Here is a 57,671-nt window from a genome sequence, read left to right as displayed (position 1 = left end):
CGGAAGTACACCAGAGGGATTATATCGTTATTTAGTAGAAGATCGGTTCTTGCATCATACAAATTACCAGCATGTTAAAACCTTTAATTTGGATGAATATGTTGGAATGAATCCAGAAAACGAACACAGTTATTATTACTTTATGAATCATCACTTATTTAAGCATATAAATATCTTACCTGATAATATTCATCTTCCCCTAGGTAATAAGGAAAACTTAGAGTATGAATGTGAGCAGTATGAATTATTAATTGAACAGAACGGAGGGATAGATATACAGGTTTTGGGAATTGGCCAAAACGGTCATATTGGTTTTAACGAGCCTGGTACATCCTTTAAATCTAGCACTCATGTCGTGGAGCTAGATGATTCTACACGAAAAGCTAATTCTCGATTCTTCCATACCATTGATGAAGTACCTACACATGCCATAACGATGGGGATTTCCACGATATTAAAGAGTAAGGAGATTCTCCTCTTAGTTTCTGGTAAATGTAAAGCTCGAGCTCTTCAAAGGTTACTGGACGGTGAAATCAGTGAGGAATTTCCAGCCTCAATCTTAAAACACCATTCTAATATTACAGTGATTGCTGACCTGGATGCTCAGAGAGCTTAGAGAAATAAGACTTAATTATATAGAGCTTTTATACATACACCCGTTAACTTTGACTTATTTTCTAAAAAAACAGTTCATAACATAGTTATTGAATTAGCTGTTTTCTCTGTTAACGGGATAATCGTTATTGAACCAACACGGAACTCTCCCAAGTTTCACCTCAGAGCATATACCTCTCATAAGATACTTTTTACCTCATTAAGAATCATCCTTATTTGTAACCAAAAGCATAAACTGATGAACTTAGATTTATTGTTAATCTTACAATTATAATAGTTGTTTTTTTATTAAATGAAGAAGCAATCACACTAAAAGAAAATCATTGGGGTAGATAATTTAGGTAACTACTTACTTTTAGATTTTTTTATACAAATTTTTCCGGCATAGGAATCAGATTTTAACCGAGATAATTGAAATAATCAGATTAGATATGAATCTTCAAATATAGATTGATTAGTTAAGGGGTTTTTGATATTGGTTCTCGATATGAAAGGTTAAAATGGGTGTTAAGTTTCTAAATTATATAAAAAATAAGGAGGAGAAATCTTGAAAAAATTTTGGATAACAGCTATTACATTGATGTTGGTTTTTGTTGGAGTTATCGGTATGAAAGTAAGTGCTTTTGAAAAAGAGAAATCTGTAGGGAGAATAACTTGGGAACATGGAGGAGAGTTAGAGGCACAAAAGGGTTTTGAAGAAAATATTGGTACAGCGGGAGTATTGTCAGGATCTTATAAAAATTATGTAATCGTTGGAGGGGGAGCAAATTTCCCTTATGAATCCGTTTTAAATGGTGGAATAAAGAAACATTATTCAGATATATATGTATTAAAGAAAGATAAAAATAAATTAACTATGGTAGAACATACTAATCTTGGTCATGAGATAGGTTATGGATCTTCAATTACTACAGAAAAAGGTGTTTATTATATTGGAGGAAGTCCTGAAAAGGAATACGCAGATGATATTAGTTTGCTAACTATTGATTCAAATAAAAAATTGAAAGTGAAAAAGATAGGAGATCTTCCATTTACAATAAGTGATGGTATAGCAGTTGAAAAAGATGGGAAATTGTATATTGGACTTGGTAAGCAAAATGCAAAAGATAGTAATAAACTGTATGAATATGATATAAAAACTAAAAAGACAAGAGAATTAGCATCAATGCCAGGAGAAAGTGTTAGAAATCAAAGTGTAGCTCAACTATTAAATGGAAATCTATATGTATTTAGTGGTGGAGGGACAACAGCTTATACAGATGGATATAAATATAATATAGAAAAAAATAAATGGTCTAAAGTTTCTTCAGTAAAAGTAAATGGGAAAGAGATATCTTTACTGGGAGCAAATTCAGTAAAATTAAATACGGATGAAATGATGGTTATAGGAGGATTTAATAAAGAAGTATATGATCATGCAGTAAAAAATTTAAATACCTTAAAGGGAGAAGAATTACTAGCTTTTAGAACTCAATACTTTAATACTGACCCTCATGAGTTTAATTGGAATAAAGATATTTTGATATACAATGCAAAAAAGGATTCTTGGAGATCTATAGGCAAGATTCCATTTGATGCACCCTGTGGTCAAGGCTTAGTATTGATGGATAAAAATATTTATTCTATTAATGGAGAAATAAAACCTGGGGTAAGAACGAATGCAATTTATTCAGGAACGATACACCATAACCTAAAATAAATTCCGGGAAATATGTAGAAAGCTAAGTTTTCAAACTTAGCTTTCTTTGCGTTAATCATGTATCTTACATAGAAATTTTTATAAAACTTGAGAATCTATTTTGATCTATTTTTATTCAAAATAGATTCTTTCAATATCCTAAAATGTGTTTTGGTGAAATTTTATTCTTAAGTATTATGGATATTTATTGGAAAAATAAAGGACATATTAAATTTATAACGAATACTATAATATGTGTCTAAATTGTGAACGATATGAATACGTTTTATCAAACTGAACTAATATTTTTGCCTAATTCTAATTATTAAAGCGCTTTCATTATTATGAGAGGGAGGAATTATAATGAATGATCAGCAAATAGTAAAATGTGATAAATGCCAAGGGAATCAAGTGAAAAAACTAATTACTGTCTCTGATATGATGTTTTTGGCTATTTTGATTGCATGCTGCATTCCAATGCCGGGTTGGTATTTAATCCCGATATTTATGTTCATAGGCTTTTTGGATGTTAAAAAAGGCGGTTTCCGCTATAGCTGCACTGAATGCAAATCTAAGTTCAGAGTAACGAAGGAAATCAATGCTGCATTTACTGAGTTTTTTAGGGCTCAGAAGACACTAATTAAATAAGAAACAAATGAACGGGGACCAGTTAAATAGAAACTGGTCTCTTTTATTTATCTAACGAATACAGGAGTACTTGCGACTTAAGTTGTAGATCATATCATCCTTTGTCAGGACGTAAAAATTCTTGGTAATTAATATACTTAACACATAAACAACTGAACCAATATAAAGGGATGGTGATATAAAAATGAGTACACTTTACATTTGTACAACTTGCGGGACACAAACGGACTGCTTAAATGACCCGCCGGTGAAATGTTTAATTTGCAGTGAGGAAAGACAGTATATTAATCCTAATGGGCAGCAGTGGACAACAATGGAAGAGATGGTATCTTCAAAACAATTTAAAAATGAAATAAAGTATGAAGAAAAAGATTTGTACAGTATGGAAACAGAACCTGATGTAGGTATCGGTCAGACAGCATACATCGTTCAAAGCGATAATTTTACATTGTTATGGGACTGTATTACTTATATTGACCAATTAACCATCGATAAAATTAAAAAAATGGGTGGCTTACATGCAATTGCATTGTCACATCCTCATTACTATTCCAGTCAGATAGAATGGGCTGAAGCCTTTGATATCCCAATCTATATACACGAAGACGACCAGGAGTGGGTATTAAGAAAAAGTGAAAAAATTGTATTTTGGTCAGGAGAATCTTTAAAGTTGTCTGAAGGATTAATCCTTCACAGATTAGGTGGCCATTTTAAAGGTGGCGCTGTCCTTGAATGGAATAAAGGAAATCATCATAAAGGAATTTTGTTGACAGGAGATATTATTCAGGTGGTGGCTGATCGTAAATGGGTTAGTTTTATGTATAGTTATCCCAATCTGATTCCCTTGCCTGCTAAAAAAGTAATGGACATAGCCGATAAAGTAGCCAAAATGAACTTTGACCGGATTTACAACGCTTTTCATCGTATCATTCAGAAGGATGCCAAACAAGCCGTTCAAAAATCTGCTGAGCGATATATACAAGCGTTAAATGGGACTTTATTTGAAACTTAAGTAGGACACAAAGAGAAATTATTTTTTAGGAAAACTGTTATTAAATAAAAAAACGCCTTTTAGTTATAGAATCCAAAAGGCTTGTAACAAACGCCACCCTTATTTAAGAACTCATACACGTCTTGTTCCCTATATTCATTTTAGTCGGGATAATTACAAGTAATTTAAATTGGCGAACCTGACTTTACGTTTAGTACTTAGCACTAAGATGTAATCATCTTGACTTATCTTAGAACTTTTGGCATCTGCTCCCATTTGTAAATTATGAATTAATGTTACCGTATTATAATGAAATAAATACGTTAATTGTATGATTTCACATCAATTCGGTACTGATGACGTTGACTTTTCATTTTAGCATTGTGCTTCAAGTAGTATTCAAATACTTCTCTTGTTGTATAAGTTGGAGTATATCCAAAAATGTTTTTCAGTTTAGTGTTATCTAGAACAGGTCGATAGCGAAGGAAGTTAACCTGTTCCTCTCCATATTGAGTTAGGGATAATCGTTTTAAGATATAAAGAGCCCATCTTACGACTAATGCAGGGATCCGTATGACTGGCTTGTATAATATATAGGCAAGTTCATCGATTGTTAGCTTACCATCACCAGCAACATTAAAGATTCCTGTCACATCACCTGTAACGGCCCGTTCGAGACAGCAAGCGACATCATGATCCCAGATAAAGACGAATGGGCTATCAGATCGAGAGATGCCAATTAAGGCTTTCTTTTCAAACAGAGCGGTAATCTGATTGTTCACTGTCTCGCCAAGGATGGTACCTATTCGGAAGATGACCTGTTCCAGCTCTGGGTGAGTTTGACGATATTGAGCTAATAACTGTTCAACCAACCTTTTGTGATAGGAATATGCAAACTCCTTGTTGCCCCGAATCGGCACATCTTCTGTAATCCAATCAGGATTGTCTGGATGATAGCCATATGCAGCACCGCTTGAGGAGACGATAAGACGTTTCACGCCATTGCTGACGCAAGCCTTTAGAATATTTTCTGTACCGAGAACATCAACGGAATATTCCAGTTCACGGTTGCTCTTTTTCCCAGGGGTGACGATAGAGGCTAGATGTACGACGGTATCTACACAATATTTCTCCATTATCTTATGTACATCCTCTGAGCGGATATCGAGCTGTACATAATCTATGGTACTATCGGAATAAAATATAGGCTTTTCTTGAATATCAGTAGCGATAATGTGAATAGGTTTCCCATTTTTTTCTGCCATAGATAGTCGTTGGACAAGAAGGCTTCCTAAATAACCTGCCGCGCCTGTTATGAGTACATTCATATTTTCACGCTCCTGGCTGTGTCTTTGGTAGTGTCCTTATGAGGTGGGCGCTTTGACCAATAAATGGCAAGGGTAAGTCCAGAAACAATATGCCAGATTGCCCACCAGGCAGCAACAATGGCCATACCACCTAATCCGTCAAAGAAATTGAATATCAAAACTAGACCCAGACCAGAGTTTTGAATACCTACCTCGATAGAAATCGCTCGACGATCGGCGATAGGGAGTTTTAACAGTGAGGAGGTGGTGTAGCCAATCGTAATGGCAAGTAGATTATGGATAAATACAATGAGAGCAACCATTCCAATAAATTCAATAAAATAAGTAAAGTTTGCTGCCAGGGAAACGATGACAAATCCTAAGAAGAAGACTATAGATGCATTTTTAGCCCATTTGTTGATCAGTTGCGCTTTTTCTGGATATTTATAGTTCACATACATACCGATGGCGAGCGGTAACCCAAGCATTAAAAAGATCGTAATCAACAAGTCTTGCGGGTTGATGGTAAAAGACTTGAGCAGGCTATTTGTCGGTTCGTAAAGAGATCCCCAAAGTAAGGTGTTAAAGGGAGTCATAAAAATAGCTAGCACGGTTGAAATAGCCGACATGCTGATGGATAATGGGGTATTACCTTTAGCTAAGTAGGTCAAGAAGTTAGATAAATTGCCTCCAGGACAAGCTGCAACTAGAAACAACCCAAGAGCGATACTAGGCCTTGGCTCTATGATAAGAACAAGTATATATGTAAATGCCGGAAGCAGGATAAATTGACAAGACAGTCCAATGAGTGTGGGTTTTGGCTTTTTAATACTTTCTTTAAAATCTGCTAATTTTAAGTCCAAAGCGACCCCAAACATGATAAACCCGATTAAGATATTCATAATTGTCAGTGAAGTTGCGTTGAAATTTAATTGGATATCATCGATATTCATGCTATTTACCCCTTGGTTCAGCATGCATTTCTTTAAAATATTTTAAGCCTGGTGCCCACATATGCTTGACTGGATCTACATCAGCATGAATAACCGAACAAATCCCACTTCGGATTGAACGCTCGAGGGCCTCGCGGAATTCATTTGGATTATTTGCATATTCCCCATGTGCACCCATGCTTTCAGCTAACTGTTGAAAATTGATATTGCCCAGGTCTGTATTAATGCTTTCTTCAGGGCTGAGAGTTTTCTTGATTAAGGTCTTAATTGGCTTCATGGCTATATGCTGATTAATTTTTACCATTCCCCATTGACGGTCGCAAAGAACGATATATATAATATGCAAGCCATTCCGCACTGCTGTTTCAATCTCTTGTGGATGAAAGCCCATTGCTCCATCACCAATGATGCAACATACAGGTACATCTGGCCTAGCAGCAGCTGCGCCGAGCGCCTGACCGACACCTGCCCCGAGCATCCCGAATTTAAATGTCGAAATGACTGTTCCAGGTTCTGTAACCTTATAATAGAAATTTGTCCAAATGGCTGTATTGCCGCCATCAATAACAAGTGGTGATTCTTTTGGAAATACCTCACTGCATATAGCAGGAATATGAGCTGAGTTCATCGGAGTGGCATGATCATTTAGATGTTCGTTAAGCTTATCCCTGTGCTTTTGCTTATCTTCAAGGTATTTGGATAGCAATGCTTCGCGCTGGAGGTAGTTCAATTGATCCTTAAAGGGAAGAAGTCGTTGATATAATTTTTCTAAAAAGATTTTTACATCTGAGAGAATGCTGACCTCAGTTGGCTTATTTGCGCCGAGAATAGAAGGATCTAAATCGACTTGAATTACCTTTTGGTTAGGATTCCAGTAAGGTGCTTTTCCCCACCAATCTGTTTCTCCTATCCTTGAGCCTAGCACTAAAAGCACATCTGCTTCATTGCGAACCTTGTTATTAGCCTCAATATGAACCATTGGTAGCATAAGGCGATTATTCTCTGAAATAGAGCCTCGACCGGCCCAACTCGTTGTAATCATCGATTGTAATAATTCCGCAACCTTCTCAAGCTCATTGAAGGCGCGTGCATAAATGACTCCGCTGCCAGCATGAATAACAGGAAATTTGGCTGATATAAGCAGTTCAACCGTTTCATCTAATTGTTGTTTATTTGGTTCAGGTGGATGGGTTACACGGTATTGGCTAGCCCTCCAAAATGAAAGGTCACATTTCACTTTCGTATTGAGAATATTTTCCGGTATATCAAGATGAACGACTCCTGGGCGACCTTCGAAACATTTTCTTAAGGCGGTGCGGAGCATTTCTGGAATCCTATCGAATGAAGGAACTACTTCGCTCCATTTCGCAATCTGGCCAATCACGGCTTTCTGATCAAAGCATTGATAGGTGCCTCCACGGTCTGGGTACATGATGCCGGTCCGCCTGGCACTGGTAATGACAAGCACACGGTTACCTTCTGCCTGCTCGACAACCAATCCAGGGAGGATATTGGCTACTCCCGGCCCATTGCTGGCCATGCAAACTCCAAGCTTACCAGTCAATCTGGCATAGGCTCCAGCCATGTGGGCTGCACTCGTCTCATGACGTGGAGAAATCAATTCAATACCATGGTTCTGTATGTTTGAATAAAATCCAAAATAAGTTCCATCAATGATGCCAAATAATTTTTCAACATTCTCAAGGCTTAACATTTTTGCAATAACTTCGCCGCCACTCATTTCAGCCATACTATTCCTCCTTAATCATTACGATTATATTGATGAATCAAATCAGGGTTTAATACTTGAAATAATTGATGGAAAATCTTTTCAATATCCTCTTGAGTTGGAATCCTTCGGTTTGTGTCAATACCATTGCCGCAAAGAGTGAGCGCCGTTAATTCCTTTATCTGTGAGGAACACATTTGATCCATTGGGATGTATGGTCTTCCTGTCTCCCAAATTTGAAACTGCTCATTATATTGATAGATCAGTTTAAGTATTTTTCTTGCCAGGGAGGATTTGCTTTCATTAGGATTGTGTCCAATAGCAATGGCCATTTCTGCATAACGGTCTTCTGCATCTTCAATTCCGAAGTCAATTACAAATGGATGCAGGAGTGCAACACTTAAACCATGGGGAATTTTATATTTTATCCCTAAGGCTCTGCCTGTGGCGTGTGCTAAATTAGTTGATGAATTAGAGAAAGCTATTCCAGCATATAAACTGCCGATAAGTATATCATCATAGGCTTGTTGGTTATTTGTTTTTATGTAAACGTTTGGAAGGGCATTGGTGATTTTCTTGAAGGCTTGAAGAGCATAGAAGTCTGTTAATTCGGTTGCTTTTGTTGAAACATAAGCTTCCATTGCATGTGTAAGTGCATCTAAGCCTGTATATGCGGAGATGACCGGATGTAATTTCTTGGTCCAATAGGAATCTAATATGGCCGCATCCGGTACAAAACTTGGATGAGAGGGATTACGTTTAATACCAGTTGCATCGTCAGTAATGACCATAACTTTTGTTGCTTCTGATCCTGAACCAGCCGTGGTTGGTATGACAATCAAGGGAAGGCGTTCAATTATCGATTCTTGCTGGATGGTAAGTAAAGTATGCTCTGAATTAATGGCAAAGACGGAAACGGCCTTAGCGAGATCAATCACACTGCCACCACCGATTGCCACAACACCATCACAGCTTTCTGAGAGAGCTGTATGGGTGGTTTTTCTCACCTGACTGAAGGTTGGTTCTCCTTTGTCGCAAATATAGAGCTGAAACGATACCCCTTCTTTTTCAAGCATTGAGAAGAGATATGTTTTCGCATCTTTGTAAAGCTTTACTGAAATCATGATAAAAGCTTTCTTGATTTGCAGCTTTCGAATTGTCTCAATAAGCTGTATTCCACTAAACCCGCCTGTCAAGATTATGGCAGGTTTTAAAATAGATTCGATAAAGATCACTCCTTTAGCTTAATGTATACGCTTACATTAATGCGTTAAGATAGGTTTCTATTATTATATCTAAGGAAGATTATAAAGATTTGAAAGTTCAAAAGCAATATTAATTCTGAAAATTTAAATTATTTGATTTTGATAACAAGATAATATTTTAGGATGAAATAAACTATGTCATAGTAAATATCATTGATATTCCTTTAATTCAATAGAGAAAAAATTTAATTGTTACTGGGACAATTACTGCAGTAAGTTTAAAACAGAAAACTTGCTTCATATCATAATCGAAGGAGTAAGTTATATCCTTAGCATTTCACTAACAATAGCTTTGTTTAAAATTTTCCTTGGTGGAAAAATGAATCTTTCTTGGGTTCTTTTCCTATTTTACCAATCACTTTTGTTCCTTTATTTATATCAATATACAGACTACCAAACATTACATATTATTGAAGTAATTTTCATTTAAAGTTTTTCTCAATTTGATACAATATAATTTGATAACGTACTAGATAACGTTTATAGTAGTTATCTACTGCTAATCCTGACTTTCTTCCGGTTAAATGTCGAATTGTCAAAAGGAGAAAATCAAATGAAACCTTTAAAGTTAGTATTCTTCACAATGATTGCGATTATGATATTTGTTCTTTGGAAAATGTTCCCGACTGAGCAAAAGACTTTTATTACGAATGATCGAATGAAGGAAATCCAGTCAATAGTGGATGATGCAAGTAAAGGTAAAGTTCAAGCCAACTGGCAAAACGTCGCAGCTATTACAGCTATTGAATATAATATAGACACTGTAGAGCCTTATAATATCGAACAAACAACTAATCTATTTATCGAAAAAGAAGGCAACGAATATAAGCTTAAAAATATTGAAGAAGTAATGGATACTTTAAATTATACAGATGAACAGAAATCTCAGGTGAAATCCTATATAACCTACTTGGATTCATTTAAAAAAGGTAATAAAAGCAATCAATATGAATTTATTGCTGAAATTGAAAGTGCCGCTGTAGATAATTATAAGGAATATGGTATATTGCCTTCCATCACAATTGCTCAGGCTATCCTGGAGTCTGAATGGGGGAAATCGGGACTATCTCAGAAGTATAATAACCTATTTGGCATTAAAGGCCATAACTGGGATGGGGCTGTTGCAAGCATGGACACAACGGAATTTCATAATCAAAAAACGAAAAGTGATTTCAGAGCCTATAATTCGATTGATGAGTCAATCGATGATCATGGTGCATTTCTTAAAGAAAATCAACGTTATGAAAAGCATGGCCTTTTTGAGGCTAACACCTATATGGAACAGGCTCAAGCATTGGAAGATGCCGGCTACAGTACGGCTGAGAATGAAAAAGGCGAAAAAATATATAGTGAAATGTTGACTGATATTATTAAGCAATATCAATTACAGCTAATTGATAGCAATGTCACTTCAAATAAATTATAAAAACAAGCGTATGTGTCTACTTTTGCACATACGCTTGTTTTTTATTCTTAATAGGTTATTTTGGATTAACTGCATAGAATTAAATATCCAACTTTTTCAAATGAGGTTTGCTAAAATAAATGGTAACTGTAAAAGGGACTTAAGTAAATTATTCAATGTAAAGATTGGTGAGTGATCATTTGAATACGTATGGAGATGAATTGTTTAAGGGGTCTGCTATGTATTATTCAAAATACAGACCTATGTATCCTTCTGAACTAATTAGATTTCTAGTAGAAAAATTCTCTTTAAATGGAGAGCAGAACCTCCTGGATCTTGGATGTGGAACAGGACACCTCACAATCAGATTTTCTGATTGGTGTAAAAAAATCGTTGGGATTGATACTGAACCAGAAATGATTGAAGAAGCGAAACGTCTACATCAAGAGATAAGAATAGGGCAAATTCAATGGTTTAATGGAACACTAAATCAATATGTACATAATGAACAATATAGCCTCGTGACTATCGCTAAAGCCTTTCATTGGATGGACAGACCAACGATTTTAGAGGAACTTTTTCCAATCATTACGGATGGCGGAGGAGTAGCTATTATAGACAACTATAATCCAAATCAACCACTTACAACATGGCAGGTAAGAATGAATGAAATTATAGAGAAATGGTATGGAACTGATCGAAAAGCTGGAAAGACTACCTATACCCATCCGATTAAAAGTCATGAGGAAGTACTAACTAACTCAAAATTCAATTTAGAGATTCACCAATTACCTACATACGACATCATTTGGAACATTGAATCAATCCTTGGAAACCTATATTCCACCTCTTTCGGTTCAAAACGATTTCTTGAAAATAATGTGGAAAAATTTGAACAGGAGCTTAGAGAAGCCCTGCTAGATGTTTGTCAGTCCGGAGAATATAAAGAAACAGTATCATTGTCTGTAAAGTTAGGCTTAAAGAATCGATAGATAAGGAAGTTATTTCTTTGATGTCCAGCCATAAAGGAGGAGGCAATAGAGGTCATAAAAAGGGTTGGTGTTTATGGTTTTATGTCTCAATCATTCAATGAATAAACCGAGAATTAAATCTAAAATCCTCGGTTTATTTATCATTAAATCCTTTACTTTACTTTACTTGTATAAAGGATGTGCTTCGTGCGTTCTTGAGGGTTATTAAAAAGTAAAACAAACCGGGAACAAAAATGATCGTTCCGATTATTAGAAATACCGGCCTTACCCCTAAATCCCAAAATGGAGAGGAGGCAAACAGAATTCCTAATGGCATAGTGAGCCGGAGGAAAAATAATCGAACGGAGCTCAATTGTGCTAAACGTTCTTTTGCTACACCTTTTTGGAACATGGCGGCACTTTGTGCATTAAACAGAGGGAATAATATACCTCCACTTAATTCATACAGCCATGCATAAGGAATAGAATGTGTGAAAAATAATAATATGAAAGATAAGCCTCCCCCCATTAAACCGATGTACATAAACAATGGATATTTAGGAAGTCTTGTTAATAACCATGTGCCAATAACATACCCAACAGGAAAGGCTGTAGAAAAGATTGCATACTCCCAATATTCTCCGTTCAAGCTTCCTCTAATAAAAGGCACACTGATAACCATTGTGGCTCCCACGGCAAATTGAACGGTAGAAGAGAGGAGAGTCAATCGGAAAAGACCTGGATATTGAAAAAACATTTTGTATCCTTCCTTCATCTCTTTCCACCAAAATCGCTTTGTCCATGCAGATACGATCTGTTTATGATTCTCTGGCAGCCGTTTAAGAGATAGAAAGCTTATTAAGAACATGATTGCAGAAAAGACATAGATGAAGTGAATGGGGATGAATAATAAAAATAAGGAGGCAGCTCCCGGTGCGAGAAAGCTCATAAGACGAAGTGTGCCGTCCAATAATGCATTGGCATTTACCAGTTCCTTTTCTTCACAAAGCTCCGGCAGAAGGGAGAAAGAGAGACTTGCGTAAATAGGCTGCATTAAACCCAGTAAGCATTGCAAGATGAATAAACCAATAATAGCGCCATTCTCTGAGACCAGAATAAAACCCAATAAAGGAAGTAAATAAGCGAATGAGCGAATCAGTTGTATATTGCGCAAAAGTCTTTCTTTAACCATGTAATTTAAAAATGGAGAGCTAATACATTGTAAAATTAACGAAGGGATAAAATAAATCAGCCAAAGTATACCCATCCATTCTTTCGAACCAGTCAATTCATACAGTAATAATCCATTGACAATTCCACCAGCTGCTCCACCTAATTCAGAAACAATTTCTCCAATCCAAAGAGCTTTAAACGATTTTGAATAATTTTTCATAAAGGGTTACCCAAATAATGAAATAGCTTAGTTGAAAAATCTTTAAGCTGAGCGGCATTGATTGAATAGATTCCTTTATCTGCACGAATAAATTTGGCCGATTTTAAAATGGAAAGCTGATGATGCAGAGTTGTCTTTGAAATTAAAAATTGGACGCTTAATTCCTGCAGGGACCTTGGACCTTTAATCAATTGATGAAGCAGCTTTAAGCGGAGTTCATCCCCGAGCGCTTTATGGCCAGCAATTAATTCCTGTGAAGGTACATCTGATTGCCTAAAATATTCTTCTTTAACTGGATAGAAGATCAGTTTGGTATCTACTGTGCGAATTTCCAGTATCCATGGCCGATAAGAAACATGAGGGACCATCTTTACAGACCATACGGAAGGTTCCGGTATATAATTCGCTCTGCCACTAATTTGCGCAATTATCTCGGTGGGATTCTTTGATTCGAATGATTGTTGCTGTTTTTCTTCAAATTCCAATGCTTTTAACCATTTATTCCATTCCTCGAAGTTCCTTACCCATTGATACCATCCATCTATAATGGCTTGATAGAGCATACATATTTTTTTGAATTGATATTTACCAAGATTAAGAACGTAGTCTCCCAAATAATCATGCTCTGAAAAATGTTTACTATACTCAGTAAACAAATGCTTTTCCTTATAATTAATCGCTGTATTTTTACGTGCTTCTTCACAGACTCGATTTTTATATGGAAGAACGGTTTCGTAAAAAGTATTTGGCGAAATATCAGCCAGAGCATCAAGAAACTCCTGAATAGAAGATGAAGAAAATTTTGCTTGCAGCATCATCAGTCCATACCAAAGGTTTGTATCTTCGATTTCTTTTAAATTCTTAGAAAGAGATATTGGCAGCTTGTTTTCCCAAGAGGACCATATTGCTTCCTGCTCAAAGGTATGCCGCATCTTTTCATGTGTATAGCCAGCAATACCAAGGATAACTTCCCAAACTGGTGAAGATTCTACTTGCATAGATAGCGATTCTATCGATTCAAACGAATAAAGTTCCTGCATTTAATCCCCTCCATTTTTTGGATTATATTCAGATTCTAAATTAATCGAATCATATATTCAATATATTTGGAAAAATAAAATTTTTTCTCTTAATTAATCGATTTAAATATGTGTTAATTCTAGTTGCTGCTAGTAGGAAAATAGACTTCCTTGATTAGAATTCGGTTATATGATTACTACTGGAGAACTTTGCATGAAACAATACAATTTCAGCATACATCTGAATAACATACATGTAAAAAGGGATGTAAACAGTTGTTTACATCCCTTAGTCATTAGATTTTCATAACTCCACCTGTACTGGCGGAAGTGACGAGTTTCGAATATCGCGCCAGATAGCCGGTCTTTACCTTTGGCTCAAAACCTTTCCAATTCGCTCTGCGGAGTTCAAATTCCTCGTCTGAAATTTCCAGTTGAATGGTTCGTTTATTCATATCAAGTTCAATGATATCGCCATTTTCAACAAAGGCAATGGGGCCGCCTTCAGCGGCTTCAGGTGATATGTGGCCAATGCTGATTCCTCTTGATGCACCCGAAAAACGTCCGTCTGTAATTAAGCCTACTTTTGCGCCCAATCCTCTTCCGACAATTTGCGAGGTTGGCGCAAGCATTTCCGGCATACCAGGACCGCCTTTTGGACCTTCATAACGAATGACGACTACATCTCCTTCTTTTACTTTACCGGTAATAATACCTGATAAAGCATCCTCCTGAGAATTGAAACAAATAGCAGGGCCTCTATGATAGCCGCCAACTTCCGGGTCAACCGCTCCAACTTTAATAATTGAACCATTTGGTGCAAGATTGCCAAACAGTACAGCCAAGCCGCCACGTTCAGAATGTGGATTGCTTAAAGGACGAATTACATCATAATCTAAAATCTCACAGCCCTGCACGTTTTCTCTCAATGTTTGGCCGGAGACAGTTATACATTCTCCGTTTAAAGCACCCGGTTTTTTCAGCAATTCATTAATAATAGCACTGACACCACCGGCATTATGTACATCCTCAATATGATAATCAGATGCTGGCGCTATTTTTGCCAAATGGGGAACTCGGCTGGCAATCTCATTAATACGCTCCATAGGGTATTCGAATCCAGCTTCATGAGCCAAAGCGAGAGTGTGAAGGACTGTATTTGTTGAACCACCCATGGCCATATCAAGAGCAAATGCGTTATCAATCGTATCGATGGTCACGATATCACGCGGTTTAATGTCCGTTTTGATGAGCTGCATCAGCTGTTTGGCTGATTGTCTGACAAAATCCTTTCTTTCCTCTGCAACGGCAAGGATTGTCCCGTTACCAGGTAAAGCTAAACCTAAGCCTTCCGCTAAGCAATTCATCGAGTTCGCAGTGAACATTCCGGAACATGAACCGCATGTTGGACAGGCGACCTGTTCAAGCTCCTGCAGTCGATCTTCATCAATTTGTCCGGATTGATAGGCACCGACACCTTCAAAAACGGAAGTGAGGGAGAGGGAGTTGCCATCTTTATCTTTACCAGCTTTCATTGGTCCGCCACTGACGAAAATAGTTGGGATATTGACACGAAGAGCAGCCATCATCATACCAGGTGTGATTTTGTCACAGTTTGGAATACAAACCATTCCATCAAACCAATGCGCTGATACGACTGTTTCAATAGAATCCGCAATAATTTCACGACTCGGCAAAGAATAACGCATGCCGATATGGCCCATAGCAATCCCATCATCGACACCAATAGTATTGAATTCAAACGGAACCCCACCCGCTTCACGGATTGCTTCCTTTACAATCTTTCCGAATTCCTGCAGATGTACATGACCAGGAACGATGTCAATATAGGAATTGCAAACCGCGATGAATGGTTTTCCAAAATCCTCTTCACTTACACCAGCCGCTCTCAGTAAGCTTCTATGTGGAGCGCGATCTATTCCTTTTTTTATCATATTACTACGCATTTCAGTCATGACATTCATCTCCAATTAGGTAAATTTATCTGTATATTTAGAATTATTCAACATTTTAACATTAAATGAAGTAATATCCTATCATAATTGGAAAAGAATTATATTTTTTATATAAATATCGTAAATTGCTGATGTAACTTTCATACTTGTTGAAACTCTCTTCGTTTGAAGACACATTATTTTCATTTTATTGAAAATCAGGGTAAAATAATGCGTATTACTTACATGACGTTTCATAATATGGATAAAAATTCTGACTTGGTAGTAGAACTTCAATCAAGACAGAAAGGATTTGATCGTTTGTTAGATTACAAGTTAATGGTCACTTTATATGAAGGAGACTATGAGAAATGGGTTAACACTGGGATTGCATTAGGGATTGTTTTGCTATTCATCCTTTTTAGGAAGCTAGTTACGAAGTATGTCTTTCAGTTGATATTAAAATTGAGAGAGGATAAGCCAAATGATTTATTTATTCAAGTTTTTAAAAGCTTTGAAAAACCGATCAGTTGGCTGTTTATTATCATTGGTCTGTACATAGGGGTAAAGTACTTTCCATTCATCAATCAACATAATCCTTTTTTCTTAAAATTATTGCGTTCGATGATTATCTTTTTGATTACCTGGGGATTATTTAATTTGTCCTCACCTTCACAAGGTATTTTATTAAATATTAATGAGAAAATGAATCAAAAAATCGATTTGATCCTCATTCCCTTTATATCCAGAGCCATGAGAGTGATTATCGTAGCCATCAGCATTAGTATTATCGGTCAAGAATTTGATTATGACGTAAATGGATTGGTAGCCGGTCTTGGTTTGGGTGGTTTAGCTTTTGCCTTAGCAGCTAAAGACGCTGTTGGTAATTTAATTGGCGGAATTGTAATCGTCACAGAAAAACCTTTTTCTATCGGTGATTGGATTTTAACATCTAATGTTGAAGGAACTGTGGAGGATATAAACTTTAGAAGTACAAAGGTTCGTACATTCAGCCAGGCGTTAGTGACTGTACCTAATGCTACGCTGGCCAGCGATGCAATCACGAACTGGAGTCGAATGGGAAAACGAAAAATCGATTTTCATTTGGACGTCGCCTACCAAAGGGAGACAGATCAACTTGATAATCTAATAGAGGAAATTAAACATTTGCTGCGCTCACATCAAGGTGTTCATCAGGACACCATTGTCGTAGCCTTCGATCAATTTAAAGATCATTATATAAAAATACTAGTTTATTTCTTTACCAATACTACTGCCTGGGAAGAACATGTCCAAATTAAACATCAAATCAATTTAAGTATCATGCAGCTGTTAGAAAAAGAGGGAATATCTTTGGCAGTGCCTATGCAAAAAGTTTCTGTTGATCCTGAGTTTTCATTAATAAAAGAAAGATCAAATTAAATCATTTTAATATACCACTGTGAATTAAGTGATTCATAGTGGTATATTTCTTTTATAAAGAGTATTCACTATAACAGTGCTAGAAAACCTTAGATATTAACCATATTTAAAAAAGAGGGAATACATTCTTTGCCACACAAGCCATCTCCAATTTCTCCAGTGTTTTACAATAATCAACTTCTACATTTTCAATAGTTTGATTCATACTCAGAACCATTTCCTTTACAATCGTTGAATCCTTATACCATTCTGTATATTGAGGTGGCGAGTGCGATACATCTTTCCATACATATGAGAGTGAAGGGCTATAAAAGTGAGGAGATCCAGATAGCAGCCTGCATTCTCTTAAACGAACTTTATACTTTTTTCCTGGAAATTCTTCATTTATATCATTAAAAAGATGCGGCCAATAATCCTTTCTTGAGCCTGTATGCGGCGTATTTAATGCCCATTGTTCAATTTTCTTCAAACTTCTATCATTAAATAAACACGTATACAAATCCTTTCCAATTTGAATCCGGCTATCGAGATGTTCAAAGTGATGGATCGTTTTACCCGCAAAACTGATCTTCGTATTATTTTTCAAATAAGGAAATAAAATTTGATTCATTGATAAATGATCTTGTAGAGAAAATTCAGGTTTTACAAGGACCTGATTATGGATATTGGGTTCTTTTATGAGTGTTTCTTCTAAATGGTTTTGTTCATTTATGATAAGTGCCACCGTTAGAAGAGCTGAATCTTTATATTGCCAAAAGTAAGTCCAAACAGTTTGCATATACGCTGAAACAAATAAATGAGGCAATAAGTAGGCGAGATTCCGACCGTATTTAAGTGATTCTTCATACATGAGTAATTGAGGATAGGCATCATTAAAAATCAACCAATTGCCCCGCTCTAAAAACAAAAAGAATGTTTCAGCTTCCTTTTTCTCCAGCAATCTTGATAAACAAGTACCCTTTAAGTCAGTCATATTCCATCCGGCATTTCTGGAAACCATATGGGCAAGAAATGACCAATGGATCTCTGGATGGTTTTGATAAAAAGAAAGATAGGCTTTAGTCCTGGTAATATTATTCTGATTGGCTAAGCTTGTTTTTTCACGTATCATTCTTAAAATCATTTCATCTTCATGCGTCATTTTGTATATTACTTTCTTTTTTTGATCAAGCATCTTTTTCATTTCAGTTAATGTTCCGGATAGTTCTGTTTTTTTCTTTTTAAACCAGGGAAAGGACATAAATATATCTCCTTCTAATAAAAAATAATTAAAGGTGCTCTATTTTATTCTTTGAAAATTCGGTTTATACACATGCATAAAGCGTTAAGATAGACGATTGCCGCTTGGGAGGAGTAATCTAATAAGCAGCATGAATAGCTTTTACTTTGTCAATAATTTGTTCAGTTTCCGTATGAAAGTGAACATATTAGATATTTCAGTCTGTAGTTTTGTGAAAAAATGTTTGATTGAAAAGAAGTGAGGTTACGACATGAAACAACCAAAGACATCAGAGGAATATACATTAGGAAAAATATTGCTATTCTTTATCCCATTGGCTCTGTCAGCTAGTTTGACTTCGGTATCTCACGTTATTATTAACGGGACACTTAGTCGGGCTGAAGCAGCGGAGGTCATTATATCCAACTATGCAATTGCTTTTTCACTGTTTAGTATTATGGAAAGACCGGCTTTAGTATTCAGACAAACAAGCTCAGCCTTAGCAAAAGGGAAGTCGACCTTCCAGGCTATTTGCTCTTTTTTCATAAAAATCATCGTTTCTTTAATGCTTATTTGTATGTTAGTCGCGTTTTCACCGCTTGGAGAATGGATATTCACTTATTTATTTAATGCTGAACCTGAGAATATGTCAGCTTTAATGAACACCTTTAAGGTTTTAGCTGTTGTGATTTTACTATCAGGCATCCGTACGTTATATCAGGGAATTATGATTAATCATCTTGAAACAAAATGGGTGACCTATGGTGTGATTATTCGCTTGATTGGTATGATTGCAATTGCATTTTATTTCATCCATTATGCGGATTTACTGTCAAGTATAGCCGGAGCCATCATTTTCTTAACCGGTATGTTAATCGAATGTGTAATCAGTATCTGGAGAGGCCATCGTTTAATAAAGACAGAGAACCTGGATGAAGATGATGAACAGCCATTGACCCAAAGAGAGATTGGAAAGTTTTATACGCCATTGGTCTTTTACTTATCTTTTCAAACGCTTGTAACACCTATCATTTATGCTTGTTTAAGCTTCATTGACAATGTAAATCTCGGGATCGCTTCTTTTGCTCTTGCCTTCAGTGTAACGAATTTGATCATCAGCTTTTTTATGTACACCCATCAGGTCGTTCTTCAATTTTATGATACAAACAAAAAAGCGGTCTTTCAGTGTATTGTGATTTTTAGTATAGTTCCTACAACATTATTGCTTATATTATGCTATACACCTGCAGGCTTCTGGTTTATGGATACGATCTTTGGCACAACCGGTACATTGGCTAAAGAGACATTGCAGGTGCTGCAATTCTTTATTATAAAAACCTTTGTTTTTCCTTGGGTGGATTACTTAGGGGGCATTTTAATGCTAAACAAGAAAACAGGAGCGATGTTAAAGCCACAGCTTTATAATCTGATTACGGTTGTAATTATTTTAGTGACATTTGTTGTCCTGTTCCCTTCATTAAATGGAAGAGCGGGTGCCATAGCTGCTTCTCTTGGGGAATTGGTTGGCTTAGTATTCGTTTTTATGGTGGTGCAAAAATATAATAAGGACATAGATAAGCAAGCTACTCAAATGGAATCCATGTAAGTAAAAGGGAGGTTATTCAGATGAATAATCTCTTTTTTTTTTGCAGCTAAAAGACTCATAGCATGAGAAAGAGTGAGGAGAGTAAATATTCTTTGTATCCACCCTATCTGTTATACATATTTCCCCTAAATCATTAGTACTTTTATTACTTTTCTTCCTGTTCTAATTTCTCTAATGCCTATTTTTCAGTTAATGGGTAATTCCTGTCTAGTTAGACCCCTCAATGACGACATATTGCTACCGGTATGACGATATTAAGTACTTACTAAATTAGTAATCTTTATTTCCTGTAAATGAAGAGTCTAAAGTGATGAAAAGCATCCAGGGAAAAGAAGAATAAAAGGTTATAACTGGAAGAGACAATAATGCGAAATGTCTAAAAATTCGACAAATATAAAGTATCTCGTGGGAATTAATATAAAAAGTTGTAAATGTAAGGCATTTTTAGTTATTATAGTAAATATATAGCGCTTTACTAGTTAGTAATTTCATAAACTAGTAAATATTAACTAACGAAATTTATTGAATTATGTAAATATTCGTTATTTCACCCATGGCTACTATACAGAAAATCCAAAACGAAAGAAGGAGAGAACGTTAATGGCTATAAGCTTACAAAAAGGACAACGAATTGACCTGACAAAAGGTAATGCAAATCTAAATACGATTATGGTTGGTTTAGGTTGGGATCCAGTAAAGAAAAAAGGCGGCTTTTTTAGCAGAAGTGCAGATGTAGACTGTGATGCATCAGTTATTATGCTGACTGCAGATAAATTGCAGAGTAATAAAGATCTTGTTTATTTTGGGAATAAAAAAAGTGCTTGTAGTTCTGTTATTCATTCAGGAGACAACTTAACTGGGGATGGCGATGGTGATGATGAATCCATTAAAATCAACTTGAAATCTGTTCCAAATACATACAACAAATTAGTTTTTGTCGTAAACATTTATAACTGTGTTCAAAGAAAACAAGACTTTGGCATGATTGAGAATGCTTATATACGTGTTGTGAATCACGATACAGGCGAAGAATTAGTTCGTTTTAATTTGTCGGATAATTATGCTGGCTTAACAACATTGATTACAGGTGAAATTTATCGTCACAATTCAGAATGGAAATTTGCTGCTATTGGTGATGGAACGAAAGATAGCAGTCTATCGGAGATATGCAGCAAATACCAATAATAAATATTAATTAAAATACTGGAGGGAAATAAAATGGCAATTTCATTATCAAAAGGACAAAAAGTAGATCTTACAAAAACAAATCCTGGTTTAACAAAAGTAATAGTAGGTTTAGGATGGGACGTAAACAAATATGATGGCGGACATGATTTTGACCTTGATGCATCCGTATTTCTTTTAAATGAAAGCGGAAAAGTATCCGGCGGAGAAGATTTTGTTTTCTATAATAATACAACAGGTGGTGCTGGTTCCGTAACTCACTCTGGTGACAACTTAACTGGAGAAGGTGACGGCGATGATGAACAGGTTAAAATCTCAATCCAAAGTATTCCACAAAGTATACAAAAAGTAGCTTTTGCTGTAACTATCCATGATGCTGATTCCAGAAGTCAAAACTTTGGTATGGTTTCAAACGCTTTTATTCGAATTGTGAACGAAGAAACGAATGAAGAACTAATCAGATATGATTTGGGAGAAGATTTTAGCATTGAAACTGCCGTTGTTGTAGGCGAATTATACCGCCATCAAGGAGAATGGAAATTTAGTGCGATTGGTTCCGGTTACCAAGGCGGTTTAGCTGCTCTTTGTAATGACTATGGATTACAAATAGGATAATCCTATTCGTTTATTAAATAGTAATATACGAATTTGAGAGGTGTGATTTTGCACATGGCTATTCAACTCAGTAAAGGTCAACGTATTGACCTGACTAAAAACGATCCAACATTGCAAAAAATCGTTATCGGTTTAGGATGGGATGTAAAAAACTTTGATGGAGGCCAAGATTTCGACTTGGATGCCTCTGCGTTCATCTTAAATGCTCACGGCAAATGCCGTAACGATTTCGATTTCATTTTTTATAATAATCTTCAAAGTACGGATGGTTCCGTTACCCATACCGGAGATAACAGAACGGGAGAAGGGGAAGGCGATGACGAACAAATCAAAATCGATCTTTCTAAAATCCCTGATGATGTGAACAAAATTGCTATTACAGTAACGATTCATGATGCGGAAGTTCGCCGTCAAAATTTTGGACAAGTTACCAACGCTTTTGTACGTCTAGTAAATGAAGATACGGGCGCTGAGGTTTTACGTTATGACCTTGGAGAAGATTTCAGTATTGAAACAGCTGTCGTATTTTGTGAGATTTATAGACATAACCTTGATTGGAAATTCAATGCGGTTGGTTCCGGTTATCAAGGTGGGTTACATTCATTGGTTAAAGCATATGGCTTAAGCGTTTAAGAATCAGTGATTAGTTAGGGGAAATTATTTCTTTCCCCTATTATTTTTAAGATATACAACGGAGGGTTAACACTTTGGAAATTTTAGAACAAATCTTAAGTACGTATGCTTTATTTTTTGACTTGGACATGTGGGCGGAAGTATTAACTGATCCTGTAGCATGGGGACTAATTGGGTCCTTAGTAATCATAGAAGGATTATTGTCCGCTGATAATGCCCTTGTTCTGGCTGTTTTAGTAAAGCATCTACCTGAAAAGCAACGAAAAAGAGCACTTATGTATGGGATGTTCGGTGCCTACTTCTTCCGTTTCTTATTTATTGGAATAGGCGTATACCTCGTTAAATTTTGGTTCATTAAAGTTTTAGGTGCTGCGTACTTAGCATGGATTGTAATCCAGCATTTTCGGTCAAAAGCCGGAGATGGCGAAGACGGCGTAAAACAATTTAATAAAAATTCATGGCTTACACGTACAATCGGAATATTCTGGAGCACGGTTGTTTCAGTAGAATTAATGGATATTGCGTTCTCAGTGGATTCTATATTAGCTGCATTTGCAATATCTGATCAAGTATGGGTACTTTTGGTTGGCGGTATGTTAGGAATCCTAATGATGCGTACAGTTGCTGGTGTATTTTTAACATTAATTGAACGCGTACCTGAACTCGAAACTACTGCATTTATACTTATTGGGATTATCTCAGCAAAAATGTTTGCAAGTGTTTTTGGCTTCCATGTATCTCATTATGTATTTTTTGCGATTATCATTGTCGCTTTTCTCGCAACTTTTATCATTCATTATATCAATAAAGGTAAAAATATTGATAAAAACACGGAAATGGCTGCATCTAAAGATAAATAAAAAGATCTGGCTTGAATTAAAGACGGCTACTGTGTTCGTAAACAGTAGTCTTTATTTTTATATGAAAGGAGCATAAGAATGCAACATTTCAGCTATGAATCATCCATAAAAATGAAAGAGATTTTTTATATGGAACCGGAGCCTTTTACGAAATATACAGATAAAGAGGTACTTGCTTATGCCCTTGGTGCCACTCTTTATATGCCTGCTATAAAAGCGAATATCGCAAAGGATATCATTAACAAAAAGTATCAAGAGCTTACTTCATTAGTGATTGATTTGGAAGACTCAGTTGCTGATTGTATAGTTGTGGATGCTGAAAACAAATTGCTGGAACATCTATCTATACTATCTGAGCATCTTGAGGAAAACAAAATAAGCATGGATGAACTGCCGCTTATTTTTATAAGAGTAAGGGACCCAATCCAAATGAGACGAATAACTAAGCTCATTAACGATTATTTGTACATACTGACAGGGTTTGTTTTTCCAAAATTCAATTATGAAAATGGGAAAGAATTTTTAGCAATCCTGGATGAAATCAATAAAAATAATAGCTTACTATATGGTATGCCTATATTGGAGTCAGCTGAAATTATTTATAAAGAAACCCGAATGGATGCTCTATTAAAAATAAAAGAATTATTGGACTCATATAAGAGCTATATATTAAACATCCGGATAGGAGCTACTGATTTTTCCGGTTTATTTGGTATACGAAGAAAAGTAGACACAACTATTTATGATGTGTCGGTGATAAGAGATTGTATCACGGATATTATCAATCTCTTTACCAGACAGGGTGATGAATATGTAGTTTCCGGACCAGTTTGGGAGTTCTTCTCAAAAGATAACCTTATCTTAAAACCAACACTGCGTGTAAGTCCTTTTCAAATAAGATATGGCGGCTCCGGTCTAGTAAAACAGACTGAATTAATCAATGAATATTTAGAGGGTTTAATTAACGAAGTCCTCCTGGATAAATTGAATGGAATTAACGGAAAAACCATTATACACCCTACTCATATTAAAGTAGTGCATTCTTTATACACTATTACACATGAAGAATATTTAGATGCTATAAGCATCATAGCGAACCGCGAAGGGAATGCAGGGGTTTTAAAAAGCTTGTATGAAAATAAAATGAATGAAATGAAACCTCATTATTATTGGGCGAAAAAAATCTTACTCCGAGCCAAGGTATTCGGTGTATATAATGTTGATCAAGATTTTACTAGTTTACTCTTAAATCAAGGACATGATGAACAAATTCTAGAGGTGAAATGAAATGACAGCAACGAGAGTGAATATAAGAGAAGTAACGCACCAAATACTGGATGATTTAACAGTTAGAATCGAAGTCTATGATAATCCATATGATTTCGAAACACATCATTTATTTAAAATGGCGACTCGCATTAATAAGAAACGTAATTTTTTATTCGTAAGTACGGTTTTAGGCAAACATCTGGCTGTTAGTCCTAAAATACCTCTACTGGTTGGTCATTTATTATCCCTGCGATATTTAGAAGTCGTCTACGGCAAGAAAGATTTGCGTGCAGAGGCAATTGCTGAGGCTATAAAAACTGGTGAAAACATTGAGGAATCCTTGCTTTTAGTTGAAGAGAATCCGATCAAACTACCAAAGCCACTAACCATTATCGGTTTTGCTGAGACGGCTACAGCATTGGGCCATGCGGTATTTAGTTCCTTTGATAAACATGCAAAATACATACACACAACAAGAGAAAAAATAGCTGAAATCCCTTCAATCATTAATTTTGAAGAAGAACATTCCCATGCCAGCAGCCATTATGTCTATTCAAGCGACCCTGCTTTTTTTGATAACGACGAAGAAATTGTATTAGTGGATGATGAAATAACGACGGGTAAAACAGCAATCAATATTATCCGAAAAATCCATTCTGTTTATCCATCAAAAAAGGTATTTACATTGATATCGATTTTGGATTGGCGCACAGCTGAGCATCGTTCACAATATCAGCAATTAGAAAGAGAATTAGGGATTACCATACATCCAGTGTCTTTAATGGATGGAACAATCTCGATTAATGGTCAACCTGATTTAAATCTAGAGGACCAACTTGCTGCTCCTAATCAAACTTCTGAGCAACACGTTTCATATATACCTATCCATCATTATTTTAAAGACCATCACTTTAATCAATTTACTTCTATTAATACTGATGAGTCCCTAAATGCTTCCCCTTATTCACAGGCTACAGGGAGATTTGGTCTGGATATAGAAGAAGAAAGAAGTTTTTCTCCTATTTTTGAAGAGATAGGCGGTATTTTAAAACAGCATCGCAAAGGTAAGAGGACCTTGGCTATAGGTACCGGGGAATTTATGTATATACCTATGATGATTGCTTCGTCCATGGGGAGTGAGGTTTACTTTCAATCTACTACTCGAAGTCCAATATACTCTTTAGAAAAGAGTGATTACCTAATTCATAATAAATTTACATTTGATAGTCCTGAAAATAAAGGGATCGTAAATTACTTATATAATATTGAAATCAATCGCTATGACGAGATATTTATATTTATTGAAAGAAACTCATCTCATGAATCAGTAAATTCCATACTCTCCGCATTAAAACAAACCGGAATTAATTTCATTACTGTCATCACTATGACGGAAATGAACCAGTAAGGAATTCATATCAAACATTTCCTTTCTAATTGGACTAGAACAGTTAGATATAAAATATAGTTTCATGCTTTTTAGGTAGTTACTGCTCCACAATACAACCAGGAGGGATTTTATGCTTAAACCAAAACTCATACCGGATCAAATGGGAAGCTACAAAGAAGATGATGCCATCTTTTTATTAAGAGATATAAGTGATTACGTTTTTGAAACGAAAACGGAAGAAAGAGAAAATTTGATCCAATCCGGTATACATTATTCAGAAATGCTCCCTATCGAATATCATCCTCCAAAAGAATATATAAATTTATTTCATGATACTTTAAAAAAATATTCTGAGCGTCTAGCTGTGGCGATTGGAACAGTAGCCGAACAGATTATTGAACGTAAAGGAATGGATAACTTAGTTTTAGTCAGCTTAGCAAGAGCTGGAACACCCATTGGAGTGTTGATTAAACGTTATTACGCTTATAAATATCAAATCAATGTTCCTCACTATTCTATATCTATCATTCGTGGCAGAGGCATTGATGAGGCAGCTATTGATTATATTTTTGAGCAGCATTCTCATGCGAACATTCAGGTAATAGACGGTTGGACAGGCAAAGGAGCTATTACGTTTGAATTAGCTGAAGCATGCGAGAAATATAATTCAACGCACTCGAATTATATTGATCCTTCATTGGCCGTGCTAGCCGATCCAGGGCATTGTGTAGATATATATGGAACAAGAGATGACTTTTTAATTCCGTCCGCTTGTTTAAACTCTACGGTATCAGGCTTAGTAAGTCGTACTGTATTAAACTATGAATTCATGAGTAAGGATGACTTTCATGGTGCAAAGTTTTATAAAGAATTAGCGGACGCAGATTTATCGAATTTTTATGTAGATACAATCAGCGAAAATTTTGGAAAAGTAGAAGAGCAAGTGAAACAATCCTTGGAACAATTACGTCAAGAAGATAAAACACCTACGTGGCTCGGGATGGATTCTATTGAAAGAATTCAAAACATCTACAATATTAGCAATACACATTTTATCAAACCAGGTGTTGGAGAAACAACACGAGTTTTATTGCGAAGGATCCCCTGGAAAATCCTAATCAACCCTAATCATTCGAATGATTTATCACATATTTTGTTCTTGGCTAAAGAGCGAAATGTACCGGTTGAGGAATTCAGGGATATGTCCTATACATGCTGCGGAATTATAAAAGAGGTATAAGGGAAGGGATTACTATTATTTTATTTACATCCGATTTAGACAGAACCTTAATCTATTCAAAAAATATGATGGACAAATACCCCATCGATAATCAAATAACACCAGTTGAATTTAAAGATGATCAGGTTATTACCTATATGTCTCAAACTTCAATTGACCTTTTACAACAATTTAATCAACAACATCTATTTGTACCAGTAACGACAAGAGCACTATATCAATATGAGAGAATTGAAGTATTTCAACAGAAAATAAAGCCTAAATATGCGATTGTGAGCAATGGCGGAACCATTTTAGTAGATGGAAAACCTGACTCTGAATGGGACAATTTTATTAAAAACCATCTTTCTGTTACATCACTTCCACATCATGACATGCTAAATACTTTCGCAAAAATCCGTCATGATTCCTGGGTTGAGCGTGAGTTTTATATCGATTCCTTGTTCTATATGTACCATGTAAATAAAGATACCTTACCACATCATGAACTGCTATCCTTTGAAGATGAATTAAACAAAATCGGATGGAGAACATTTTTGCATGGAAGAAAACTCTATATACTGCCAAGTAATTTAAATAAAGTTTTTGCAGTGGAGCATTTAAAAAAGCGGCTGGACTATGATATTCACACTGCTGCCGGGGATTCCCTTATGGATTATGATATGATCGCGATTGCCGATAAAGGATATAGTCTAAAGCATGGAGAGCTTTACGATGTCAAACCGAACGATCCAAAAATAAACTGGTTAAAAGGTAAAGGAGCAGCTTCCACAGAGGATTTAATTAAAAATCTTCTGAGCCTGTAAGAAAGCTGTAACTCGGTGGGAGTAAGAGTATAAAGTACTATCCCACTGGGTTACTGCTCATCTTTCAATTGTTTTTAGCAATTATATTTTTAACTGAATATCAATCCCTATAAATCATCTATGTAATTGACCGGAAATATCATAGATTTTTTAGTTTATAGAAAAATGGACTAATTACGAGCGTATAATATTCTCCCAAAGTTATATTTTTTGTAAAAAAAGAGCAGGTATTCCAAAACTCTTAGCGAAACTGTAAAAAAATAGATATATAATATTAATGTACGAATCATCTTAGAGAAAGGAGTTTAATTATTGAATTACATAAAAATAGAACCTTTATTAAACAAATCTACAACAGAATGGTTAGAGTTATTTCTTTCTTCTATTCGTACAAGACCATCCTATCATTTAGATGAATCAACTTTTCGTTTTCAAAGAATCAGTCTCCGAGTATTAGGTATTCCGCTCGACGAAGATGAATACTTTAACTCTTTATACGACATGCACCAAAAACCTTTTATACATGTGTTAAGTGAAGAATTGGATAAAACAATCGATAATCAGGTCTTCCAAACTATACAGGATGTTTTAAACTTACATCGGACAGAAAATAAAGGATTATCAATTAAACGATTGATAGCCATTTTTTATGGTAAAAACTTAATACCTAAGCATACGGATTCTACCATTAACAGGCATGTACAAATATCAATCATTAAAGTGGTTGAACATTTTAAAGATAAACAGAAGAGCGGGTTGCTCTCACCTGAATTCCGCAGATTTATCATCGATATGATTAAGTGGCTTAAAAATCATTGGGAAAAATGGTCTAAAGACCTCCAAATAGGTTCAGATTTTCCGAAAGTCGTTTGGTATGGAGATCTATCCTTAAGTCAGCAATATTTTTTATTACTGCTCATGGAATTTGGATGTGATGTTTTAATTTTGCATCCAGCCGGGACAGACTTTTTTAGCGATCTTGATCAGCAAAATGAATTTTCACTACCCTATGTATATACAAATAAAGGGAAGCTGGAACCATTCCCTACGAAAGAACGAGAGCGGCAAACGACTGTAGCATATCGAGCCAACAAACAGCTTGAAATCATGTTAAATGATCATGAGTCTGGTATTTATAAACCTTGGCAATTTAGAAATTTCAAGCCTTCATCTACAACATTAAGAATGACCTATGATGATGTATTTATATATGCAAAAGAAAAAGCAATGATTAGGCCTCAATTTAAAATTGATAAGGATCGAGTAATCATTCCTGTCATATTCACAAAAATCAATGGAGTTTTACGAGATCGAGCGGATTATTGGTCTAAAATGAAGGGTCTCAAGGATTCTTCACTCTCGAAAAACATTCGCGAATTTCCTTTCACGACAAAGACAAAAGCCAATTATCATTTTCACTTTCAGCATTCCTTAGATAAAGATGGTGCACTGTCACCCGAAAAAATGCTCGCAGGAAATTGGTGGAGATATGGACATTTGCCGATTGAGCTGCAAAGGGCCATCGCCTGGACGATTAAAGAGTACTGTGAACATCCTAAATTACTAAAGCTGAATCATGAAACAGAATATGATTTGCAATTATTTTTATTTAAACAAGCGAGTTTGATTCCTGAAGATTTTCTGAAACAATTACAACAATTCGATTATTCTCAAGATGTGCCCAGAATCGTTCTATACAATATGGGAACTAACAGTACATTTACCCGTGAGGATGCAGCACTGCTGCTGTTTTTAAATGAATTTGGTGTGGATATTGTGTTATACAATCCAGCAGGACAAACCGATATAGAGAATTTTGTAGACCCATCTCATTACGATACCCATTGGCTAGAAGATATTGTTTTTGAACAAGAAATTCCAGACTTTCAGCAAGAAGAAAAATCATTCATTAAAAAGATTATTAAAAGAATATTTTAACTGATATCTAAAAGACTGAATCAACAAATATTCCAATGATTGGGGAAATAACTAATGGTAAATGAATTACAGATTAAACAAAATACAGATTTGACAGAACAGTCTGCTAATGAAGTTAGAATGCAGCTGCGCAATGAAGCACAGGTTCTTCAAATTGTAGAAAATATGGATCTTCGAAATCAAAATGAATTATTATCACTTGGGAGAGCACCCGCAGAACGACTTTCTCAGTTTTCAGACAGAATATTAAACACCATGGCACTTTCAAAAATTGATGAATCCGGTGAATTATTAATTCAATTAGAGAAATTAATGAAACGATTTGATAAAAACGAAATCATGAAAGAACCTAATTTCATCGCAAAACTATTTAAAAAAGCGAAGGTGACCACGGAAGCTCTCTTTAAAAAATATCAAACATTAGGTGGAGAGCTTGATAAAATTCATAGAGAATTTGCGATGATTGAGGATGAATTAAAGCGGACAAATCAAAACCTCGAAGGTTTATATGAAGAAGATATTGAATATTATTTCGAATTAGAAAAATATGTAGTAGCTGCTGAAATGAAATTAGAGGAAGTAAATCAGACGTTAATCCCTGAATGCGAACAACGAGTAAATTCAGGCAATCAAATGGCTCGGATGGAGCTGGAAAATCTTCGTACAGTCAAAGAATTATTAGAAAGAAAAATAGATGATTTAGAAAAAGCCCGTATGGTAGCTGTTATTGCCGCTCCACAGATTAAAACCATGCAACGTGGAAATAATGATTTAGTTGCAAAGATTAATAGTGCCTTTGTTACAACCATTCCGATTTTTAAAATGGGCATTATTAATACGGTCAGTGCAAAACGTCAAAAAGTACATTCAGATTCATTGAATGCATTTGAAGATCGCACGAATCAAATGTTAAAGGATGTCACTAGCGATATTATGAATCAAAGCATTGAGATTGCTCAGCGTTCCGGTAGCTCTAGTATTAAAATGGATACCATTGAAAATATGTGGGATACGATTGTTAAAGGAATAGATGAATATAAAAAGGTTAAAGAAGAACAGTCCATGCAACGGATTGAAGATAAAAAACGTTTGGAAACGATTAGAGAGGATGCGAAACGCGTCCTATCCCAATCCTAACCGATTACCCCTATCTATAGTGAAGATAGGGTTTTTTTTATATTCTATATCACCAATTGGCTGGTAATTCGAGTGAATATTAGCTTTTTTATCGATTCATTTGAAATATCGACTTAATATGATTCTTTTTCTATCTAAAATTTGTAAATTAAAATATAATTAATTTATGTAAATAAAATACAAATAAGGAAGGTGTAATACAATGGTTAACTTAAATAAAATTGAATTAAAGAAAAAAGGACAAAATATCAATCTAACAAAAAGTACGAATCAATCACTCGGAGAACTGCTCGTAAACCTAAATTGGAATCAAAAAAGTGCTCCTAAATCCGGTGGATTCATGTCTGCTTTATTCGGTAAGTCTAATAATGTCGACCTTGATCTTGGTTGTTTATTTGAAATGAAAAATGGAGAAAAAGGCTGTGTCCAAGCTCTTGGCAATGCTTTTGGCAATTATAACGCAAGACCTTTTATAAAATTGGATGCTGATGATCGTACGGGAAGTGCCATAGGCGGAGAAAATCTTCGGATTAACGGAGATAAAGTCACCGAAATCAAGCGAATTTTAGTATATGCATTTATATATCAAGGAGTAGCTAATTGGTCTCAGGCAGACGGTGTCGTAACTCTTAAGTATCCTGGAGGTTCCGATGTAGAAGTAAAACTAGATGAACATCTGAACGGGAAAAATATGTGTGCAATAGCAATGATAGAAAATGTTAACAACGAAACATTCAAGGTGGAAAGACTAGTAGAGTACTTTAAGGGTCATCAGGATATGGATCGTGCTTTTAATTGGGGTATGAACTGGGTAAGTGGTTCAAAATAAAAGATTGTACCACAGATAGCAATTTAAAAAATAACAAGGGAGAGTTACGGATGCAGCCGATCTTATTAAAAAAGAATATTGCTAAAGTTGTTTTAGAGAAGAAGAAATTACAAGGCGTTGTAGCCAGAGTAGGAGTTGTGTTAGACATATCAGGTTCTATGCGAGCTTTATACCGTGACGGGGTTGTCCAGGAACAGTAGAGAGAATCCTGGCTGTAGCAAGCCAATTTAATGATAACGGTTCATTGGATGTATGGGTCTATGACAATGAATTTTCCAGGCTGCCTGTTGTTACAGAAAAGGATATTGTCAATTATGTCAATGATAAGATAGTAAATAATCAGTCCATACATAAGTTTGGAAGAAATGACGAACCACAAGTTATGAAAGATGTTATACATAAATATATGAAAGAAGAACCAGCAGATGAGCCCGTCTTTTTAGTTTTTATTAATGATGGCGGATGTAAATCAGGTATTAAAAAGATCATCGCAAATTCTTCAAAAATGCCGATTTTCTGGCAGATTGTAGGTATAGGTGATTCTAATTTTGATGTGTTAAGAAAGTTGGATACAATGGAAGGCCGATTTGTGGATAATGCAAATTTCTTTCATCTGAATAATTTGGAAGATGTGTCCGATGAAGAATTGTACGATCAATTATTAAACGAATTTCCACAATGGTTAGATGAAGCAAAGCAAAAAGGGATCTTAAGATAATTCACTCAAAAGCTCTATATTTCTTTAACAAGGATTAATTTCTACAATCTCTTTTTAATTGATACCACAAAAACACAAACGTTATTAGTTTTTAATGTGTTTCCGTTCGTATTTAGAGAAGCTAAGTGCGATGGCTCCACCGAGCGGACACTCACAAAATAGTGATAAACACGAACATTGGCTATTTTCTTTATAAAAGTTCGAAAAATTAGAGATTATGACTGTATTTTTTACAAAATGCTATTTTTAATTAACAGAACATATGTTCGAACCTTGTTTTGCAGTCTGTTAGATTTTAAATAGAATCATTATATCTCTTCCTAATGCATAGAATCGTATAATTCGTGGTATTAACCTATATAGTCAGATATAAATTATATACGGGTGATCTATATTGACAAAACAGACAAGTGACGATTGCAGATTAGGCAATTTTGAAAAAGAATATGAGCTCCCACCCGGGACCATTCGAAATCGTAATGGCAGGGATACACGCAGTAATAAGAAAATCGGGACGATACGAAAAGAATCGGATCACCACAAAAAGAAATAAAAGAAAATCACAATCTACAAACATATCGTTTTAACGGATCAGTAACTTGAGAGAGCTATTCATTTTCATATACTACGTGTAAAAGGAGATTGATGATGGCAAAAACGACACTGAAATCAAAAGCAACTTTAATTAATAATGTACAGGTCGAGGTCGAAGCTAGGGGACACAAGGTGACAATTGATGAACCGGAAAGAGCAGGAGGAACAGATCTTGGAATGAACCCATTAGAACTGCTTCTATCATCACTCGGTGCTTGTCAAACCATTATGGCTCAAAGTTATGCGGATAAAATGGGAATTCAATACGATCATTTAGTAATCGAGCTTGAAGGTGATTTAGATACGGGCGGTTACAAGGGAAAACCAGGTGCAAAAGTTGGTTTAGAGGAGATTCGTTATATCGTCCATATGGACTCGAATGAGCCTCAAGAAAAAATCGAGGAATTTATCCATTATATAGAGGCGCATTGCCCAGCTCTTGATACCTTAATCAATCCAACCAAGGTTGTATCAAAAGGCGTTAAGGTCACACAAACAAAATAAAATTTTACACCGTCGCGGTATTAGTGACGGTTTTTATTTATATAGAGACAAAAAACCCAACTTACTTAGAAGTCGGGTCGTTTGATATTTAGTCTTTACTTAGTTCCATTTCTCTTAATTGTACATGACGAATCTTTCCTGAAGTCGTTTTTGGTAGCGACTCGGTAAATTCAATGCTTCTGGGATATTTATAGGGAGCTGTTAATGTTTTTACAAAACTCTGAAGCTCTGCAATCAGTTCTTTTTCTGAATGCTGTTTATAAGATTCTGTTAGGACGATAAAGGATTTAACAATATTTCCTCTAATCGCATCAGGACTTCCTATAACTGCACATTCCTTCACGGCAGGATGCTTGATTAAAGCATCTTCCACCTCAAACGGCCCAATTGTATACCCGGAGCTAATAATGATATCGTCACTTCGACCCTCAAACCAAAAGAATCCTTCTTTATCTTTTGAAGCTCGGTCACCTGTAATAAAGTATTCACCTTTTCTTTGGGAAAGTGTGCGTTCCGGATCTTTATAATATTCTTTAAAGAGAGCAGGTGTACTAAGATGAACGCCTATATTACCAACTTCTCCTGCTTGGCACAGCTGCCCATTTTCATCGACAATTTCTACTATATTTCCTGGCGTAGCTTTACCCATGGAACCAGGCTTATTTGGAATATCTTTTAATTGGCCGATTAATAAAGTACTCTCGGTTTGTCCATAACCATTGCGAATCGTTACATTAAACTGATTGTAAAAAGCATTTATTACCTCTGTATTTAGTGCTTCGCCAGCGGAAATTGCACTATGGAGATAAGGTAATTTGTACGTATGTAGATTTTCACTTTTTACAATTAAACGATATTCAGTAGGTGTGCAGCAGAAAACATTTATTCGATACTTATCCAGCAAAGCTAAAAAGGTATCAGCATTGAATTTTCCATTATACACGAAGCCGGTTGCTCCTGTTCCAAGTACGGATAGGAAGGGACTCCACACCCATTTTTGCCAACCAGGAGCGGCTGTTGCCCACACTAGGTCATTTTCACTGATAGACATCCAATTCTTTGCAGCTGTTTTCAAATGAGCATAGCCCCAGGCGTGAGTATGTACAACTGCTTTTGGATTGCCTGTTGTGCCGGAAGTATAGGATAACAAAGCAATATCATCCCTAGTGGTGTTGGCAGCTTTAAATTGAGAGGAAGCTGTTTTCACTTTTTCATCTAGTGAAATCCATTGATCTTTAACATCGCCGACACTGAATTTAATCAGCTTATCAGAGTCAGGAACCGCATCAATTTCAGCTGTGAATTTTTCATAACAGACTACCGCTCGGGCTTCAGCATGCTGGATTCTAAAAGCCAAATCTTTTGCACGGAGCATTTCTGAGCATGGAATAAGGACAATACCGGATTTCAATGCTGCCATATAAATGGCATAAGCCTCGATTATACGAGGAACAATCACCAGTATTTTATCTCCCATTTGTAACCTCGCTTCAGCAAATACATTTCCTATTTTATTTGCTTCTTCGACTAATTGTTTATATGTAATTGATCTAGTCAGACCATCCTGATTCTCCCACTTTAGAGCCAATTTCTCTGAATCATTGGCATAACGCTCAATTTCCGTTGTTAAATTATAGACATGAGGAGCTATTAATTCTTCTCTTTTCATAAAAAAAATCCTCCTAAAATACGAATCAAGTATATGATACCTGTTGTCATATGTAACTTTTAGTATCAGGTATTAAAAACAATTTTAGCTATTTTTTGCTGACAAGTAAAGGAAAGAGAATAGGAATTATTATTGTAACGGCTTACAAGATTGGTATAGCAGAAGAATAAAATTAAACAAAGTTTAATAGGAGAGGACATAAATGCAGCATCGTTATTTTATTTTTTATAGATTGTTTGAAATAAAATTAGACTTCCCATCTGATAGAATCGAAAGTATTACGGTGGAATAATAGGTTTTAACTTAGGAAGATGATTCGTGTAAAGGCATGTAGAATTCTATATACGTGAAAATGGTAACTCTATCAACTTTTAATTAAACAACTATAAATCGACAAAATAATGATTCCAAGCCCGCTATACTTATACTAGTTAATAAGCAAAGGGGATGTTAGAGTGTTTATTTTTGAGCAATTACGTGAACATGCACAAACAAAACCCAGCAGCGTGATTACCTCATTTAAGGGGAAAGAAACAACCTACTCAGATTTTTATCAAAAAGCACAAAACCTAGCAGGATTCTTTCAGCAAAAAGGATATCAAAAAGAGGATATCATAGCTCTTTACTTATATAATTCGGACACCTTTTTAATTGCTTATTACGCTTGTCAGCTAGGTGGATTTTCTGTATTGCCAATCAACACAAAGCTTGCAGCTCCAGAAGTGGAGTATATTATGCGGCATTCAGAAGCTAAGGCCCTTATCTATGATGCTCGTTTAAATCCTATACTAGAAAAAATAAGTCCTACTGTGGAACAGTTTAAGGATATTCTTGAAACTGGCGAAAAAAATACCATAGAGTCAGTTTTAGAGGATCATTCTATCCCTTTCCGGCAAGAGCACATAGACAAAGAAGATACTGCAGTCATATTCTATACATCTGGAACTACAGGTAAACCAAAGGGTGTATGTTTATCAGCGGACAATGTAAGGGCTATTGCTGAAATCTGGGCACAGTCACTAGAAACAACTTCACAGGATCGTACACTTATCGTCACTCCTTTATTTCACTGTGCAGCCAGTCATTGCTTTTCTATCCCAACAATCGTAAACGGCGGTACAGTCATCATTGAAGAAGCTTTTATAATCGAACAAACTTTAAAAGCATTGGAAAGGGAAAAAGTCACGATCTTTTTTGGAGTTCCCGCCATTTATAGTACGTTATTAAATGCACCTCAAATGAAAAAGACTGATTTATCTCTTCTACGGTTATTTACATACGGAGCGGCCCCTATGCCATATGAGCTCGTTAAACGATTAAAGACCTCTTATCCAAATGTAAAGGTTCAAAACCTATATGGGCAAACAGAAAACTCTCCAGGGGCAACAACTCTAAAAGATCATTATGCACTAGAAAAAATCGGTTCAGTTGGAGAGCCTTTACCTTATACACAGGTTCGCGTCGTAGGTGAAGATGGAGAGGACGTTCCTCCTTTTGCTGTCGGAGAAATCATTGTTAAAGGTCCACAAGTAATGAAAGGGTATTTAAAAAATGAAGAAGCAACTCGCATGACACTCAGAAACGGATGGTTGTATAGCGGAGATTTGGGTCGGTTAGATGAGAACGGATTGTTATATATTGTTGATCGAAAAAAAGATATGCTCATTCGTGGAGGGGAAAATATATATCCAGTTGAAATTGAAGAGGTTTTATATCAATTGGATGAAATATTAGAAGCAGCTGTAGTGGGTATTCCTCATCCTGTTTATGGAGAAGTTCCAAAGGCATTTATAGTGCTAAAAGAGGGACGACATCTATCGGCTGAGCATATTCAAACCTACTGTCAACAAAATCTCGCGAAATATAAAGCTCCTGAGACAATTATCTTTGTAGAAGAATTACCACGAAATGCGAGCGGGAAAGTACTCAAACATACTTTGCGAGATAATGCTGTGAAGGCATAGGAAGACGCCTATTTAAATTAGGTGATTAATGGTTGCTCAGCAATTCAAAAAAATCTCTCAGTCAAAGTACTGTGAGATTTTTTGCTGTTATTCGAGTAAAAGAACCTGTAAAGCTGACTGAATAGTAATTAAATATACATAGTATACTTATCACCTTTTTCATAATTAACGTTACTTGCCATTATCATATGAGAAATAGCTTTATCGATAAGTATTTGTAGAATTTTGCTGAATTTTCAGATATAAATAAGATTGATTAATCATTTTAGGAAATTTAATATTATAATGTAGACAGACAATATATTCATACCTATGACAGAATACGTGAATATCTTTTAAAAATAATTTATATCCAGAGGAGGAAATATGAGTAACCAAAATGTTTTGCAGGCATTTTTGAAGGAAAAAGGTGTTCATTGCCCGTATCAAATTTGGTTATCAAGTCCTGAAACTTCAGATTCTATTTTAATTGAGGGCGGGGAACATTTAGGTGTTTTTGAGCCAGCGCATATAGACTTAATGGATTTTATATCTACTCAGGAAGTTAAGGAACATAAAACATATCTTTATTTCAAATATCCTAATCAATACATAGTATCCGTTTGCTTATCTGAATCAACAAAGTTTGACGATAAAGAAATGGATTTAATGTATTATTTTCTTTATCCGATATACAGTGAGTATGCTTTACATGCAAACCGATATAAGATTGATAAAATCATAGAGAGTATCTGTCAGACTACTTCTTTGTTAGATATTGAAGAAATATTTTCTGCGATATTAAAAAATACGATGGAAGTCATTCCAACCGCTGACTTAGGTACTTTGTGGTTATATGACCGGCAATTAGATCGTATAGTTTGTAAGACTTCAGTTGGCCATGTTATGGATGGACTTTGGAAAATGAAGTATAAAATTGGAGAAGGATCTATTGGACAAATGTTCATGAATGGAACTCCAGAGCTCGTGAAGGATACTTCTAAGCTTTTATTAAAGATGGCTACTGTTTCTCCAGAAAATAATCAGTACTGGGATTCTACCTACGACTTTCCCCGGCATGTCAAATCGTTAATTTCAGCTCCAATAGCTGTTGATGGCGAAATTGAGTGTGCTATGATCCTTGGTCAGGTTAAATCAAGTAAGAGTCTAACAGAACAAGATTTACACTTGATGCAAGGCTTTTCTTCTCAGATTGGTGTAGCACTTAAAAATGCAAAGTTGTTCACCGATATCAAAAATCAAAATCAGCTTCTTCTCAAACGAGATGACATCCATTCCACACTAACAAATCTATCTTTACAGAATATGGGGGCAAAAAAAGTAATTCGTGAGCTAAACAGAATAATCGGGAAAAAATTAATATTTGTAGACCTAATCGAAAATAGCTGTATACCTGAAAGAAAAAAACTGCCCTATTCTTATACGTATCAAAAACTTTATCATAGGATTACGAACATGGAAGATGGTTTGCCATACACAATGATTACATCTGAGCAGGAGTCTCACTGTCTATATCCAATCCGTACGGAAAATTTAATTCTTGGCTGTCTTATTATCGAAATAAAGGAACCCTTAAGTCAGCTAGACCATATCGCATTAGAACAGGGATATTCTGTCCTTGCACTTGAACTGGTTAAGAAAAAGAATTTAGTCGAGTTTTATTACAAAAACCGTCGAGAGTTATATTATCAATTGCTGCAGAGCAAAGATTCCACTACATTATTGTCAAAGGCAACCGAATTAGGAATTAAGGAAGATGAGGAGTTTTTTTCAGTAATCCTTCAGTATATAGGAAATCAGGACGAGGAAGTGCTAGACACCTATATACATCGTTTAGTGGCTCAGGTAAAAAAAGAATTACCCTTTTATATTCAAACTATTTTCGGTGACCATAATAAAGCAATCGTACTCTTCCGCCTTCCCGATCCCAAATCATACCCTTACATTCTGCAGATTTTAGAACAAACCATTGTGATGTGGAATGAGGAGGAAAAGGGCAGATTACTCTGCGGAGGTATCAGTTCATCTTATAGCGATTTATCCCTAATAGCAAAATCTCATAATGAGGCGGAGATGGCCCTCTCATATCTTGTTTCAAAGGAAGTTCCTGATATCATAGAGTACTCCAAAATTGGACTGAACAGGCTATTTCTCAATCAAGACAAAGAAGAAATAAACCGTTTCCTGCAGGAGGTATTTGAACCCTTACAGACACCACATCATTCAGCCAGCAAACTCGAAGAAACAATGATTACTTACTTTGAATTGAATCGTTCTGCATCACAAACGGCTAATAAATTGTATATCCATATCAATACACTTTACCAAAGATTAAAGAAGATTGAAGATTGTCTTGGTATCTCGTTTGAAGATGCAGAGGATATTTTACGCCTTCAACTAGCCTGTTATCTTAAGAAATCACTTAACCAAGCTTCCTAGCCTCAAAGTACGACAATTTTTATCGTTATTATTGATATTTAAAATAAAAACCTCATATTTTCATATACGAGAAGGCATTGCCTTCTCTTTGTTTAGATAACTTTCTTCTACATTACCTCCTTCTCCAGCAAAAACAAGTATATAATCTTCAATTCATTACAAAGAAATTATGTGAAAACCTACATTGTATTCAAAAATCTATGTTACTAAAATACAAATTATAGTTGTTATGTTTGAGGAGCTTGATGATTGCCGAAGGAGGATGATGAAATGGATTTTTCTTTTACAAAAAAAGAGGAAGAATACCGTCGAACATTAAGGATATGGTTAGAGGAAAATCTACCTGAGGGTTGGATAGAAGGTAAACGAGATCTGCCAGAAAACGAAGAAGAACAAGCTCAATTTTTGAGGAACTGGCAGAAGAAAATGAATGATGGCGGTTGGGTTGCCATCGCTTGGCCAGAAAAATATGGCGGTCAAAGTGCCTCGGTTATAGAAGAGATCATCTATCATCAGGAAATGGTTAGAGCAGGAGCTCCGCATCTTATTAATTATATTGGAATCCATATGGTTGGACCGACATTAATGGATATTGGAACGGAAGAGCAAAGAGAAAAATTTATCCCCAAAATACTTAATGCTGAGGAAGTATGGTGTCAGGGTTATTCTGAACCAAATGCCGGGTCTGACTTATCTGCATTGAAAACGAGTGCTGTAAAACAGGGCGACAAATGGATTGTCAATGGACAAAAAGTGTGGACGAGTTATGGGCATTTGGCAGACCGTTGTTTTCTACTTGCGAGAACCTCCAATTTAGAAAAGAAGCATAAAGGAATCACAGTATTTCTAGTAGATATGAAACAACCAGGTGTTGAAGTACGTCCCATTATTCAAATGAATGGAAAGCATGATTTTAATGAGGTCTATTTCAATGATGCTGTTGCTTATGATGAAGAAATTGTTGGCGAAATTGATGAGGGCTGGAAGGTAATGATTAATTTAATGCTCCATGAACGAACTGGAATTGGCGCACAAATATTCACTCTGGAGAAGCAATTTTCTGATTTAGTGTTGTTAACGAATGAACTGAAGGAAAATGGCCAGCCGCTCATAAAAGACCCGTTTACACGACAAAAAATGGTTGAGCTCTATACTCGCTGTCGAGGTGTACTTTTAACCTATTATCGCAATATTACTACCTCTATGAAAAGAGGCTATCCTGGTGCAGAAAGCTCGATGGATAAATTAATGAGCAGCGAATTAACAAAGGATTTGTTTGAGTTTGCTGTATCCATTCAGGGTCATGAGGGTGTTTTATGGAAAGAAGATGCACTGGCCAATCCTTTTTGGCAATTAGAATATTTATCTTCCTTTGGAGTTACGATTGGCGGAGGTACAAGCGAAGTACAGAGAAATACGATTGGTGAAAGATTATTGGGATTGCCTAAGGATTTACGTTAATGAAACGGAGGTGCAATAAAAATGGATTTTTCTTTAAGTGAAGAACAGGAAATGTTTCGAGGATCGGTCCGAAAATATTTAGATGGCGCAGGGCAAACAAAGATTGCTCGGGAGATGGCGAAAAATAATATGAAGCTACTCACCAAGACATGGAAGGGTCTAGCACAATTGGGCTGTATGGGAATCACCGTGAAAGAAGAATATGGAGGCGCAGAATTAACTACAGTTGATCAAGTTCCTGTACTCGAAGAATTAGGACGTGCATTATTACCAGGATTGTATTTAGAAACCGTCGCATTTGCAGCACCGATGATTGAAAAGTTTGGTACAGCCGAACAAAAAGAAAAATACTTACCAGGAATTGCAGACGGTTCAAGAACCATTTCACTTGCATGGTTAGAGCCAGGAAAGAGTTTTAACCTGAATGATATTCAAATGACAGCAAAATATGATGAAGACACGATGATTCTTAACGGGTCTAAAACATTAGTTCCTGAAGGCAATCTGGCAGATACATATCTTGTGCTAGTTCGCTCTGAATCAGAAACGGATGGAAAAGGTATTTCTTTTGTCCTTGTAGATAGAAATGATGATGGTGTAGATTATCGAGTACTTCAATCAATGGATGAAACTCGTCATCTGACAGAAGTTAACTTTAAAAATGTAATCGTTTCCAATTCTCGAATTCTAGGTGAATTGAATAGAGGTGAGGACGCCATTGAGGAAGGACTTTTATATCTGAACGCCGCCCTTGCTTCAATGATGGTTGGAGGCATGGATAAAATCGTAGAAATGTGTGCCGAATATGCAAAAATCCGTGTTCAATTTGGCCAGCCAATCGGACGTTTTCAAGCGATAAAGCATCGAATTGCAGATATGAAACTGGATTTGGAGACGGCAAGATCGTTAAGTTACTACGCTGTTTGGGCTTTGGATGAAAAGGCAGAAGATGCAGCAGTGGCAGTTAATAGTGCTCGGGCATTTATTACAGAAGCGTATCTTCGTTTAGCGGGACATGGGATTCAGATTCATGGAGGCATAGGAGTAACAGAGGAAATTGACTGTCATCTGTATTTAAAAAGAGCTCAATACTATCAAACATATCTGGGAAATTCAAGATTATATAGAGAAAAGGCAGCTACAGCTCTTAATTGGTAGATTTTCAGCCTAAACCATCTTTAAAAACAGGAAGGGATGAGTAAGTATGCCTGTAATCCATGAACTAAAAGAATATAAAAATATTATCAACGGTAACGCAGTTCCGTCAACAACCGGTGAATTTATTGAAAGTATAAATCCCTCTACAGGTATTGCTTGGGCTAGGATACCGAGAAGCACGATAGAAGACGTAGAATATACAATTCAAGCTGCCCGCGGTGCATTTCCTAATTGGGCTGAACTTCCACCATTACAACGTGCTGAATTATTAAGGCAAATCGGCGATCGACTTACTGATTATGCTGAAGAATTAGCAACTCTGGAAACAAAGGACAATGGATGGGTCATAAGCAACACAAGCTATACGCTTATCACTTCATTAAAACAAATTTGGTATGATGCAGCCGGGCTTTGTAATTATGCAAGCAGAGGCGATACCATTCCAAAGGGACCAACAACGTTTGGTTATACGTATCGTGAACCTCTGGGAGTGGTAGTAGGGATAACACCATGGAATGCCCCTCTATTTACATTCACCATGAAAGCCGCCTATGCTTTGGCAGCAGGCAATACAGTTATTATTAAACCTTCTGAGCATGCGTCAGTTTCTTCCTTACGCTACGGAGAAATTTTGGCATCCATCTTACCTCCAGGTGTCATAAATGTCTTATCTGGATATGGAACCGAAATCGGTGATGCTTTAGTAAGCAATAAGGAAATAAATAAAATCAGTCTTACTGGCTCTAAAGCTACTGCAAGCGCAATTACCAGGGCAACTGTAAATAATCCTAAACCATTTATCTTTGAATTAGGCGGTAAATCTCCAAATATTATTTTTGAGGATGCAGACCTAGATAAAGTAATGGAAAGATTATTGCCTTATTCCATTTTTACCGGCAACGCAGGACAAATATGTGTGGCTGGATCCAGGATATTAATTCAGAAGTCCATTTTTGAAGAAGTTGTAAAAGGATTCAAGCAGGCTATGGAATCCGTGAAGCTTGGAAATACGTTAGATATGCAGACAACGATGGGCCCAATCGGTAATCTATCACAATATAAAAAAGTGACTTCCTATATAGAGCTTGGAGAAAAAGAAGGAGAAATTATTGCAGGTGGGAAATCTGGCGGTAATGTCTTATTACATGGAGATCAGGAGTTAGAAAACGGATATTGGGTAGAGCCAACACTAATAAAGGTGGATAACCACCGTCATCGTGTATGCCAGGAAGAAATCTTTGGGCCCGTAGCAGTGGTCATACCATTTGAAACAGAAGAAGAAGCTATAGCCATTGCTAATGATACGGATTTTGGTTTGGCAGCAGGAATCTGGACGACTGGTCTAGCCCGTGCAAAGCGATTAATAAGCAAGATAGATGCAGGAAATGTATGGGTGAATACGTATTCTCAGGTTGGCATTGATTTACCCTTTGGAGGATTTAAAGACAGTGGTTTTGGCACAGATTCGTTTATAGAATACACCAGGGAAAAAGCATGTGTAATAGAAATTGGATAAAAATATATCCCACTAAAGTAGACATCTATTAAGTTATGCTTACCTATTCTAATACCAATTGGAGTTGATAAAAATGTTTAATTGGTCAGATGAACGAATTTTTGATCCAGATATGCCAAGGACTATTGATTATCCTAATTTGCCGGTAGGAGCGATTTTAAAAGGAAGCGCCAGCCGTTTTGGGAACCGAACCGCTTTTATTTATCGTGATACTCATATTAGCTATGAACAGGTTTACCGTGATTCTCTTATGTTTGCTTATTCATTAAAAAAGCTTGGCGTAGAAAAAGGTACAGTCATTTCAGTTCATTTACCAACGTGCCCTCAATATATTGTTGCTTATTATGGAATTGTTTTATCCGGTGCTATATATTCACCAATTAATCCTTATTTTCCAAAAGATGATGTCCGGTTTCAGCTTCAGGATTCGGATACTGAAATTATTATCACTCATGAATCAACAGTGAATGATATACAAGGTATGCAAGCAAACTTAAATTTAAAGAAGGTAATTGTGACTGGAGACCAGGAAATGTTTTCATATAGTAATCCAGTAGATGTAAAGGATTACGGAGCGGATTGGTATAGCTTAGCGGATTTGATTACTTCAGGTGTAGATGAGGAATTTGATCCAGGTATTGATCCAAAAAATGATCTTGTCCATATTGCGTATACGGGTGGAACAACAGGTAGACCTAAAGGTGTTATGATTACACATTCTAATTTGATTAGCAGTTTTCTGCAGACGGCAGCCTGGACGGCTGGATTATTGCCAAGAATTACAGACAATAATGGACTTGAAGTTGTACGAGTGGAGAAAGATATTGACAAATACCTAGCTAAATATCCGTGTTTGACAGAGGAAGCCATTTCACTCAGTCCTTCACCTTTGTTTCATATTTCCGGTGTTTATTCTTGTATGGCATATCCAATGTTAGTAGGATACACTGTCGTTCTCATTGATCGTTTTAAACCGACTACATTTCTTGAATATATTGAAAAATATCAAGTGACACATGTGAGCGGTTCTCCAGCTATGTGGAATGGCTTATTCGGTCATCCAGACATACATAATTATGATTTTTCATCTGTAAAGAATGCCGGATCCGGTTCCGCCCCATTAGTACAAGAGGAAATGAAACTATTAGCAAAAACATTCCCAAATGCCAAGATTGGAGAAGGCTATGGACAAACAGAAGCGACAGCAACGATCACGAATACTGTTATGTTGTGGTCTGGATTGCAAAAGATTGGAACAGTTGGACATCCACTTTTTGATACAGAAGTGAAAATCATCCCTGCAGATGGCAGCAGCGACGAACCATTACCTGTAGGATCCACAGGTGAAATATGTGCAAAAGGTCCACAAATTATGAAGGGATATTATAATAAGCCCATCGAAACAGATGAAGCGCTTAGAGATGGCTGGCTCCATACAGGAGATATCGGAATGCTGGACGAAGATGGATTCATCACCATCGTTGACCGCAAAAAAGATATGTTGATTTATAAAGGTTATAACGTCTATCCAAGCAGGCTTGAGGATGCGCTATTTAAGCATCCTGCGGTAAGCAACGCCACCGTAATCGGCAAACCTTCAGCAGGTGTGGGAGAAATCCCAAAGGCATTTGTTATTCTCAAGCCGGGAGCAACAGCAACTGTTGAAGAACTTATCGATTTTGTTAATCAGGAAGTCGTTCACTATGCAAAAATACGAGAATTGGAGATTGTTGAAGTATTTCCTGTATCACCAGCAGGTAAAATTCTTAAACGAATACTGCGTGAGAAAGAATTAAAGACAATAAATAGCCCAATATAAATAAATCATTTTATTATTTCAGGAGATTTATAAGACTACTTTATAGATTGAATCATTCTATAGAGTAGTTATTAATTTGTTAGATAAATATAAACTTTTATCATTCAACTACAGCACAATGTGGTTTGTCCATGTAACGCTATCTACTATTGTAGTGTAGAACATTACAAGACTATGTGGATATTTATGTTGAAACCTACATTGATGCTACTTGTATATTATCTTAAAATTTGCATAAACAATCGTCATTTTTACACATAAAGCCTATTAATGGGAGGCAAAGCTATGGAGCTTGATAAAAGTATAATTGGTTTAGAAGGAAGCACTTTTTCAGTTGAGGTAGAAAAGCGACATATTCGTCAATTTGCGGATGCTATAGGAGATTCTAATCCTTTATATACGGACGAAGCATACGCTAAAAACACATTTTATGAGGGAATTATTGCTCCTCCAACCTTCTTAATTGCCTTAAGCAGTGAAGGAAATCATCTTCCTCTAAAACTAGACGAAAAGCGGATGCTTCATGGAGAGCAGGAGTTTATCTATTATCGTTCAATTCGGCTGGGTGATCGACTCATTTGTAAAAGCAAGGTAGCGGATTTATACGAAAAAGACGGAAACAGCGGTAAAATGCAATTTCTTGTCCTTGATACCGAATTTAAAGACGAGAGCGGAGAGATGGTAGCCATCAGCCGTATGAATATCATTTATCGAGCTGCTTTATGAAAAGATAGGGGGTCAAATGGATGGAGATACAATATCAGGATTTAAGAGCGGGACAAGCGCTTCCTGTCTTAAAAAAATCGCCCATTACAAAGGTTCAATTAGTCAAATATGCCGGTGCATCCGGCGATTTCAACCCGCTACATACTGACGATGAGTTTGCGCAAAAGATTGGCATGAATGGTGTGATTGCTCACGGAATGCTAATTATGGGCTTTTTAGGCCAATACATTATGGAGCTTGCAGGCACCACAGCTGAAATTAAACAGTTTAAGATGCGATTTGGGGCGATGACAATTCCAGGTGACTTAATAACATGTTCCTCAACTGTAGAAAAAATCTATGAGGAAGATGGCCTGAGAATGGCAGATTTGAATTTAATAGCTGAAAAGGAATCCGGATCAGTTGTTGGTTCTGGTAAAGCCACTTTAAAATTTCGTTAACTTGTACAGGAAAAGGAGGCATTAATGTGGGGGATATAAGCAATCGCTATGCCATTGTAGGAATTGGAGAGAGTGAACGGTCAAGAAAATCAGGAACCACACCACTCCATATGGCTTTAGTAGCTGCACGGAATGCATTGCAGGATGCTGGGCTTGAAGCTAAAGAAATTGATGGAGTTATGAGCTATAGTACTGGTGATTCCTGCTCTTCACACCAGCTGGCAACTTATTTGGGGATACGCCCCAGTTATGTTAATGACGTCATGGGTGGCGGAAGCTCGACTGAAATGTTAATTGCAGATGCAGTTGGATTAATAGAAGCAGGCTTAGTAAAAACCGTATTAATTTGGAGATCTATGAATGGTTCTTCCGGAAAAAAGGTCGGACGAGGATATGATCCTGACATGATCCAGGAAGCAATTGATGGAGGAAGCTTCATTATTCCGTATGGTTCCGCAAGTCCATCTCAGTGGTTTGGAATGTTTGCTACAAGGCATATGTATGAAACAGGGATTACACGTGAACATCTGGGCCATGTTTGTGTAGATTTTTATGAACATGCCCAACGAAACCCTAAAGCATTCCTAAACGGACATCCATTAACAATGGAGGAATATATGGAAACGCCATACATTAGCTATCCATTTACTAAACACGATTGCTGTGTTGAATTGGATGAAGCGAATGCGATCATTGTTACGTCAGCTGAAAGGGCTAAAGATTGTAAGTCCAAACCAGTTTATATTATGGGAATTTCAGCAAGAGAATGTCATCCACATGCCCACTATTGGTCCGATTTGACTCAGGTAGCATCAGATTATGTCGCTCCACAATTATATAAATCAGCTGGTGTACAGCCATCAGATATTCAAGTAGCCTCCATATATGACTGCTTTAGCTGGGTTGTGCTTCGTCAGCTCGAAGCCTTTGGGTTTGCTCCACGTGGAGAAGTGGGGGATTTCGTTGCTGCAGGAAACTTGAGGATAGGAGGAAGCCTTCCTACCAATACAGCAGGGGGAATGCTTTCAGAAGGCTATACTCATGGAATGAATAATGTACTTGAGATCGTTAGGCAAATTCGTCACGAGTACAAAGGAACTGATCGTCAAGTTGAGAATTGTGAAATCGGAATCTGTACAGGTTGGGCGGGTCCAGATATAGCCGGTGCTATGATTCTTAGAAATTAGGAGGGATATAAAATGGCCTATCAAAAACCCATTCCACTAAAAAACCAGGATAACAAGCCTTACTGGGATTCGGCAGATAAACATGAACTTTCCATCCAGAAATGTGATTCCTGTCATAAATATCAACATCCTCCTGGTCCAGCCTGCTCAAAATGCGGCAGTCCTAAACTGAGTTGGGACTCATTCGGTAACGAAGTCTACGGAACTATTTATTCCTATATCATTTCCTATCGACCATTTCTGCCTGGTTTCCAGGACGATCTGCCGACTGTTATTGCTCAGGTCGAACTAGAAGGACTGCCTGAAATTAAAATAACAGGTAATGTTTTAAACTGTAATCCTGACGAAGTAAAGATTGGCATGGACGTCCAAATGTTTTGGCAGGATATCAACGAGGAACGAGCTCTTCCTCAGTGGAAATTGAGGTAAATAATAAATTGTTAGACTGAAACCATGATTCTTTGGCAGCAAAGAGTTATGGTTTTTGTGTTTCTTACTATAATAAAATTATTGTTTAAATCTGGGATATATTAGTAGCTAAACAGTGACATTCTAATCAAGTATTTAGTTCTAAGGTATCTTTTGTTGGCAATTTGAACACAATTCTATAAAGTATAATATAAGGATATAAAAAAACAGCAAAAGGAAGAACTCTTTGTTATTTTTAAACAAAAGTCATCAGTCCCTTTTATAGTTGAAAAAGATTAAGTTAAATAGTAAGTCGAACTTCTAAATGAGAGGGGAAAGATGAAAATTTATGTGGATGCAGATGCTTGTCCAGTGAAAGATATTATTATTTCTGAAGCAAGCGATTTTGAAATACAGGTTATCCTTGTTACAAGCTTTTCTCATTTTTCTAATGCAGAACAGCCATCAGGAGTGAAAACCATTTATGTTGATTCTGGAGCAGATGCTGCAGATTTTCGAATTGTGAAGTTAGTGGAAAAAGGAGATATTATCGTTACGCAAGATTATGGTCTTGCATCACTAGGTTTAGCAAAAGGAATTATCGTCCTCCACCATAAAGGTTTTAGATATACAAATGAAAATATTGACCAATTATTACAAACACGTTATTTAAGTGCAATGGCTAGAAAAGGTGGACAGCGAACAAAAGGACCAAAGCCTTTTACAGCTGAAGACCGGGAGCAATTTAGGTATCTTTTTAAACAGGTTATTTCTGTTAAAAATTAGGCTAAACTCAGAGATTTAAAAAGGAGATAAATATTTTGAAGTATTCAAAATCGCAAATGCAACAACTAATTAAGGGAAATAAAGAACTGCATACACGCTTTAAAGAGTTAAAGGCTGAGCATGGTCTTGAAAAAAACAATGCCATCAAGGCCTTGTACCATTCAGAAGTTGCGGATGGAGGAAAGTATCAGGCAGCTTACCAAGCACTTGATCAGCTCAAAAAGTAGATCCTTATATCTTATTTACACTTAAAAAATGCTGAAGATATAAGTGGATTAAGTTAGTAACCAAAATATGAAAGTAGGTTGCTGGGTAATACAAGGTTACTGTTCAATAGAAAAGGTTATTCAGCAATCGGGCGCTTTCCCTTAAGAAGGATAGCACCCATTTTTACATTTAAGGGCCAGTTTGTGGAAGATCGAACTTTAAGTATTTAAGAGTTTGGGAAGAAATATATTTATTGTAAAGATGAAATTAGCGGAGAAACAGTTGTTATTTGAAACATATTTAATCACTTAGTAAGAGTGAGTGATATAGGTTTAATCAGAAAAGGTATTATTCTCAGTTAATAAAAAAGAGATTTACACATTTTTTATTCCTAGCTGAAACAAGATCCTACTTTGGATCTTGTTTTTCTTATAAATCGTTTTCTCCACACGGACAATAAGAAGAAAGGGTGATTTGTATATGTCATTAGTCACATACCTAGGTGACTAGTGACACAAAAGTGTTGTCGTTAATTCACCCCTCAAATATACCATTCCAATAAAAAGGCAACAAATTTGTGTCATTAAAATCACGACATAAATTTGTTGCCTTTTTATTTTATTGACAAGATACTATTGTCTTTAATATGTAATGAATTTATAAGTGAATATTAAGGAAATTACGTGAAAACAGGAAGAATTGATGCGAACTCAAGTATTATCGAAAGCAAAGAAAGAATCCACAATATTTAAGAAAAAAGCAGAAAAAAGAAAAAATAGGAGGATTTGATATGAGTTATGAAAGAACAGGAGAAATGATAGGAAATAATCCAGTGCATACACAAGAAACAGCAGAGGTGAATGGAAATGAAATTGGAAAATACAATATGTATTTGGAGGCAAGTGTATATGAACAATTAAAGAAGCTTGCGTATGAACAAGATAAAGGACTTAGTGAAGTTTTGACGGAATTGATATTGTCGGCAGGTGTTGCGGAAAAAGACACTTCCCGTGGTGAGCAATGGACTTCGGATATGATTGAAGAGGTGGAAGAGTTACACAACAATACGCCGGAGGGACAGATAGTGGATGCGGATACCATATTGGTGGATTTAGTTCAGAATTGTGACCATGAGTTTACCGGCTTTACGCAGGATATCTTCAATATTTGGAAAGAGAGTGCGGACAAGAAAGCTGTAGAACAGATGTTTTATGAGTTTACGGATATGGAGTTTGACCGATTCCTTATGAAGTGTAAAGAAGAGATTACAAGAGGGCCAGTAGGACTAAATGAAAAGATTATGGAAGCCGTTGAACGAACAGGTTTGAGTGAAAAAGGCGATAAAGGGGTTGTTTCAAAGATTGAAAGATGAACGGATTGCAAAAGTTGCAAAGAAGATTGAGAAGGATGTTCCAGATACTCCATCCGGAACATTATAAGGAAATATTGGGAAATTCTAACCTGGTACTATGGGTTTAGATTCCCATTCTGGATATAATAATTATTTTTTGGAGGTGACTAAGGTGAAATTGTCAAAAAAACAGTATGCAAAGATTATCAAAGAGTATACATTTGGTGAGTATGAGTTAGAAAGTATTTACAAGTTTCTACCTAAAAATATCCCAAATAATGAGAAAAATATGTATGCGTCAGCCTTGTTATCAAAAGCGTTACAAGCTGCTTATATTGCATTGTTGAACCAGAAAGAAAAAAATGGAGATAATAGCTTGGATGTGTTGATTCAAAATACTAAGGAAAAAGTGACAAAACAATGTGGTCTAGAGAAGACAATGCCGCATGAAACGGTGGAAACCCGAGGTTTTGGACGAGAGTAGAGGCGGGAGAGCCGGAATACCGACTCTGTTTTCTACTAGGGTACAACTCTGGCAATTCATCTCACCACTTAGCCCTCCAAGTCTTGAAGTGGAAGTATTCTTGCTATGTCGTTGGATAAATATGGAACAAACATTTTTCTTGTCTGGAGTTTATATAATCACTAGCTTGAATTTCTTCCAGACTCTTGCTATTTTTAAAACATAAAAAATAGCCGTAGGTAGCTACACCTAACGGTTATTTTTTTGTGTTGAACTTTGCCACACGTTCCTTTACTCATCTGTTCTCTGGTGCCGACAATCCGGATTTCTTTGAATAAAGGATTTTATATTAAAGCAGCATAATAAACGTTCTTCCTCGTTATCTATTTTGAACTAATAAACAAGGCTTATAATTATTCAATTCTACCGAACCGCCGCCTTCTTTGATATAACTGGATATCTTATCTTCAGTCCATCCTCTAGTACGCTTGGCCATAAAACACCTCTAATTCAACAGCATTATTAACAACCACGACATTACCGTATCTTTACCTTATTATCAACAATTAACACACTTTATTACAATTATATATTATACTAAATATTGCAAGCTCCCCCTTTTTTTGAGATAAAATCAATAAGTTGGAGGTAATGCCGTGTCTGGTTTTTATATTAATGCTGCTATTTTCCCTGCTTATGGCGCTGTAATCATAGAAGATAGGGAAGGAGGTCATACGAAGAATTTTGAATTCCCTAGTGGCGCAAATCTCCTTTATTTAAAAAGTATCAAAGATGACCAAGAGTATACCCTTTTAAAGAAATATGCCGACGCGGAACAACTCACTGATAATGAGATAGAAATTATTCTTGGGTATTTTATAAATAAAACAACTCGACCTAGAATTACTCCTAAGGAGAGTCAATATGACTATTTTTTGAACTCAAATGGAGTAGAAGAGAAAGGGAATGATCTTACCTTAATTGAGGAATGGATACCCTATCTTAAAAAAGATACATGGGATCATATTGCTGTAGATTTATTCAAAAGTTTATATATCCCAGTTATTGAACAATATGATTTTGGAAATCTTGACATTAATTTAGGAGCTTGGAGTTCAGAGGAAGATCAGGTTAAACAATCTTTATTGAATACACTTAGAAACGCATATTTATTTACACTCATCGCTTATTTATTTGGTGACAAAAGGAGTCTATATAATTCATTTAATGAATTTTTCACATATGAATTTTCAAAACGGATTAAATTTATATGTGGTCTATGGAAAATAAAACAGCCTGACGAGAAGATCAAATATATCCCTATTTTCGATAACTTTTTTAATCTCCAAGGACTAAAAGAACAAGAGTTAACGGATATAGTAATGTCCTTTTTAGATAATAAAGAAATAAATGAAGAAGATAAAGAACTGATAAAGACCACCCTAATTAGCGGAGCAGAAACATTTCATAAAAATACGAGTTCACAAAGGATAGCTTTAGAACAAAATCTTATAAAACCCACAGTAAACTATATTGGCGAGATATCGTCTGCTATGGATGATTTAAAAGCAGCTCAACTTATGCATGATCACAGACTATATAACCAAGCAATAAACAGAAGCTACTATTCAATGATGCACGCATTAAAGGCCCTTCTTGAAAAAAATAATTTGCTAAGCGCTTGGAAAGGGAGAAACTTAAATGTTGAAGAGAACCATAAAGATTTGGAACTTAAGCTTTCTCGACTTGTAAATCAACAGCTAATCAATAAAAGCTTTCTAGGTGATTTTAAAACAGTTAAACAAAATAGATGGATAGCCGATTATAATCTATCAAATAAAATAGAAATTGAAAGTAAGGATTGTTTGAAAAAGGCGAAGGATTTTTTTACAGAAGTAAAGAGATTAACAAAACAAATCTAATCAGAATAAAGGAGCTGTAAGAATGAAACCTCGTGAATTAAAACTCTTTTCAACAATGGTCGAGACATTGAAGTACGATGCAGAAAACTACGAAGATGCCGATGAGTTATTGACTATTTTAATGTATTCGGAGATAGAACTATCAAGTCAAGGAATCTTTGCTAGTAAATATAATCATTATTTGGAGGATGTAATTATCCGTGTGAAAATCCCATTACTAAAAGAGGCACGTGCGTTACAGCAAAGCTTTGGATCTTTGATTGTTGACTGTTATTCCGAAGATAATACATTTGAGTTAGACGATATCATAATTCGCCCTAAGCAAATATCAAGTCCAGACGAATTAGAAGTTCAATCTCATCTGGCAGCTTTCTCAAAAATTCGTGAAGAAATTATTCAAAGTATTCGTATGGCTAAACATTCAATTTGGATAAGTGTTGCGTGGTTTACAGATGAAACACTGTACCAAGAGTTGTGTAATCAACAAACAAAGGGAGTTCATATCCGTATTCTCATTTCAGATGAGGACTCAAATAGAACTATGATTCCTAAATTGAAGAATCAATTTGAAACAATTGTTGTTAATAGGTGGGGGCATAACGATTATAACCGATTACATTCTAAGTACTGTATTATTGATTATTCTATTGTTTTACATGGCTCATTTAATTGGACACCTACAGCTAGTAGGAATGAAGAACATTTGACTGTTTCAGTAGATAGACACTTAGCTGAACAGTATACGGAGAATTTCAAAGAAATATTTTGTATAGCCAATACCTAACAGATAAAATCAAAAATAGCGATAGATCGAATACAGTAAAAACCAAAAAAGAACCTCCGCCATGGAAAGTTCTTTTCTTCTTTTGGTTAATTCATTCAATTTGCGCTCTGCCAGTCGTTATATAGATTATAGATACCAAAGGATCTAGCATCCAATTTTGGGCATTTCTTTAGTTATCATTTCTTTTTCCATTTTTATCGGCAAGCACTCTTAAATGTTCTTCTGCTAATATTAGGGTTTTTTTGGCCGGAGCATGAACATTACCTAAACATAAACGCATGACTCCATCGCGGACATCCCAACGAAATACTCTTTCCGTGGAGTATTCTGCCATTACATGTTGTTTACCACCTCTTAAAAGTAGATTCTCTGGCTTCCACATGACAAATCCGCCCTCATATAAGGTCACGTTGGCATCTTCATAATAGACTTCATAAATCATATCTGTATCATCCTGATGGGCGTATCCTAAGTGCCAAACCATTAAATAAGGTGGCATACTGCGGATTTCGACAGCTTTCCCGAGCCATGATTTTAAATCCACCATATAAGCTCCCAACCATTCCCTGGTGCCTACAATCCGGATTTCCATGAATAGAGGATTATCTATTAAAGCAGCATATCCATCCCTGCTATATAGAACGCTGTACACATCATCTCGTGAATCATATTGCAAGATGCCTCTCGTTACTGGTTCCTCTGGCAGTTTTTGAAGAATGTCTGATTCTCTTATATGCTTGTATAAGCAATTATCATGCTCCGGAACAGCAATATCATAGGACGGTTCTTCATTCTGTCCGAATGTACCGTTTGCATCCACTATCTCGATGATACCCTCTAATGGTTCATCTTTTCCATTAAACCGAAACTGGACCTTATCGCCCCAATGATAAGTAGGATTTTTCATCCTATTCACTCCCTATATTTGAACTAAATCTGTTTTTATTCCGATAATAAATCTATTATCACATTCAACCTAGTCAAAACAACTAATAATTTAATTTATCATCAAAAAGATAAATTTGCACTTTTTCGTAAAAACAATACACAATTTAGACACAAGGGAAAACGCATATATTGTCGAATTCTTTCATCAAGGAGGGCTGACAATGAGAACATTTGTCACGGTAGACAAAGCTCAAGAAGAAATCAAATGGTTACACAACTATATCGATCTGGTGGAGAATTATGAAGCTGATACCATCGAAAAGCTAATCTTAAAAGAGTATGCTTATTTAGGAAGCGCCCAGAGGGTTGCTGATGAATTAAATCGAAGGAAAATTAAAATCAGTAAGCGTGATGTAATTCCTCAAGATGTGACAGGCGTAATCCGTTCTATAGCAAAAGATGATCTACACAAGATTATCAAACGTGGATTTAATTATAAGTACAAAACAAGAAAATAAGGTTAAATTTGGAAAATATATATAATTATCAGAATTGTGATGATATAATTAAAGTGGCTAGGAAACGTGGGATGTTGACCTGGAACGCCACCATTTAAAGACTGAGTAGCATTAGTACCTCGTTAGCTGCAGCAACGCTGTATATTCTAATGAGGTGATTAAAATGAAAAAGAAAGTATTATTAATTGGGCTTGTGGTAGTTATACTATTCCTTCTAGGAGTGAGCACTGGAGTGATAGGGGTGCATTTCGCACTAAACCTTAGCATGCTATCTTCATACTGGAATATTCTCTTAGTAGGTATTTTTGGTATGGTGGGTGGTGAGCTCCTAAGACTCATCTTAAAAAGGGTGCCAGACTAATGGGGGCACCCTCACCCACCAAGGGTTTATCGCTGATAACCCTAACCAAGGGGTTATCACGATAATCACAAGTCCCAAGTTGATGTAGTACTATCCAATCGGATTAATCGCCCGGCGTATAAGGACTCTTTTTAACATCGAATGCCTAGATTCGATATTAATAGGGTCCTTCGTTGCGTAATGCTTGCTTTAGCACCTATTAGACTAAGATTGAATATGAATAGGTAACTTGATAATATTCGAAATTTGCATTGAATAATGAAGTGCAAAATGTATTGTGCCGATATTATATTAAATATAGATGAAGAAGTCGGGGCTTGAGAGGTGCCCGGCTCTTTGGTGTGGAGTTAGAAGGAGAGTATTAAGAATATGGATGGACTAAAGAATAGCTTGGGCTTTAACCGGGCTATTTTTTATTGAACTATTTTTAATAAAAACCTCTAATTTTTGTTTATTATGGATAAACTTTTATTAAGTTTGCCTTAATAAAACACAAATATACAGAACTTCTAAAATAACGTCTAAATTCACCAAAGGATTTGACAAACTTTATGACGAACTATTATTCAATATATCAATCTTTATTGGAGGTAATATTTATATGTATCAAACTCCAATCCCGGTTAAAGGAAGAAGCCACTTCGGAAGCAATTTTTGGGATGCTTATAGCATTAAGTTGAATAGAGACGTTAATTTTTATAGTGATTTAGAATACGATCATTGGGTACTCGTAGAGACAAATCCCAAAATAAAATATTTTTGTGAGCAACCCAAGAAGATATACGGTACATTTGCAGGAAAGGAATCCGCTTCAATATTTGATATGTGGGTGAAATATGTTGACGGAATCGAAGAGTTTATAGAAATTAAATATGCAGACGACTTAAAGCCAACAAGTAAGAGGTTCAATAAAGTATATAGACAAACAAGTATACAGCGAGAATGGTGTTTGGCAAATAAGTATAAATACTCCATTAAGACAGAAAAAGATATTAGGGGAAATCAAATATTCCTTGAAAACATGAAAACAATATTACCGTATCTAAGATACAAGAAACCAGCAGAAACGGAGACCTATAAAATCTTAAAGGAATTAAAAAACGAGGGTAAAGCAACCTTTGAGCACTTATACGAAAATCAAAATATGTCAAAACAGTCCCTTAAAGAAATTTTGTTTTATTTAATTTATAGCGGGAAGGTAAAGTCAAATATAGATAAAGTATCTATTGGGAATAAAACGGTGGTATGGATCAATGGGTAAAAAAAGAATTTATGAAGATCCTTCAATTGATCCAATACACCTAGAACGAGATAAATGGCCAACTGTATTGGTTGATAGTTTAACGGAAAACCATAGGGACATATACTTTAAAAGAAAAAAAGCAGTTGATTTATACCTTGATGGGAAATTGAGTATAAAGGAAATAAGCGAACAAACAAAAATAACTAAACAACAACTTAATCGGTTTATAAAAAATTGCTTAGAATTTAATGAACAAGGTGAAATTTATGGCTATAGAGCTTTAATTCCATATATAAGAATTAAACCATATGAAAGAAAAGCAGCCATAAATGGATTTAATAAAATTGGAGAACAAATAAAATTATCAGGCGCATTTACAAATCTGCTAAATAAGTATCCGGATTTAAAAGAGCTCATCGATAATTATTATCTGAAGCGAAAAAAGAGAGATTTGAATGAGCCAATAG

The 57,671-nt window shown here is 36.0% G+C and carries 50 protein-coding genes and 2 pseudogenes (2 of these 52 running past the window's edge); 42 read left to right on the top strand and 10 right to left on the bottom strand.

What is annotated here, in order from left to right; translation table 11 throughout:
- The 4 genes from nagB to AC4G3O_RS00795 form a co-directional block, all read left to right on the top strand.
- Positions 1-616, top strand: the 3' portion of a protein-coding gene (gene nagB / locus AC4G3O_RS00810; RefSeq protein WP_491135679.1) for a glucosamine-6-phosphate deaminase. 107 nt of this gene lie to the left of the window's left edge; 616 of the gene's 723 nt are visible here — the last part of the coding sequence; its start codon lies off the left edge, out of view; its stop codon occupies positions 614-616.
- Between the two features lie 546 nt (positions 617-1,162).
- Positions 1,163-2,314, top strand: coding sequence for a cyclically-permuted mutarotase family protein (locus tag AC4G3O_RS00805; RefSeq protein WP_491135678.1), 1,152 nt, complete (start codon positions 1,163-1,165; stop codon positions 2,312-2,314).
- Positions 2,315-2,656: 342 nt separating this feature from the next.
- Positions 2,657-2,941, top strand: coding sequence for a hypothetical protein (locus AC4G3O_RS00800; RefSeq protein WP_491135677.1), 285 nt, complete (start codon positions 2,657-2,659; stop codon positions 2,939-2,941).
- Between the two features lie 184 nt (positions 2,942-3,125).
- The gene (locus AC4G3O_RS00795; RefSeq protein WP_491135676.1) at positions 3,126-3,953 is read left to right on the top strand and encodes an MBL fold metallo-hydrolase; all 828 of its coding nucleotides are present in this window, start codon (positions 3,126-3,128) and stop codon (positions 3,951-3,953) included.
- Between the two features lie 302 nt (positions 3,954-4,255).
- Here AC4G3O_RS00795 and AC4G3O_RS00790 read toward each other — a convergent pair whose 3' ends face one another.
- Genes AC4G3O_RS00790 through AC4G3O_RS00775 form a run of 4 tightly spaced genes read right to left on the bottom strand, consistent with a single transcriptional unit; the run spans position 4,256 to position 9,156 of the window.
- On the bottom strand, positions 4,256-5,260 hold the full coding sequence (locus AC4G3O_RS00790; protein WP_491135675.1) for an SDR family oxidoreductase: 1,005 nt from the start codon (positions 5,258-5,260) through the stop codon (positions 4,256-4,258).
- A complete protein-coding gene (locus AC4G3O_RS00785; protein ID WP_491135674.1) occupies positions 5,257-6,192 on the bottom strand; it encodes a bile acid:sodium symporter family protein in 936 nt (311 codons plus the stop codon). Before AC4G3O_RS00785 ends, AC4G3O_RS00790 begins: the two co-directional genes overlap by 4 nt.
- 1 nt (position 6,193) lies before the next feature.
- Positions 6,194-7,942 (bottom strand): thiamine pyrophosphate-binding protein, encoded by a 1,749-nt coding sequence (locus AC4G3O_RS00780; RefSeq protein WP_491135673.1) that lies wholly within the window; start codon positions 7,940-7,942, stop codon positions 6,194-6,196.
- A gap of 11 nt (positions 7,943-7,953) precedes the next feature.
- Positions 7,954-9,156 carry an iron-containing alcohol dehydrogenase gene (locus tag AC4G3O_RS00775; protein ID WP_491135672.1) on the bottom strand — a complete coding sequence of 401 codons (1,203 nt, stop codon included), beginning with the start codon at positions 9,154-9,156 and terminating at the stop codon, positions 7,954-7,956.
- A gap of 583 nt (positions 9,157-9,739) precedes the next feature.
- Between AC4G3O_RS00775 and AC4G3O_RS00770 the strand changes: the two genes are divergently transcribed.
- Both AC4G3O_RS00770 and AC4G3O_RS00765 read left to right on the top strand, forming a co-directional pair.
- Complete coding sequence (locus tag AC4G3O_RS00770; RefSeq protein ID WP_491135671.1) at positions 9,740-10,612, top strand: glycoside hydrolase family 73 protein; 873 nt, start codon at positions 9,740-9,742, stop codon at positions 10,610-10,612.
- Between the two features lie 179 nt (positions 10,613-10,791).
- On the top strand, positions 10,792-11,583 hold the full coding sequence (locus AC4G3O_RS00765; protein WP_491135670.1) for a class I SAM-dependent methyltransferase: 792 nt from the start codon (positions 10,792-10,794) through the stop codon (positions 11,581-11,583).
- Positions 11,584-11,740: 157 nt separating this feature from the next.
- On the opposite strand, the gene AC4G3O_RS00760 is transcribed toward AC4G3O_RS00765, so the two are convergent.
- The 3 genes from AC4G3O_RS00760 to ilvD form a co-directional block, all read right to left on the bottom strand.
- A complete protein-coding gene (locus tag AC4G3O_RS00760) occupies positions 11,741-12,955 on the bottom strand; it encodes an MFS transporter (protein WP_491135669.1) in 1,215 nt (404 codons plus the stop codon).
- Entirely contained in the window at positions 12,952-13,995 is a 1,044-nt protein-coding gene (locus AC4G3O_RS00755) for an ArsR/SmtB family transcription factor (protein WP_491135668.1), read from the bottom strand. Before AC4G3O_RS00755 ends, AC4G3O_RS00760 begins: the two co-directional genes overlap by 4 nt.
- Before the next feature lie 275 nt (positions 13,996-14,270).
- Positions 14,271-15,950 (bottom strand): dihydroxy-acid dehydratase, encoded by a 1,680-nt coding sequence (ilvD, locus tag AC4G3O_RS00750; protein ID WP_491135667.1) that lies wholly within the window; start codon positions 15,948-15,950, stop codon positions 14,271-14,273.
- A gap of 210 nt (positions 15,951-16,160) precedes the next feature.
- Here ilvD and AC4G3O_RS00745 point away from each other — a divergent pair, with 210 nt between their 5' ends.
- Positions 16,161-17,351: a mechanosensitive ion channel family protein gene (locus AC4G3O_RS00745; RefSeq protein ID WP_254654698.1), complete on the top strand. Its 1,191-nt coding sequence runs from the start codon at positions 16,161-16,163 to the stop codon at positions 17,349-17,351.
- 106 nt (positions 17,352-17,457) lie between these two features.
- On the opposite strand, the gene AC4G3O_RS00740 is transcribed toward AC4G3O_RS00745, so the two are convergent.
- Entirely contained in the window at positions 17,458-18,591 is a 1,134-nt protein-coding gene (locus tag AC4G3O_RS00740) for a DUF2515 family protein (RefSeq protein ID WP_491135666.1), read from the bottom strand.
- 250 nt (positions 18,592-18,841) lie between these two features.
- Between AC4G3O_RS00740 and AC4G3O_RS00735 the strand changes: the two genes are divergently transcribed.
- The 15 genes and pseudogenes from AC4G3O_RS00735 (at position 18,842) to AC4G3O_RS00665 (ending at position 33,894) form a co-directional block, all read left to right on the top strand.
- Complete coding sequence (locus tag AC4G3O_RS00735) at positions 18,842-20,176, top strand: hypothetical protein (protein ID WP_066103760.1); 1,335 nt, start codon at positions 18,842-18,844, stop codon at positions 20,174-20,176.
- Positions 20,177-20,776: 600 nt separating this feature from the next.
- Positions 20,777-21,361 (top strand): TerD family protein, encoded by a 585-nt coding sequence (locus AC4G3O_RS00730; protein WP_066103763.1) that lies wholly within the window; start codon positions 20,777-20,779, stop codon positions 21,359-21,361.
- A gap of 33 nt (positions 21,362-21,394) precedes the next feature.
- The gene (locus AC4G3O_RS00725) at positions 21,395-21,976 is read left to right on the top strand and encodes a TerD family protein (RefSeq protein WP_066103765.1); all 582 of its coding nucleotides are present in this window, start codon (positions 21,395-21,397) and stop codon (positions 21,974-21,976) included.
- Positions 21,977-22,030: 54 nt separating this feature from the next.
- A complete protein-coding gene (locus AC4G3O_RS00720) occupies positions 22,031-22,609 on the top strand; it encodes a TerD family protein (protein ID WP_491135665.1) in 579 nt (192 codons plus the stop codon).
- A 128-nt stretch (positions 22,610-22,737) separates the two neighbouring features.
- A complete protein-coding gene (locus AC4G3O_RS00715; protein ID WP_373925477.1) occupies positions 22,738-23,469 on the top strand; it encodes a TerC family protein in 732 nt (243 codons plus the stop codon).
- A 78-nt stretch (positions 23,470-23,547) separates the two neighbouring features.
- Positions 23,548-24,756 (top strand): HpcH/HpaI aldolase/citrate lyase family protein, encoded by a 1,209-nt coding sequence (locus tag AC4G3O_RS00710; RefSeq protein WP_491135664.1) that lies wholly within the window; start codon positions 23,548-23,550, stop codon positions 24,754-24,756.
- A gap of 1 nt (position 24,757) precedes the next feature.
- Entirely contained in the window at positions 24,758-26,146 is a 1,389-nt protein-coding gene (locus AC4G3O_RS00705; RefSeq protein WP_491135663.1) for a phosphoribosyltransferase family protein, read from the top strand.
- A 112-nt stretch (positions 26,147-26,258) separates the two neighbouring features.
- Positions 26,259-27,368: a cysteine protease StiP family protein gene (locus AC4G3O_RS00700; protein ID WP_491135662.1), complete on the top strand. Its 1,110-nt coding sequence runs from the start codon at positions 26,259-26,261 to the stop codon at positions 27,366-27,368.
- Positions 27,341-28,174 carry an HAD family hydrolase gene (locus AC4G3O_RS00695; protein ID WP_491135661.1) on the top strand — a complete coding sequence of 278 codons (834 nt, stop codon included), beginning with the start codon at positions 27,341-27,343 and terminating at the stop codon, positions 28,172-28,174. The genes AC4G3O_RS00700 and AC4G3O_RS00695 overlap by 28 nt, the downstream gene beginning before the upstream one ends.
- A gap of 312 nt (positions 28,175-28,486) precedes the next feature.
- Entirely contained in the window at positions 28,487-30,112 is a 1,626-nt protein-coding gene (locus AC4G3O_RS00690) for a YceG family protein (RefSeq protein ID WP_491135660.1), read from the top strand.
- A 54-nt stretch (positions 30,113-30,166) separates the two neighbouring features.
- A complete protein-coding gene (locus AC4G3O_RS00685) occupies positions 30,167-31,249 on the top strand; it encodes a toxic anion resistance protein (protein WP_139891928.1) in 1,083 nt (360 codons plus the stop codon).
- Positions 31,250-31,454: 205 nt separating this feature from the next.
- A pseudogene (locus AC4G3O_RS00680) lies at positions 31,455-32,078 on the top strand (TerD family protein); the annotation flags it as partial.
- A gap of 50 nt (positions 32,079-32,128) precedes the next feature.
- Positions 32,129-32,796, top strand: a pseudogene (locus AC4G3O_RS00675) (vWA domain-containing protein).
- A 394-nt stretch (positions 32,797-33,190) separates the two neighbouring features.
- Positions 33,191-33,349 (top strand): hypothetical protein, encoded by a 159-nt coding sequence (locus AC4G3O_RS00670; RefSeq protein ID WP_490557957.1) that lies wholly within the window; start codon positions 33,191-33,193, stop codon positions 33,347-33,349.
- 95 nt (positions 33,350-33,444) lie between these two features.
- On the top strand, positions 33,445-33,894 hold the full coding sequence (locus tag AC4G3O_RS00665; protein WP_491135659.1) for an OsmC family protein: 450 nt from the start codon (positions 33,445-33,447) through the stop codon (positions 33,892-33,894).
- Positions 33,895-33,982: 88 nt separating this feature from the next.
- Here the strand turns inward: AC4G3O_RS00665 and mbcS are convergent, their stop codons facing one another.
- Positions 33,983-35,563 carry an acyl-CoA synthetase MbcS gene (mbcS, locus tag AC4G3O_RS00660; protein ID WP_491135658.1) on the bottom strand — a complete coding sequence of 527 codons (1,581 nt, stop codon included), beginning with the start codon at positions 35,561-35,563 and terminating at the stop codon, positions 33,983-33,985.
- A 455-nt stretch (positions 35,564-36,018) separates the two neighbouring features.
- Between mbcS and AC4G3O_RS00655 the strand changes: the two genes are divergently transcribed.
- From AC4G3O_RS00655 to AC4G3O_RS00580, 16 genes are all read left to right on the top strand, one after another.
- Positions 36,019-37,527, top strand: coding sequence for a class I adenylate-forming enzyme family protein (locus AC4G3O_RS00655; RefSeq protein ID WP_491135657.1), 1,509 nt, complete (start codon positions 36,019-36,021; stop codon positions 37,525-37,527).
- 366 nt (positions 37,528-37,893) lie between these two features.
- Positions 37,894-39,966: a helix-turn-helix domain-containing protein gene (locus AC4G3O_RS00650; protein ID WP_491135656.1), complete on the top strand. Its 2,073-nt coding sequence runs from the start codon at positions 37,894-37,896 to the stop codon at positions 39,964-39,966.
- Between the two features lie 270 nt (positions 39,967-40,236).
- Entirely contained in the window at positions 40,237-41,427 is a 1,191-nt protein-coding gene (locus tag AC4G3O_RS00645; protein ID WP_491135655.1) for an acyl-CoA dehydrogenase family protein, read from the top strand.
- Positions 41,428-41,448: 21 nt separating this feature from the next.
- A complete protein-coding gene (locus tag AC4G3O_RS00640; RefSeq protein ID WP_148629721.1) occupies positions 41,449-42,585 on the top strand; it encodes an acyl-CoA dehydrogenase family protein in 1,137 nt (378 codons plus the stop codon).
- 46 nt (positions 42,586-42,631) lie between these two features.
- Complete coding sequence (locus AC4G3O_RS00635) at positions 42,632-44,101, top strand: aldehyde dehydrogenase family protein (RefSeq protein ID WP_491135654.1); 1,470 nt, start codon at positions 42,632-42,634, stop codon at positions 44,099-44,101.
- Between the two features lie 73 nt (positions 44,102-44,174).
- On the top strand, positions 44,175-45,920 hold the full coding sequence (locus AC4G3O_RS00630) for a class I adenylate-forming enzyme family protein (protein WP_491135653.1): 1,746 nt from the start codon (positions 44,175-44,177) through the stop codon (positions 45,918-45,920).
- 285 nt (positions 45,921-46,205) lie between these two features.
- Positions 46,206-46,646 (top strand): MaoC family dehydratase N-terminal domain-containing protein, encoded by a 441-nt coding sequence (locus AC4G3O_RS00625; RefSeq protein ID WP_140461460.1) that lies wholly within the window; start codon positions 46,206-46,208, stop codon positions 46,644-46,646.
- Between the two features lie 20 nt (positions 46,647-46,666).
- Positions 46,667-47,086, top strand: a complete 420-nt coding sequence (locus tag AC4G3O_RS00620; RefSeq protein WP_491135652.1) for a MaoC/PaaZ C-terminal domain-containing protein — start codon at positions 46,667-46,669, stop codon at positions 47,084-47,086.
- A 26-nt stretch (positions 47,087-47,112) separates the two neighbouring features.
- Positions 47,113-48,273, top strand: a complete 1,161-nt coding sequence (locus tag AC4G3O_RS00615; protein WP_066103804.1) for a thiolase C-terminal domain-containing protein — start codon at positions 47,113-47,115, stop codon at positions 48,271-48,273.
- Positions 48,274-48,285: 12 nt separating this feature from the next.
- Positions 48,286-48,702: a Zn-ribbon domain-containing OB-fold protein gene (locus AC4G3O_RS00610; RefSeq protein ID WP_066103806.1), complete on the top strand. Its 417-nt coding sequence runs from the start codon at positions 48,286-48,288 to the stop codon at positions 48,700-48,702.
- 318 nt (positions 48,703-49,020) lie between these two features.
- Positions 49,021-49,467: a YaiI/YqxD family protein gene (locus AC4G3O_RS00605; protein WP_491135651.1), complete on the top strand. Its 447-nt coding sequence runs from the start codon at positions 49,021-49,023 to the stop codon at positions 49,465-49,467.
- A gap of 35 nt (positions 49,468-49,502) precedes the next feature.
- Positions 49,503-49,694 (top strand): hypothetical protein, encoded by a 192-nt coding sequence (locus AC4G3O_RS00600; RefSeq protein WP_066103809.1) that lies wholly within the window; start codon positions 49,503-49,505, stop codon positions 49,692-49,694.
- Positions 49,695-50,464: 770 nt separating this feature from the next.
- A complete protein-coding gene (locus tag AC4G3O_RS00595) occupies positions 50,465-51,046 on the top strand; it encodes a hypothetical protein (protein ID WP_491135650.1) in 582 nt (193 codons plus the stop codon).
- Between the two features lie 151 nt (positions 51,047-51,197).
- A complete protein-coding gene (locus tag AC4G3O_RS00590; RefSeq protein WP_491135649.1) occupies positions 51,198-51,509 on the top strand; it encodes a hypothetical protein in 312 nt (103 codons plus the stop codon).
- 635 nt (positions 51,510-52,144) lie between these two features.
- Complete coding sequence (locus AC4G3O_RS00585; protein ID WP_491135648.1) at positions 52,145-53,410, top strand: HEPN domain-containing protein; 1,266 nt, start codon at positions 52,145-52,147, stop codon at positions 53,408-53,410.
- A 22-nt stretch (positions 53,411-53,432) separates the two neighbouring features.
- The gene (locus tag AC4G3O_RS00580; RefSeq protein ID WP_491135647.1) at positions 53,433-54,194 is read left to right on the top strand and encodes a phospholipase D-like domain-containing protein; all 762 of its coding nucleotides are present in this window, start codon (positions 53,433-53,435) and stop codon (positions 54,192-54,194) included.
- A gap of 169 nt (positions 54,195-54,363) precedes the next feature.
- Here AC4G3O_RS00580 and AC4G3O_RS00575 read toward each other — a convergent pair whose 3' ends face one another.
- The gene (locus AC4G3O_RS00575) at positions 54,364-55,101 is read right to left on the bottom strand and encodes a hypothetical protein (RefSeq protein WP_491135646.1); all 738 of its coding nucleotides are present in this window, start codon (positions 55,099-55,101) and stop codon (positions 54,364-54,366) included.
- A 202-nt stretch (positions 55,102-55,303) separates the two neighbouring features.
- Between AC4G3O_RS00575 and AC4G3O_RS00570 the strand changes: the two genes are divergently transcribed.
- The 4 genes from AC4G3O_RS00570 to AC4G3O_RS00555 form a co-directional block, all read left to right on the top strand.
- Positions 55,304-55,600, top strand: a complete 297-nt coding sequence (locus AC4G3O_RS00570; RefSeq protein ID WP_491135645.1) for a hypothetical protein — start codon at positions 55,304-55,306, stop codon at positions 55,598-55,600.
- Between the two features lie 163 nt (positions 55,601-55,763).
- Positions 55,764-55,961 (top strand): hypothetical protein, encoded by a 198-nt coding sequence (locus AC4G3O_RS00565; protein ID WP_491135644.1) that lies wholly within the window; start codon positions 55,764-55,766, stop codon positions 55,959-55,961.
- Between the two features lie 601 nt (positions 55,962-56,562).
- A complete protein-coding gene (locus AC4G3O_RS00560; RefSeq protein ID WP_491135643.1) occupies positions 56,563-57,222 on the top strand; it encodes a Tn7 transposase TnsA N-terminal domain-containing protein in 660 nt (219 codons plus the stop codon).
- Positions 57,215-57,671: the 5' end (the start) of a TnsB C-terminal domain-containing protein gene (locus AC4G3O_RS00555; RefSeq protein ID WP_491135642.1), read on the top strand. 1,568 nt of this gene lie beyond the right edge of the window; only the first 457 of its 2,025 coding nucleotides appear in the window; its start codon is at positions 57,215-57,217; its stop codon lies beyond the right edge, outside the window. The genes AC4G3O_RS00560 and AC4G3O_RS00555 overlap by 8 nt, the downstream gene beginning before the upstream one ends.

The sequence above is a fragment of the Bacillus sp. z14 (2026) genome (genome assembly GCF_058313575.1).
The sequence above is the reverse complement of the archived record's forward strand: the minus strand, read 5'-3'. Positions and strand labels throughout refer to the sequence as shown.

Excerpts from the sequence above, each read along its gene's own strand:
- AC4G3O_RS00560 (WP_491135643.1), top strand. The coding sequence starts at position 56,563 with ATGTATCAAACTCCAATCCCGGTTAAAGGAAGAAGCCACTTCGGAAGC.
- mbcS (WP_491135658.1), bottom strand. The coding sequence starts at position 35,563 with ATGAAAAGAGAAGAATTAATAGCTCCTCATGTCTATAATTTAACAACG.
- AC4G3O_RS00645 (WP_491135655.1), top strand. The coding sequence starts at position 40,237 with ATGGATTTTTCTTTTACAAAAAAAGAGGAAGAATACCGTCGAACATTA.
- AC4G3O_RS00595 (WP_491135650.1), top strand. The coding sequence starts at position 50,465 with ATGAGTTATGAAAGAACAGGAGAAATGATAGGAAATAATCCAGTGCAT.
- AC4G3O_RS00725 (WP_066103765.1), top strand. The coding sequence starts at position 21,395 with ATGGCAATTTCATTATCAAAAGGACAAAAAGTAGATCTTACAAAAACA.
- AC4G3O_RS00570 (WP_491135645.1), top strand. The coding sequence starts at position 55,304 with ATGAGAACATTTGTCACGGTAGACAAAGCTCAAGAAGAAATCAAATGG.
- AC4G3O_RS00565 (WP_491135644.1), top strand. The coding sequence starts at position 55,764 with ATGAAAAAGAAAGTATTATTAATTGGGCTTGTGGTAGTTATACTATTC.
- AC4G3O_RS00780 (WP_491135673.1), bottom strand. The coding sequence starts at position 7,942 with ATGGCTGAAATGAGTGGCGGCGAAGTTATTGCAAAAATGTTAAGCCTT.
- AC4G3O_RS00620 (WP_491135652.1), top strand. The coding sequence starts at position 46,667 with ATGGAGATACAATATCAGGATTTAAGAGCGGGACAAGCGCTTCCTGTC.
- AC4G3O_RS00695 (WP_491135661.1), top strand. The coding sequence starts at position 27,341 with ATGCTGCGGAATTATAAAAGAGGTATAAGGGAAGGGATTACTATTATT.
- AC4G3O_RS00665 (WP_491135659.1), top strand. The coding sequence starts at position 33,445 with ATGGCAAAAACGACACTGAAATCAAAAGCAACTTTAATTAATAATGTA.
- AC4G3O_RS00785 (WP_491135674.1), bottom strand. The coding sequence starts at position 6,192 with ATGAATATCGATGATATCCAATTAAATTTCAACGCAACTTCACTGACA.
- AC4G3O_RS00760 (WP_491135669.1), bottom strand. The coding sequence starts at position 12,955 with ATGAAAAATTATTCAAAATCGTTTAAAGCTCTTTGGATTGGAGAAATT.
- AC4G3O_RS00650 (WP_491135656.1), top strand. The coding sequence starts at position 37,894 with ATGAGTAACCAAAATGTTTTGCAGGCATTTTTGAAGGAAAAAGGTGTT.
- AC4G3O_RS00715 (WP_373925477.1), top strand. The coding sequence starts at position 22,738 with ATGTGGGCGGAAGTATTAACTGATCCTGTAGCATGGGGACTAATTGGG.
- AC4G3O_RS00740 (WP_491135666.1), bottom strand. The coding sequence starts at position 18,591 with ATGTCCTTTCCCTGGTTTAAAAAGAAAAAAACAGAACTATCCGGAACA.
- AC4G3O_RS00685 (WP_139891928.1), top strand. The coding sequence starts at position 30,167 with ATGGTAAATGAATTACAGATTAAACAAAATACAGATTTGACAGAACAG.
- AC4G3O_RS00710 (WP_491135664.1), top strand. The coding sequence starts at position 23,548 with ATGCAACATTTCAGCTATGAATCATCCATAAAAATGAAAGAGATTTTT.
- AC4G3O_RS00625 (WP_140461460.1), top strand. The coding sequence starts at position 46,206 with ATGGAGCTTGATAAAAGTATAATTGGTTTAGAAGGAAGCACTTTTTCA.
- AC4G3O_RS00730 (WP_066103763.1), top strand. The coding sequence starts at position 20,777 with ATGGCTATAAGCTTACAAAAAGGACAACGAATTGACCTGACAAAAGGT.
- AC4G3O_RS00735 (WP_066103760.1), top strand. The coding sequence starts at position 18,842 with ATGAAACAACCAAAGACATCAGAGGAATATACATTAGGAAAAATATTG.
- AC4G3O_RS00605 (WP_491135651.1), top strand. The coding sequence starts at position 49,021 with ATGAAAATTTATGTGGATGCAGATGCTTGTCCAGTGAAAGATATTATT.
- AC4G3O_RS00720 (WP_491135665.1), top strand. The coding sequence starts at position 22,031 with ATGGCTATTCAACTCAGTAAAGGTCAACGTATTGACCTGACTAAAAAC.
- AC4G3O_RS00610 (WP_066103806.1), top strand. The coding sequence starts at position 48,286 with ATGGCCTATCAAAAACCCATTCCACTAAAAAACCAGGATAACAAGCCT.
- AC4G3O_RS00705 (WP_491135663.1), top strand. The coding sequence starts at position 24,758 with ATGACAGCAACGAGAGTGAATATAAGAGAAGTAACGCACCAAATACTG.
- AC4G3O_RS00755 (WP_491135668.1), bottom strand. The coding sequence starts at position 13,995 with ATGCAGGAACTTTATTCGTTTGAATCGATAGAATCGCTATCTATGCAA.
- AC4G3O_RS00630 (WP_491135653.1), top strand. The coding sequence starts at position 44,175 with ATGTTTAATTGGTCAGATGAACGAATTTTTGATCCAGATATGCCAAGG.
- ilvD (WP_491135667.1), bottom strand. The coding sequence starts at position 15,950 with ATGACTGAAATGCGTAGTAATATGATAAAAAAAGGAATAGATCGCGCT.
- AC4G3O_RS00770 (WP_491135671.1), top strand. The coding sequence starts at position 9,740 with ATGAAACCTTTAAAGTTAGTATTCTTCACAATGATTGCGATTATGATA.
- AC4G3O_RS00580 (WP_491135647.1), top strand. The coding sequence starts at position 53,433 with ATGAAACCTCGTGAATTAAAACTCTTTTCAACAATGGTCGAGACATTG.
- AC4G3O_RS00745 (WP_254654698.1), top strand. The coding sequence starts at position 16,161 with ATGCGTATTACTTACATGACGTTTCATAATATGGATAAAAATTCTGAC.
- AC4G3O_RS00575 (WP_491135646.1), bottom strand. The coding sequence starts at position 55,101 with ATGAAAAATCCTACTTATCATTGGGGCGATAAGGTCCAGTTTCGGTTT.
- AC4G3O_RS00790 (WP_491135675.1), bottom strand. The coding sequence starts at position 5,260 with ATGAATGTACTCATAACAGGCGCGGCAGGTTATTTAGGAAGCCTTCTT.
- AC4G3O_RS00700 (WP_491135662.1), top strand. The coding sequence starts at position 26,259 with ATGCTTAAACCAAAACTCATACCGGATCAAATGGGAAGCTACAAAGAA.
- AC4G3O_RS00635 (WP_491135654.1), top strand. The coding sequence starts at position 42,632 with ATGCCTGTAATCCATGAACTAAAAGAATATAAAAATATTATCAACGGT.
- AC4G3O_RS00640 (WP_148629721.1), top strand. The coding sequence starts at position 41,449 with ATGGATTTTTCTTTAAGTGAAGAACAGGAAATGTTTCGAGGATCGGTC.
- AC4G3O_RS00800 (WP_491135677.1), top strand. The coding sequence starts at position 2,657 with ATGAATGATCAGCAAATAGTAAAATGTGATAAATGCCAAGGGAATCAA.
- AC4G3O_RS00795 (WP_491135676.1), top strand. The coding sequence starts at position 3,126 with ATGAGTACACTTTACATTTGTACAACTTGCGGGACACAAACGGACTGC.